Source organism: Coleofasciculus sp. C1-SOL-03 (assembly GCF_040220555.1).
Taxonomy (GTDB): Bacteria; Cyanobacteriota; Cyanobacteriia; order Cyanobacteriales; family Coleofasciculaceae; genus Coleofasciculus.
The window spans coordinates 57,672-115,342 of the sequence record NZ_JAVJUO010000194.1; the positions used below are offsets into that span (position 1 = coordinate 57,672).

The 57,671-nt window shown below is 45.7% G+C and carries 38 protein-coding genes, 1 tRNA gene and 1 pseudogene (2 of these 40 cut by a window edge); 15 read left to right on the top strand and 25 right to left on the bottom strand.

Annotated elements, in window-relative coordinates; genetic code table 11:
- Both RIE73_RS29670 and RIE73_RS29675 read left to right on the top strand, forming a co-directional pair.
- On the top strand, positions 1 to 691 hold the 3' end of the coding sequence (locus tag RIE73_RS29670) for an N-acetylmuramoyl-L-alanine amidase-like domain-containing protein (RefSeq protein ID WP_446404590.1). Its footprint begins 704 nt before the window's first position; only the last 691 of its 1,395 coding nucleotides appear in the window; the start codon falls outside the window, past its left edge; the stop codon is at positions 689 to 691.
- Between the two features lie 267 nt (positions 692 to 958).
- Positions 959 to 2,206, top strand: coding sequence for a cation:proton antiporter (locus RIE73_RS29675; protein ID WP_446404591.1), 1,248 nt, complete (start codon positions 959 to 961; stop codon positions 2,204 to 2,206).
- A gap of 140 nt (positions 2,207 to 2,346) precedes the next feature.
- Here RIE73_RS29675 and RIE73_RS29680 read toward each other — a convergent pair whose 3' ends face one another.
- The 3 genes from RIE73_RS29680 to RIE73_RS29690 all read right to left on the bottom strand — a co-directional run bounded on the left by RIE73_RS29680 (position 2,347) and on the right by RIE73_RS29690 (position 5,076).
- A complete protein-coding gene (locus RIE73_RS29680) occupies positions 2,347 to 3,189 on the bottom strand; it encodes a mechanosensitive ion channel family protein (protein ID WP_446404640.1) in 843 nt (280 codons plus the stop codon).
- A 44-nt stretch (positions 3,190 to 3,233) separates the two neighbouring features.
- Positions 3,234 to 4,439, bottom strand: coding sequence for a MarR family transcriptional regulator (locus tag RIE73_RS29685; protein ID WP_446404592.1), 1,206 nt, complete (start codon positions 4,437 to 4,439; stop codon positions 3,234 to 3,236).
- A 472-nt stretch (positions 4,440 to 4,911) separates the two neighbouring features.
- Positions 4,912 to 5,076 (bottom strand): hypothetical protein, encoded by a 165-nt coding sequence (locus RIE73_RS29690; RefSeq protein WP_446404593.1) that lies wholly within the window; start codon positions 5,074 to 5,076, stop codon positions 4,912 to 4,914.
- Between the two features lie 130 nt (positions 5,077 to 5,206).
- On the opposite strand from RIE73_RS29690, the gene RIE73_RS29695 reads away from it, so the two are divergent.
- Positions 5,207 to 5,851: a hypothetical protein gene (locus RIE73_RS29695; RefSeq protein WP_446404594.1), complete on the top strand. Its 645-nt coding sequence runs from the start codon at positions 5,207 to 5,209 to the stop codon at positions 5,849 to 5,851.
- A gap of 156 nt (positions 5,852 to 6,007) precedes the next feature.
- Here RIE73_RS29695 and RIE73_RS29700 read toward each other — a convergent pair whose 3' ends face one another.
- The 6 genes and pseudogenes from RIE73_RS29700 to RIE73_RS29725 all read right to left on the bottom strand — a co-directional run bounded on the left by RIE73_RS29700 (position 6,008) and on the right by RIE73_RS29725 (position 11,591).
- Entirely contained in the window at positions 6,008 to 9,277 is a 3,270-nt protein-coding gene (locus RIE73_RS29700) for a patatin-like protein (protein ID WP_446404595.1), read from the bottom strand.
- A gap of 320 nt (positions 9,278 to 9,597) precedes the next feature.
- A pseudogene (locus RIE73_RS29705) lies at positions 9,598 to 10,035 on the bottom strand (tetratricopeptide repeat protein); the annotation flags it as partial.
- On the bottom strand, positions 10,036 to 10,455 hold the full coding sequence (locus RIE73_RS29710; protein ID WP_446404596.1) for a hypothetical protein: 420 nt from the start codon (positions 10,453 to 10,455) through the stop codon (positions 10,036 to 10,038).
- On the bottom strand, positions 10,433 to 10,591 hold the full coding sequence (locus tag RIE73_RS29715) for a hypothetical protein (protein ID WP_446404597.1): 159 nt from the start codon (positions 10,589 to 10,591) through the stop codon (positions 10,433 to 10,435). Before RIE73_RS29715 ends, RIE73_RS29710 begins: the two co-directional genes overlap by 23 nt.
- Entirely contained in the window at positions 10,584 to 11,138 is a 555-nt protein-coding gene (locus RIE73_RS29720) for a caspase family protein (RefSeq protein ID WP_446404598.1), read from the bottom strand. The genes RIE73_RS29715 and RIE73_RS29720 overlap by 8 nt, the downstream gene beginning before the upstream one ends.
- 114 nt (positions 11,139 to 11,252) lie before the next feature.
- Positions 11,253 to 11,591 carry a hypothetical protein gene (locus RIE73_RS29725; protein WP_446404599.1) on the bottom strand — a complete coding sequence of 113 codons (339 nt, stop codon included), beginning with the start codon at positions 11,589 to 11,591 and terminating at the stop codon, positions 11,253 to 11,255.
- Here RIE73_RS29725 and RIE73_RS29730 point away from each other — a divergent pair.
- Both RIE73_RS29730 and RIE73_RS29735 read left to right on the top strand, forming a co-directional pair.
- Positions 11,583 to 11,867 carry a hypothetical protein gene (locus RIE73_RS29730; RefSeq protein WP_446404600.1) on the top strand — a complete coding sequence of 95 codons (285 nt, stop codon included), beginning with the start codon at positions 11,583 to 11,585 and terminating at the stop codon, positions 11,865 to 11,867. The two genes, RIE73_RS29725 and RIE73_RS29730, sit on opposite strands and share 9 nt — an antisense overlap.
- A gap of 163 nt (positions 11,868 to 12,030) precedes the next feature.
- Entirely contained in the window at positions 12,031 to 13,821 is a 1,791-nt protein-coding gene (locus RIE73_RS29735) for an AAA-like domain-containing protein (RefSeq protein ID WP_446404601.1), read from the top strand.
- 121 nt (positions 13,822 to 13,942) lie between these two features.
- Here the strand turns inward: RIE73_RS29735 and RIE73_RS29740 are convergent, their stop codons facing one another.
- A complete protein-coding gene (locus RIE73_RS29740) occupies positions 13,943 to 16,009 on the bottom strand; it encodes an AAA family ATPase (RefSeq protein ID WP_446404602.1) in 2,067 nt (688 codons plus the stop codon).
- Positions 16,006 to 16,248, bottom strand: a complete 243-nt coding sequence (locus RIE73_RS29745) for a hypothetical protein (protein WP_446404603.1) — start codon at positions 16,246 to 16,248, stop codon at positions 16,006 to 16,008. The genes RIE73_RS29740 and RIE73_RS29745 overlap by 4 nt, the downstream gene beginning before the upstream one ends.
- 516 nt (positions 16,249 to 16,764) lie before the next feature.
- Between RIE73_RS29745 and RIE73_RS29750 the strand changes: the two genes are divergently transcribed.
- Positions 16,765 to 17,970, top strand: coding sequence for an SGNH/GDSL hydrolase family protein (locus tag RIE73_RS29750; protein WP_446404604.1), 1,206 nt, complete (start codon positions 16,765 to 16,767; stop codon positions 17,968 to 17,970).
- Between the two features lie 39 nt (positions 17,971 to 18,009).
- Here the strand turns inward: RIE73_RS29750 and RIE73_RS29755 are convergent, their stop codons facing one another.
- On the bottom strand, positions 18,010 to 18,978 hold the full coding sequence (locus RIE73_RS29755; protein ID WP_446404605.1) for a glycosyltransferase family 2 protein: 969 nt from the start codon (positions 18,976 to 18,978) through the stop codon (positions 18,010 to 18,012).
- An 843-nt stretch (positions 18,979 to 19,821) separates the two neighbouring features.
- Positions 19,822 to 21,330 carry a protein kinase domain-containing protein gene (locus tag RIE73_RS29760; protein ID WP_446404606.1) on the bottom strand — a complete coding sequence of 503 codons (1,509 nt, stop codon included), beginning with the start codon at positions 21,328 to 21,330 and terminating at the stop codon, positions 19,822 to 19,824.
- Between the two features lie 362 nt (positions 21,331 to 21,692).
- On the opposite strand from RIE73_RS29760, the gene RIE73_RS29765 reads away from it, so the two are divergent.
- On the top strand, positions 21,693 to 23,300 hold the full coding sequence (locus RIE73_RS29765) for an adenylate/guanylate cyclase domain-containing protein (RefSeq protein ID WP_446404607.1): 1,608 nt from the start codon (positions 21,693 to 21,695) through the stop codon (positions 23,298 to 23,300).
- A 292-nt stretch (positions 23,301 to 23,592) separates the two neighbouring features.
- Here the strand turns inward: RIE73_RS29765 and pyk are convergent, their stop codons facing one another.
- Both pyk and RIE73_RS29775 read right to left on the bottom strand, forming a co-directional pair.
- The gene (pyk, locus tag RIE73_RS29770; protein ID WP_446404608.1) at positions 23,593 to 25,377 is read right to left on the bottom strand and encodes a pyruvate kinase; all 1,785 of its coding nucleotides are present in this window, start codon (positions 25,375 to 25,377) and stop codon (positions 23,593 to 23,595) included.
- A 295-nt stretch (positions 25,378 to 25,672) separates the two neighbouring features.
- Positions 25,673 to 25,975, bottom strand: a complete 303-nt coding sequence (locus RIE73_RS29775; protein ID WP_446404609.1) for a hypothetical protein — start codon at positions 25,973 to 25,975, stop codon at positions 25,673 to 25,675.
- 582 nt (positions 25,976 to 26,557) lie between these two features.
- Here RIE73_RS29775 and RIE73_RS29780 point away from each other — a divergent pair.
- Together RIE73_RS29780 and RIE73_RS29785 are read left to right on the top strand one after the other, a co-directional pair.
- Positions 26,558 to 27,172 (top strand): hypothetical protein, encoded by a 615-nt coding sequence (locus RIE73_RS29780; protein ID WP_446404610.1) that lies wholly within the window; start codon positions 26,558 to 26,560, stop codon positions 27,170 to 27,172.
- 175 nt (positions 27,173 to 27,347) lie between these two features.
- Positions 27,348 to 30,530, top strand: coding sequence for a CHAT domain-containing protein (locus RIE73_RS29785; protein ID WP_446404611.1), 3,183 nt, complete (start codon positions 27,348 to 27,350; stop codon positions 30,528 to 30,530).
- A 98-nt stretch (positions 30,531 to 30,628) separates the two neighbouring features.
- On the opposite strand, the gene RIE73_RS29790 is transcribed toward RIE73_RS29785, so the two are convergent.
- Positions 30,629 to 30,702 (bottom strand) — tRNA-Asp (locus tag RIE73_RS29790).
- Between the two features lie 324 nt (positions 30,703 to 31,026).
- Here RIE73_RS29790 and RIE73_RS29795 point away from each other — a divergent pair.
- A complete protein-coding gene (locus RIE73_RS29795; protein ID WP_446404612.1) occupies positions 31,027 to 32,970 on the top strand; it encodes a DUF3370 family protein in 1,944 nt (647 codons plus the stop codon).
- A 274-nt stretch (positions 32,971 to 33,244) separates the two neighbouring features.
- Here RIE73_RS29795 and RIE73_RS29800 read toward each other — a convergent pair whose 3' ends face one another.
- From RIE73_RS29800 to RIE73_RS29810, 3 genes are all read right to left on the bottom strand, one after another.
- Positions 33,245 to 37,864 carry a hypothetical protein gene (locus RIE73_RS29800; RefSeq protein ID WP_446404613.1) on the bottom strand — a complete coding sequence of 1,540 codons (4,620 nt, stop codon included), beginning with the start codon at positions 37,862 to 37,864 and terminating at the stop codon, positions 33,245 to 33,247.
- Between the two features lie 602 nt (positions 37,865 to 38,466).
- Positions 38,467 to 39,963, bottom strand: a complete 1,497-nt coding sequence (locus RIE73_RS29805; protein WP_446404614.1) for a HEAT repeat domain-containing protein — start codon at positions 39,961 to 39,963, stop codon at positions 38,467 to 38,469.
- Between the two features lie 221 nt (positions 39,964 to 40,184).
- A complete protein-coding gene (locus RIE73_RS29810) occupies positions 40,185 to 40,970 on the bottom strand; it encodes a nucleoside phosphorylase (protein ID WP_446404615.1) in 786 nt (261 codons plus the stop codon).
- Positions 40,971 to 41,548: 578 nt separating this feature from the next.
- On the opposite strand from RIE73_RS29810, the gene RIE73_RS29815 reads away from it, so the two are divergent.
- Together RIE73_RS29815 and ggt are read left to right on the top strand one after the other, a co-directional pair.
- The gene (locus tag RIE73_RS29815; RefSeq protein ID WP_446404616.1) at positions 41,549 to 42,289 is read left to right on the top strand and encodes a PEP-CTERM sorting domain-containing protein; all 741 of its coding nucleotides are present in this window, start codon (positions 41,549 to 41,551) and stop codon (positions 42,287 to 42,289) included.
- Between the two features lie 523 nt (positions 42,290 to 42,812).
- Positions 42,813 to 44,369, top strand: coding sequence for a gamma-glutamyltransferase (ggt, locus tag RIE73_RS29820; protein WP_446404617.1), 1,557 nt, complete (start codon positions 42,813 to 42,815; stop codon positions 44,367 to 44,369).
- A gap of 772 nt (positions 44,370 to 45,141) precedes the next feature.
- Here the strand turns inward: ggt and RIE73_RS29825 are convergent.
- Positions 45,142 to 45,717 (bottom strand): DUF4126 domain-containing protein, encoded by a 576-nt coding sequence (locus RIE73_RS29825; RefSeq protein ID WP_446404641.1) that lies wholly within the window; start codon positions 45,715 to 45,717, stop codon positions 45,142 to 45,144.
- 135 nt (positions 45,718 to 45,852) lie between these two features.
- Between RIE73_RS29825 and RIE73_RS29830 the strand changes: the two genes are divergently transcribed.
- Positions 45,853 to 47,127: a cyclic nucleotide-binding domain-containing protein gene (locus RIE73_RS29830; RefSeq protein WP_446404618.1), complete on the top strand. Its 1,275-nt coding sequence runs from the start codon at positions 45,853 to 45,855 to the stop codon at positions 47,125 to 47,127.
- Positions 47,128 to 47,378: 251 nt separating this feature from the next.
- On the opposite strand, the gene RIE73_RS29835 is transcribed toward RIE73_RS29830, so the two are convergent.
- Positions 47,379 to 49,064 (bottom strand): NAD(P)H-quinone oxidoreductase subunit 4, encoded by a 1,686-nt coding sequence (locus tag RIE73_RS29835; RefSeq protein ID WP_446404619.1) that lies wholly within the window; start codon positions 49,062 to 49,064, stop codon positions 47,379 to 47,381.
- A 176-nt stretch (positions 49,065 to 49,240) separates the two neighbouring features.
- Between RIE73_RS29835 and RIE73_RS29840 the strand changes: the two genes are divergently transcribed.
- On the top strand, positions 49,241 to 50,155 hold the full coding sequence (locus RIE73_RS29840) for a cation diffusion facilitator family transporter (protein ID WP_446404620.1): 915 nt from the start codon (positions 49,241 to 49,243) through the stop codon (positions 50,153 to 50,155).
- Between the two features lie 6 nt (positions 50,156 to 50,161).
- Here RIE73_RS29840 and RIE73_RS29845 read toward each other — a convergent pair whose 3' ends face one another.
- Positions 50,162 to 50,293: a hypothetical protein gene (locus RIE73_RS29845; RefSeq protein WP_446404621.1), complete on the bottom strand. Its 132-nt coding sequence runs from the start codon at positions 50,291 to 50,293 to the stop codon at positions 50,162 to 50,164.
- Positions 50,294 to 50,383: 90 nt separating this feature from the next.
- On the opposite strand from RIE73_RS29845, the gene RIE73_RS29850 reads away from it, so the two are divergent.
- Complete coding sequence (locus RIE73_RS29850) at positions 50,384 to 51,121, top strand: ZIP family metal transporter (protein ID WP_446404622.1); 738 nt, start codon at positions 50,384 to 50,386, stop codon at positions 51,119 to 51,121.
- 139 nt (positions 51,122 to 51,260) lie between these two features.
- On the opposite strand, the gene RIE73_RS29855 is transcribed toward RIE73_RS29850, so the two are convergent.
- The 3 genes from RIE73_RS29855 to RIE73_RS29865 all read right to left on the bottom strand — a co-directional run.
- Positions 51,261 to 51,614: a ferrochelatase gene (locus RIE73_RS29855; protein WP_446404623.1), complete on the bottom strand. Its 354-nt coding sequence runs from the start codon at positions 51,612 to 51,614 to the stop codon at positions 51,261 to 51,263.
- A gap of 454 nt (positions 51,615 to 52,068) precedes the next feature.
- Positions 52,069 to 56,979, bottom strand: a complete 4,911-nt coding sequence (locus RIE73_RS29860) for a WD40 domain-containing protein (RefSeq protein ID WP_446404624.1) — start codon at positions 56,977 to 56,979, stop codon at positions 52,069 to 52,071.
- Positions 56,976 to 57,671: the 3' portion of an ATP-binding protein gene (locus RIE73_RS29865; protein WP_446404625.1), read on the bottom strand. 723 nt of this gene lie beyond the right edge of the window; only the last 696 of its 1,419 coding nucleotides appear in the window; its start codon lies off the right edge, out of view — the gene reads right to left on this strand; its stop codon occupies positions 56,976 to 56,978. Before RIE73_RS29865 ends, RIE73_RS29860 begins: the two co-directional genes overlap by 4 nt.

Genomic DNA, 57,671 nt, shown 5'->3' on the forward strand with positions numbered 1-57,671 from the left:
CGCACAAAGATTTGTGGGGACACCCTATAAGGCAGGCTTATTAGACAAATCGTCAGAGGAAACCTTAGTGGTAACGTTTCAGGCGTTTGACTGTGTGCTATTTGTGGAAACAGTCCTTGCGATCGCACGAACTGTAGCACAACAGGATTATTCCTATCCCACCTTTGTCAATCATCTTCGCGATCAGCGTTACCAGAATGGTCAACTCGATGGCTATTGTAGCCGCTTGCATTATTTCTCGGCTTGGATTCATGACAACGAGAAACGGGGAACCGTAGCCAATATTACCCAGGCGCTGGGAGGAATCTCGTTAAATAAGCGGCTTAATTTCATGAGTACCCACCGTCACCGTTATCCCCAACTGGTGAATAATTCGGCGAATTATCAGTGTATTTTAGCGATGGAAGATCGGCTTAATGCTGTTCCCTTAAACTATATTCCCACCGAGCAAATTCACCACAGCTATAATCAGCTACAATCGGGAGATATTATTGGCATCGCTACTAATATTGCTGGATTGGATGTCACCCATACCGGATTCATTGATCGCCAGTCCGATGGCAGAATTCGTTTGATTCATGCCTCACCCGCTGGAGAGGTGACAATTTCCCAAGATTTACAGCAGTATGTAGGCAAGATCAAGCACGCGATCGGTATTTTAGTCGTTCGTCCGATTGGCGTTAGTGAGTGAATGCGTTGACCTCTCCCTGGTATGCATACCCAGGATTCTCAACGGATACTTCGAGATGGATTAAAGTACCGCCCCTTCGTGTTGTCTGAGAAAGCCTTTCCGATTATTAAATAGGATATTATAGCAATCCTAAATAGGTTGTGAAAAATCAAAAAATAGAAAAAAGCCTTGAAACTATTTACTATTGCCTATTGCCCATTGCCCATTGCCCATTCCCGAAAATTATCAGATTTTTGGACACGAATTAAATAGGATTGCTATACTTTTGTGGATATCTACATTCTTGCCTTGTTAGTCATTGGCTTACTGCTCCTGTTGGTCACAATGGGTTCAGGTTGGATTAAGCGATTACCTCTTTCTTACGCCCTCATTTACTTAGTTGTGGGAATTTTTCTCGGTCCCTATGGAACTAATCTGATTCAAGTTCAGCCCCGTACCGAATTTTTGGAGCGCGTCACCGAATTTGTGGTGATTGTGTCTCTGTTTAGTTGCGGCTTAAAAATGAATCGCCCTTTGAGACTAAGAGCTTGGAATTCAACAATTCGGCTCATTGCTTTTCTCATGCCGATTTCAATTTTTGCCATAGCAGCAATTAGCCATTGGTTATTGAATCTGAACTGGGGAGCCGCTGTTTTGTTGGGGGCAATTCTTGCACCAACTGACCCCGTATTGGCATCCGAAGTCCAATTAGTACATATAGGAGATAGAGATGAGTTGCGATTTGGTCTGACGTCTGAAGGGGGATTGAACGATTCGTTAGCCTTTCCGTTTGTCTATTTTGGAATTCATTGGTTAGAAAACGACAATTGGCAAACTTGGTTAAAAGAATGGATTTTTGTTGATTTAATTTGGGCGATCGCGGCTGGAATTGGTATGGGGATTTTGGTCGGGAAGGGAGTAATGTGGATTAATCAGCAGCTCCAAAACTTTCGCTCTATTGATGCGTTAATGGAGGACTTTATTGGTCTCAGTATTATTTTAATCACCTATGCGCTAACAGAAGTCATTAACGGTTACGGATTTTTGGCGGTATTTGTTGCTGGGTTAATGGTACAGCGGAGTCATTCTAATCCTAATCGGCGACTTTCTCAACTGGAATTCACCGAACAACTTGAAAAATTGATGGAAGTGGGAACGATTCTGTTGTTAGGTTCCCTGCTGCGAATTGAGCCAATTCTCGAATTTGGTGGCGAAGCCCTTCTAATTGCAGGGTTATTAATTTTTGCCATCAGACCTTTAGGTGCTTGGATTAGCACGACTAACTTAGGTTTTTCTCAGTCACCTCGCTCACGGTTTCACCCAGCTATTCGTTGCCTATTTGGTTGGTTTGGCGTTCGAGGTGTCGGCTCTCTGTACTATCTTTCCTATGCTCTTGGCAAGAGTTTAGAGGGGGAATTGGGTGCAAAAATTGCTTGGATAACTTCTATAACTGTTGTAACATCTATTGTTATACATGGAATTACTGCAACTCCTTTAATGAAGTGGTATGAGAAAATTATTCAGGAGAAAAAATAAAATACTTGACTGAATAATAATTTAAACATAGACTCGGTTTAATTTTATACAAAGAATGCTCCCCATAGTTAAGCCTAGAACTAAAGTTCTGGCTTAAAGCTAAAACCCGTTAAAACGGGGTGTTGGCGAAGCCCTTCTAATCAGGGGCAACTGTCATTGTTTTGGATATCTGATAACCTTGGGTAAGGTAAATTTTGGCGAGCAAAGGCTTGCTTGGCACGGCGAATCAGATCGGTTTTGTAGATAAATTCATCGCGGGCATCCATTGGGTAAGACCGCAGCTTAAACTGAGTACCCCAGATTTGTTCTTGCATGACAACGACAATGGGAAGCTTTAGCTGCGTATATTTGCTACTGTAAGCTGCCTGGTACAGAATCTGGATGACTTGTTCAGCATCTACAGTATGAGCAAAATAAAAGTCAGTGGCGATCTGAGCTTCTAGCTCTCCGCTGTTGGCATTGGAGACAGCTTCAGTCCAGGTTTTGTTGTGGGGAATAGTGACAATGTTGTCGTCAGGAGTCTGGAGTCGAATTCCACGCAAACCATAGCCCACCACTTCACCGTAATGATCTTCAATTTGAATGCGATCGCCCACTCGATAGGGAGCTTCAAACAGTGCAACTACTCCTGCAATGATCGAACTCACGTAATCCTTAAAGGCAAAACCCAGGGCAATAGCGATCGTGCCGGTCAATGCGAGGAGGTTTTCCTGAGACAAGTTCAGAAACAGATTTAGGAGATAGGAAACCGTTAGGATCAAAATCAGCCCTTTCCAAAAGGGCAAAGATTGTTTGATCAATAATCGAAAGCGGCGGGGAACTCGTTCTGAACTCCAGCTGGTGAGCGACTGAATGACAAATATGCTCCCATAAGCGATCAAAATAACGACGAGAGAACGAAAAATTTTTTGCAGTGTAATATTGGTAAGAACTCGTTGCGGTAAGGTTTCCGATGCCTCGGTTTGTGCCAACAACGCCGGCATTGCCTGAACAAAACTGATCAGCTCAAAACCCGATACACTCATGGTTAATCCTCGCCAACAAAAAAGTTATTATTCGTTAATTCAATCTTCAGCTTGGCATAATGGGCAGCACGTACTGATAGCATGCCATTGCTGCTAGCTAGTATCCCGGCTCGCAATAACCCCTGAATCCGAGCTTGGATTTGGCTTTCGGGTTCACCCAAGCTCAGGGCAAGATGGACATGGCTCATCTGCCCATGAATTAGCAACGAATGAAGTAAATAGCGGTCAATCCCCGTTAATGGTGGCAAACTAGGCAATGTGGGTTTAGTTTGACGTAAGGTAAAACGGGTTTTGTTGGTTGTTGATGTCTCGCTCAAGTTCAATTGAGATTTACCATCCTCTAGTTGATCGCGCTTGACTCGTAAGCTATTTAGCCATACGCCAAAGGCAATACTACTGACACCAGAGGATTGACTGGCAAGAGTCCTCCAATATGCCTGACTAAGATTATCTTCTGAGTCTTCTATCGCCTCTGGTTCAATCATCGTTTTAGCAATCGGGTTTAACCAGGTTTGAATCATCGCTCCATCTAGTTCCGGTAACGGTTTCACCTCGCTAAAATAGGCGCTAATCTGGCACACAAAATCCAGAAAATCCCAAGCCCAATGGTTACAGCCTATAACCCAAAAGCAATTGCGATTATGAATGATCATGTCTCGTAAGTATTCAATGCTATTCCAACCCCCAATACAGCGCAGAAAACATTGATCCAAACAGGGAATCATCATCAATGTCTTTCGATCAGCCAGGGAGTCTGCCTCAAGCAGATCGCCAGTATCCTTAAGGTTTTTAACATCAATCTGTGGGTAGGCTTGCAGGGCTTGCTGAATTTGTTGAGACATGATTAATGGATCATGAGGGCGCATTCGGCAAGGTAGAGGTGTGAATACCTCGACGGGGGAATTGTGCCAGCTTTGCAGACTATCGCTCAAAATTTTGGCAATTGGTTCTACGGGGCTGCCCAAAATGATCAAACTATTGGCGGCATCCAGGTGACGTTGCCAGTTTTCAACCCCAGCGGTGATCGCCTCTTGCACTGTGGTTTGATAGACCTGACAACAGGGGAGTGCCTGGATTTTTTGCCCCAATTGAGTCTGAATCCCATCGGGCAACTCAACCTCTTCATCCTCGATTGCTACTGCGGCTTGCGCCTGGGTAAACCACGACTGGAACTTTTGCCGAATTGAGTGAACGAAAGAATGAGTCATTAGGTTTCTCCAGTAGGTAGGCACAATAAAAGTCAGACGGTGGAGATCAATCTTTCACTTCTGGTAAATTGAGTTAATGAAATAACAATACAGCCATACTACTACTTCGCAAAATTTGGGCAGTGGTACTGCCACAGCATCCGTTAAATCTAGAAACATGACTCGTGGAAATACTACATCCCAAAGGCTCTGGCATTTCAGATTTATGTCTTTTGCTAGATTCGGTCAATTGCGCTTCAGGCAAAAATACCCAGGGATGAAGTCTTACTAGACGTAGAAGCGATCGTAATGAAGTCAGCCGGAACAATCGCTGTTGTCAAAAAGGAAACGGCGGAAGAACTAACTGATGTTTCTGCACTGAGTAATATTCCGAAAATTAACCATTGAATTTTGCATTGAGCTGAAATTGTAGCTATAGATAGTTAAATGTTACCTAACCATTTAAGCCACTGAGCGTGATCGCGCTAGTTGACTACACTGTGATCGCTACTGCCTCCTCCGTCCACAAACAGAGGCGGGTGCTAAAACTGATCAATCTGATGATATCAAAGTCCTGTGCGATCGCCAACAGTTCCATCAATGTCAACCGCGCTCCAAGCAGGCGATCATTATGGGGTTCGTTAGATTGAAGAACCACCGATTGCTAGTGTTTCGATAGCTGACAAAGATGAAATCAACTTTATGTGCTAATACAGAGAAAGATACAATTAGGTGTATCACCGATTAAGCCAAGCCCGAATCGCTAGAGTCAAACTATCATACCTAAAATGCAACCTGACTTACAGGGACTAAAAATCACCAAAGGAGAACTCAAACATTTGAGTGGAGTAAGTGTTGATACTGTCCTGAAACCACCGACTCTGCCTAAATTTATCGCGGAGATTACGAAGACCCTTTTGATTATTATCCTGATTAGTTTAACAGGGTTTGTACTTCTCCAGGTTTTTCCAGAACATATTAAGTTGTTAATTGCTATCCCTTCCATTCTTGCCATCACCTTATTCTTAAACGATATTCGCAAAATTGCCCTTAGCCGCAAATGCAAGAATTTAATTCGACTATTTGAAGATGTAAACCGATTTAATCGAGTGATTCAAGCCATTAATATTAATGACAAAATTGAAGCTGTTGGTAATCCGGGTGTGGCGTTAACAAATCGGGAACAAGTTATTCAGGCACTTCGGCTAACCCGTGACGATATTATTCGAGCCTTAAAAACTGAACGAATTCTGAGGGAAAATGACAAGTTTATCAAATGCAATTCTGAATTATTTGATAATAATCTCATGGCATTGACAGCTTTACAAGTTAGCGATCAAGCGACGGAACATGGGCGTTTACTCAATGAGGCGTTACAGATTGTTGTGGATGTGCAGCAGGAAATGAGAGCATTACAAAATCGGCACTCATAGGGTCGGGAGATGGGGGAGCGGGGGAAGCGGGGGAAGCAGGGGAAGCAGGGGAAGCAGGGGAAGCAGGGGAAGCAGGGGAAGCAGGGGAAGCAGGGGGAGATGGGGAAGATTTTCCCAATGACAAATGACAAATGACAAATGACAAATGACAAATAACTAAGACTTTTTCCAAATGTACCCTAGTAACCAAAACAAGACTATAGCAATGAGGGCGACAGCGGTGGGTATAGGCGAATTAGAGACAGTAATCACAACACTGATAATGGCAGTGAGTAGTAATAGCACCTGTAGCGCTAATATCAGTGGTCGTTTGCCAATAAACTTGGGACTCTGAAACAGGGATGGACTTCTCAATTGTAACCACCAATAGATGAGTTGCAATGACTTATTCACAAATTGATAGCTCAAAAGCCCTTGAAGTTTCTTAGCACGTTGTTTTCCGAGAATAGTAATTATAATATCTCGCACGATTAAAGCAGCACGAGTGGCAAGATTCGCTAGCACAATTCCAGGAATATCTTTTAAAAGGGTTTCTTTACCAATCCGGTATTGATTCCGAAAGAACTCTTCTTTAGCTTGGGGAGAGAAACTACCAATCGCATCCTTAGCTAATTTTCCTGCTGCTAAGGTATTCACCGTTGTCTCAAAATAACCAGGAACGGGTTTATAACTGGGTGGTTCATCACCGAGTTGAGCCAGTAATCGTTCCACATCATCAGGATTAGTCGGTTTAACTCGCTGGCGATTCCACGTTAATTGTTCCCTGATTTCGTCTTCAATCACCGTTTCTAAGTCGGTCATTAAAATTGAGCGATGACCTTCCAAAACTAAATCATCTAAAATAATCTGCATAGCTGCATCAGACAGATTTGGCTCAGCTAATAGGCGCAGATGGGATTTGAGTTTCTGGCGAGTGTTGGCTGTGGAATCGGGGAAAGAGGCTTGAATGAGTTGTTCTAAGTATTCATCTTCTGTACATTCGTGTTTTTGGGTTTGTCGCGCCAAAAAAGCTGAAAAATTTTGCACCGATTCACGAGTGACTAAGGCTTCAACAATACGATTGAGTCCATCCAATCGCCCCCACAAGATATCATTAGAACGCCAGGATTTCTTGAAAAATCCGCCAAACGCGAGTAAGGTATCCCCCGCTAATTTATCTTCTAGCGTTTTCCCTTTGCCTAAACCAAGCTGGGCATCATCTGGACTAAAGCGAATGGTTTCAATTATATCTTTTTCAGAAAGATTGGTTAAATATTCAAAGGGATAGAGTATCCGGTCTAAGTCACAAAACTGTTGGTAACGCTTGAGAATATCCTCACCGTGGTTGAGTTGACTGGTTTGAATTAACCGTTCTGATGCCTGATTAATTTGATGAAGAATTGAGCAGAAAAGTTGACTACAGTTTTCCGGATCGCTAGCTTGATATTTTTGCTCCGACCAAATACGCTCTAGAAGCGACGGATCATCATCGAGTTGGCGAATTTTTTGCCGAAGTTGGGCAATAATACTCGAAATCTGTTTTTGCGGTAACCAGTCACTCTGTTGTTCCGGAAGCGGGTTTAACTTGAATCCTAGCTGTTCCGCAGCGGCGGGTAATGTCTTAAAAAAGTCGGCGGGAACGAATTCTAGGCGATTTTGATCTAAACCCGATGGGGACATGTCAGCTAAACCATCCGCATCAAAGAAGAAGCGGTGCAAACGCAAGAGGCGGTCATAGACTTGCTTACGCCACTGCTGTTGAAATTCCGCATCCGAATTTTCTAAACTTTTCTCTAGTAAACTGTAGAAGGATTCACTAACTTGAGGATGACTGAGTAATGTATCTAACGTAAAGCGAATAACTTCTAGCAGTTTCAATTGTCGATTTAACCGACTGACAAGTAATCGCTGCTTGTTATATTCATCGATTTCGGTTGTTGTCTCAAGCTGCTGAAATAGCTTATCAATAATATAGAAATGCTTCCTCAACGCATAGTCTATATCAAGATTACGAATGTGCTGACTGGCTTGTTGCAGAATTAGATCTTGATCTGGACTGTCTGTGGGGCTGGCGATACCTGCAATTAACCGTTGTCCTGTTTTATCTAAAATGGCTTTTTTATCCTTCCCTGAAGCCGTGGTTTGCTCTCGATCCATGCGTAAAATCAGGGGGAGGATGCGATCGCGCAACCCAATCAGGCGACTACGGAGGTAAATCTCTTCATTCACGCTAATTTGGTGGGAAACACCTGGAGTGGAGGGGTCTGGTGCTTCCACACTGGCGAGTATGCTATTATAGCGGCTGATTTTATCGTTTTGGGCTTGGATTAACTCCAAATCGTTGCTAATACTTTCGTAAGTGGGGAGTCCAACTAACGCCTCCTGAAGCACCTCCCAGGTGGTGGGTTTCGCCATGGCATTAAATTTAGGATTTCCCAAGAAGCGATCGGGGTTGGGGTCGATATAAATCAGCTTGCGATCGACGGGACGGTTAGCGGTGCGAAAATAGATATCTTTAATTGTGTAACTAAATGGTCGATTATCCAACACCCCACCATCAATATAATGGAGTTGATACCCCTCTGGTGGTCGCTGTTCGGGTAAGTCTCGGTTCTCCAGTTGTCCCCATCGAATCAGTCGCTGATCAATGTCATTGGCATCGTCCTTTAACCCTACATTAACCGATGGAAATGCCACCGGGAAGCATGAGGTAATTCGGCATAATTTTGCCAAGGATTGATAGGTTTGTTCCGGCGTCCGATTTAAATCCGCTGGGTCATGATCAGGATTAAAGGGTTCATGGCGTCCTTGACGATGCTTGAGGTGAAAAATCTGGCGGTGATTTTTAACTTCAATGACTTGACCGGTATCATCAAATACCTTATAAATATGTCCCAGTATATCGGTTCCTGTGACAAATAAATCAAGTTCATTAAACGCCGATACCCACTCCCCTGCTGGTGCATCGGTGCGATTATAAATGCCCTTTTCAAAGGCTTCGGCTAGAGCAGTTTGATAATAGCCTGTACCATCCAAGACTGACTCCCGTTGGGTTTCCTGGGTTGAGGGGTGATGCATTAATTCGTGGATATTCCCACTGTCCCGCCAAATTTGGGCAAATTCTTTAAAATCAACAACGGTGTCGTTCGTGCTATTGGCAAGGGCGTAACTCAGCAACACCCCATTAACGCCTCCGGCTGAGGTTCCAGAGAGGACATCCACCACAATATCCGAATCCGTTAGGGCTTTAATCAGCTTATAGATACCGCGCCCCCGTACCGCATTATAGAATTCGCGGCAGATCCCATTCATATAAATGGCGAGAGAAACACCACCATACACGACCAATCCTAAGCGATGTTCGCGGCGAAATTCAGGTGTTGGCAGGGGGTGACTAGGGGTAGGCATCGTGCGATCGCGTCTTGAGGTGAGATATCCCTTATTCATAGCACGTTATGGCGCATTGTGGAAGTTCCCCGACAATTGCATCAGCGCGGGTTTTACCCCGTCGCGCCTATCGGTGACATCCTCTCCCTAAACCTTCCTCTACCTGAATTAGGGCGGGTTTAGTCACATCTTTTGTGCAACGGAAAAGATAATAGTGAAACCCACATGAGACATGATAACGCAACTTGGTATCATAACAAATCCGGGTTAGTAAACTTAACCATTAATTGGGCGGTTGAAACCGCAGCTACACAAACAAAACCCGCCTGCGCGGGTTTCCACACCCCTAGTTTTTCTCTCTTTCCTTGTCAAGTGAACTTTAGGCGTTTTTTCAACTCTAAGGCTTGCTGATACAAGGGTTCAGCTTCACCATACCTTCCCTGTAATGAGTAGAGATAAGCCAGATTGTTAAGACTGGTTGCCACGTCGGGATGGTCATCACCCAGCAGGCGTTTTCTTAACTCTAAGACTTGTAGAGACAAAGGTTCGGCTTCACTATACCTTCCCTGTGAATGGTAGAGTAGAGCCAGATTGTTGAGGCTGCTTGCCACATCGGGATGATCATCTCCCAGCAGGCGTTTTCTTAACTCTAAGGCTTGCAGATACAACGGTTCGGCTTTTCCATACCTTTCCTGTGAATAGTAAAGTCCAGCCAGATTGTTTAGACTGCTTGCCACATAAGGATGGTCATCTCCCAGTCGGCGTTTAAACAACTCTAAGGCTTGCAGATACAAAGGTTCAGCTTCGGCGTACCTTCCTTACCAATCCTTCTGAGTAGTTGCAGCTTCTGCTAGGTGGGGAATCATCGGGGAAGCTAGGGCGATATCATTTTTAGTAGGCGTTGCGGGAATTTGCTCTGCCGCAGCGACTATTGCCTGACAAAACCGTTGTTTAAGTTCGTCAGCTTCAGTTAACTGTTCTAACTTCCCTTTCAAGAATTCCCGAATGAGTTGGTGTAGTTGGTAACTGCCTTTATCCGCGCGTTCCAGTAAACTTAGATTAAGTAATTCATAATCTCTAGCATCCTCCAACTCTTCTACATCTTGGTCTTCCCAGCATCGTTCTACCCAAACCCAGGGAATGGGAGCCAGAGCAAATAAACTTAGAAAACAGCCTAATACTTGAGCTTCTTCACTCAGTTCTTGCCAACTCAACTCAAATGCGGCTTCTACACCCAATTGTTTTGTCAGCGAAACTAATAATCTGAGTTCCAACTACCGCCGCCCCCGCTTGTATCCAGCACAAGCCACCGGGATAGGTTCCCTGCTGGCGATGGTGTTGGGTATATTGCAGGGCTAATTCTGTTTTACCCACGCCTTAAAAGATAATTGGCACAGGCATCAATGATGCAAATATGATGGGAAATTTTAAAACTATCTGAACTTAAATAAACCAGTAATGAATCCAAATCAAGATTTTGCCAATTCCGTTTCGTCGCATCGGCACAAAGTAGACGACGGTTTCGGGTTGAGGTAATTAAACCATGTCCCGCCCAAAATAGATAAAGTAAATCCCCTTTTTTATCAGACAGAACATCGGTAATTAGAGTGGTAATATTTGACTCGGTTGCTTCCTCGATTACCCATTCTGTTGGCTCAGCCAATGTGCCATTTTCGTCTAACGATGATAAGCACAGGCGAATATTGTCTCTGGGAACGCCTCGCGCACTAAGCCACTGAGCAAACTTTAGGGCATCATTTACCTGTCCATCGACATTCCAACTATTTTCGTGGTATTTCTCGATACCAACAACTAATCCATAAGTTCGTTCTGGTTTAACGCTAAATTTCATGTCCGCTAAAAGCAGAGGGAGGATGTAGAGACGCGCCATGGCACGTCTGGGATCTGGGGGATATATCACCTTTGTAGTTATACTTTACAATACCAAATCCGGGGAACGCTATCCCCCTTATAACCCAGTCCGCGCAGGCGGACTTTGTTTGTGTAGCAGCGATTTCAATCGCCTCCTCTTGCTTTATGGCAACTGGGGGATAATAGCCTTCCATACTGCTTTATTTGTCCAGTATGCCCCATGCGATCGCGCAAAGGGTTGTTTGTTATCCACTAATACATCTTGCACCTTATTGGGGAAAACATTTGCGCCAATATAACTCAGAAAATCCCGCAAGTCATAGATATTCACCCAACTGGGAAAATAATCCGGTAGCGGTTCCCCATATTCTAAACTGTAGAGGGCATTAATTTCATAGAAAAACGGCGCTTGAGAACCCACGGTAATCAGCAATTCCACTTGTGGGAGAGGCTGTTGAACCAGCAAATCCACACAAGCAATCCCACCTAAACTATGCGCCAACAAGACCACAGGAGGTTCCGCCTGCTCGATTTTAGCGCGAATGAAATCACGGATGCGATCGCATCACGGATTCCATCAAACCGGGTGAATCAGCCAGTCCCTAATCCTCAAACCATACCAGCCAACCTACCCGCCTGTGCCAATAGCGATTGTGACTGTGGAGACTTGAACACCCAAGCCGAAGCTCAAGCTGTTTTTGACGCATTCGCCTCTAGTGGTGATCCGCACAAACTTGACCAGGATAAGGATAGGATAGCCTGTGAATCGCTACCGTGAGTCAACTCGTATACAAGGGGAAGCCGAACCTGTCAAGATATATTCCCTTCGCCAACCTGGGAACGAATCGCCAATCCCCAAAATCCCCAAACTGTGCCTCCTATCGACTTTTACGGGGACTGGCATTTATGATCAATGCAGGATCACAAGCTGATGTCAGACAATGCCGCGATCGCTCCACGTTCACTCTCACTCCGTTTCCCGCGTTAAATCGTCCCTGTTGCGGAATGGCTTTCCCAGTCAGAAGCTTCTGGCGGAAGCCTTGAGTATCTCTCAATCCACCGTGAGCAACTTCCTCAACGGCAAACCCGTGGATTATATCAATTTTGTGGAACTGTGCGCCGCCTTAGGGCAGGAATGGCGGGATATTGCTGATTTAGAGACGCCTTCTCACGCCGATGAAGTACAGGAGATCAGAGCCAAAGTGCTGATGAGTGGATATCCGCCCCATTTTAATCTGACGCAAACAATACAACAGGCAATTTGTCAAGCGGGTCATGACGTTTTTTTGGCGCAGCAGAATACCGCCCTGGATAACTATTTAAAGCTCTCTGATTACCTGCTGCTGCTATTATCCCAAACCACCGCCGTTAGTGAAATGGTACTCGAACAGGTGCGGCTGGCTAAGACGTTACACCATATCACCCCCCAAAAACCCGCCATTTTGCCGATTTTAGTGGACGTTTGTCAGAATGGAAATGGTATCAGTACCCCCTTACCTTTTGATTTACTCGGCTATCTCCAAGGCACTCAACCCTGGCATTGGCGTTGTCATGATGATCCGACGATTCTCGCCTCAGAAGTTCTCCAGGTTCTCAGCCAAGGGCGCACCGCTTTGCCAACGGATCATCAATTGGCGATTTCTTGGAGTAAACTGACTCCCCAAACCCAGAAAAATACATCGCTTCATGCGCCTCTCCCCGTCGCTGCACCGGAATTACCCGAAGGACAAGTCGATCTTGACTCTACCTTTTACATCAATCGCCCGCCCATTGAATCGGTTTGTTATGAAACCATAACTCGACCGGGTTCCTTAATCCGAATTAAAGCGCCGCGACAAATGGGAAAAACCTCGTTAATGGCGCGAATTCTGCGTCATGCTGAACAGCAGGGATCTCAAACTGTGGCATTAAGTTTACAACTGGCAAATCAGCGGATATTGGCAAATTCTAATACATTCTTAGAATGGTTTTGTGCCAGTGTGAGTTTAGCCTTGGGGCGACTCGATCCCGATCAACTGGCAAACTATGCCCAGTTAGCGGATATGATTGGTAGCAATCAAAGCTGTAAAGCCTATTTTGAACAGTATTTACTGCCTCATATTTCCACCTCATTGACATTAGGATTAGATGAGGTTGATCGCCTCTTTGCCTCTCCGGAAATTGCTGATGACTTCTTCGGGTTATTACGGGCATTGCATGAGGAGACGAAACGGCGCGAGATTTGGCAGAAATTCCGGTTAGTGGTGGTGCATTCCACGGAAGTATATGTTCCCTTGGATATGAATAAATCACCCTTTAATGTGGGATTACCGATTGAATTGCCAGAGTTTAATCAGGAACAGGTGATGGAATTAGCCAGACGCCATGGATTAGAATGGTCGATTGAAACGATAGATTCTCTGGTTACCTTAGTTGGTGGACATCCTTATTTGGTGAGACTAGCACTTTATCATATTGCCCGTCAGGATATGACATTAGAGGACATCCAGCAAACCGCGCCCACGGAAGCAGGAATTTATAGTGATCATTTGCGCCGCCATTTGTGGAATTTGCAAACCTATCCGGAATTATTGGACGCGATGAAAGCCATAGTGATGGCATCGACGCCAGTCCGTTTACCCTCGCAACAGGCGTTTAAATTAAACAGTATGGGACTGGTAAAACTCTTTGGTAATGATTGCACGCCTCGGTGTCAATTGTATCAGCAATATTTTCGCGATCGCTTGGCTTAAGTGTGGGGAACAGGTAATTCTATTCGCCAACCGAACTTTTCATGGCATATATGGGAAATGGTACGATAACCGACATCCTTCTCCTGATCCGGTCGTGCTGTCCTGTCATTGAACACCTTCACTAAAACACATACTCCACTTCCACAATTTCTGTATATTCAAACTCATTCGGACTGGGTTTGACTAAATCATAGCGAACGCCTCCCAGTTCCATCCAGTCGCGATCGCACTCGGGTTTCGGTGAATTGTAAACCAGGACGTATTCTCGCCCAATATAGGGTTCCATCTCTTGCGCCACCTCTCCTCGCCATTGGGTTTTGGTAACTAACACGACTAACTGATTGGCTAAAGTGGGCAGAGTTTGGGCAATTTGGCGGCGGTAAATTTCATCTAAACTACCAAAGGGTGAATCCATGACAATCGGAAAGGTACTACTATCAGGTCCCATCAGCGCCTGTTCTTGAATCCAATCCCGCACCCGATCAATAATTCCGCCAATAAAGGACAGGCTGAGAATTTGGTTTTCTCCCGTAGACGCCGCCACGAGTTCTTCGTTTCCAGAGGTTTTTTCCACCAAGGTTAATTCATAGTTCTGATTCAGTTTAGGCAGATAAGGAGTAAAGGAAATCCCGGTAAAAATCTCCTGAACTCGCCGTTCTAAAGACGTGCGAAACTGATTATCTAGTCGGGTTCTCACTTCAATTAATCGTTCAATTGCGTCCTGAGTTGCCGCAATCCGCCGCTGCGCCAATGCTTGCTTTGCCTCATTCATTTGATGCTTGGAGATTTGCTTGACTAGGGCTTGGATGTCTGTCGCTAATCGTTCAATTTGCTGCTGATTTGCCCCTTTTTCTAAGGTTAAATCCCGCAGGGTTGTCTCAATTTCATCTAAGCGCTTTTGCAGTTGACTGATATCCTCATCCGGAAACGTGATCAGTTTCTTTCTAATATCATCCAGTTGAGTTTCAATGCGAGAGAGTTCCGCTCGTTCTTGAGAGAGAATTATCTGTTGCTGATCCACATCTGCCCAAAAATCGGGGATTTGCCGTTCAATTTCACTTACCTGTACCCCTAAGCGAATTGCGGTTTCTTCCACATCGGCTAATCCGGCTTTATCCATCCAAGCGGCAACCTGTTGATAGGCTGGGGTTCCTTCCTGTAATTGGGTGCCACAGATACAATGCTGGCTGTGCAGTAAATCTTGGACAAATTGCTGTTTAATGCCAACCGGAAGTTCACCACGCGATCGCAAGTCTTCGACAATGGACTGAAACTCGGCGATCACCGGAGAGAGTAACACCGTATAACTGCGGGTAGATAGGGCGCGTTTGAGGTTATCTTTTGCCTGTTTAAGCTGCTCTCGATGTACTGTTTGTTGTGCTTCCAGTTCATCCCGTAGCTGTTGCAACTCTTGAGCGCCACCGAGTTCTAATAAGCGACTATTAAAGGTTTGCTTTAATTCATCGTGGTGGGCTAATTCCTGGTCAATTTCGACTTGTCGATTTGCCAGGTTGTGACTTTTTTGTTCCAGTTGTTTTTGGTCTTTGAGCAGTTTTTTGGTTTGCGAATCGCCGATTAACGATAACTCAGCTTCCAAGGTTTTTCTGGCTTCCTTGAGATGCTTAATTGACCGATTTAACACCTCAACACCGAGTAACGTCTTCGTCGCTTCCGCAATGTCGGCTTTTTTATCAGATCGGGCAATTTTCTCGATGCGTTCCCCATCAAAGAAAAAATAGTGATGTAGGCTTGCAGGTAAGATACGCCCGATGATATCCTCTGGCAGTTGTTGCGGTAGCAGCCAGCGACCATCATCATCGGCAATTTGTAGATATAATTCACTTTTTCCCTGTTCCACGCCCGCTTCTGTCTTGTAAGCGCGGCAGAGTCGCTTTGCCTGATAACGCTTATTCTGATGCTCAAACCCAATTTCGACCCAGCATTCTACCGATTCCTTTAGGGCAGCTTCACTAATTGCCCGTTTGTTCACCAATTGTTCTTGGGAGGCGAACGCTGCTGTGAATTTTTCGTACAGCACCCAGGTGAAGCCATTTAATAGCGTCGTCTTTCCAGCACCATTGTTACCATGAATCACCGTTGTATTGCGATCGCCTGTTGCCAGGGTGATTTCTGGTGTCTTCCCGTAAAACTGGCGAAAGTTGCACAGCCGGATTGACCTCAACTTCATTGCACTTGTTCCTTGACAATTCTCAAGATGTCATCATTGATATGGCGGGGGGTCTTCATATAAAGTTTATCTTTTTCGGCTTGTAACACTCTCTCGATAATCCGACGAACCTCTGGCGACGCGCTGGTAATGGGTTCTTGTACGTCCAAGATCGCCGCATTTCGATGATAGGCGGAACGCTTTTCCGATAAGATTCTGGAGATGGCTTGCGTGGCTATGTCCGGATATTTAAATGTCATCACCTGATCGGGGGTTGACGAAAATTAAAATTATTATTACTATTATCTGTTTTTCCACATTTATTTTTGACAGTTGTGTTGCATTTACAACTTTGTTAAGCTAATGTAATATGTAGTTAGTTTAAGCAGGGTGTTTGTTAGTAAAGAATTATGCATTTATTTAAACAAGCGCTGCAACATTTGCGTTTTAGGAGTAAAGTTGAAAACTGATTTGAAAGTTTTGCTCTTGAAAGTTTTGCTCATAGTCGATATTTTATCCAAAGTGTGGATATAGGATTTTTGGTCAAACTCGGTGATTCTTAAGGTTCATCACCCTTGTACCTTTTATCCATATCACTCTCTACTATAACAATCCCAGACCAAATGGTGGGTAGGCTGGGTTGGTTATAACCGCATCAAGATTCATCAAAATCATCTGAATACAAACCAATTGAGGCACAGGCAATCCCTGGGTTTCCCTAGGAGTCTATGCCACACTCTCATTGTCCAAATTAGCCACAACGGTCAACACCTCTCATGAAAACACCAATTGTCGCTCTCGGATTTACTGTCTTTTCGTTCATGTTGCCTACGGAGGCTTTAGCGGCTACATTCAGCAAAATGTATGTCTTTGGCGATAGTCTCTCTGATCCGGGTAACATATTCAATGCCACAACCGCCGCCAATAACCTACCGCCTGAACAGATACCCCCTGGTACTGAAATACCGCCAGTTGAACCTCCTGTTCCCCCCTACGATGAGGACGGACGTTTTTCTAATGGTCGAGTCTGGAGCGATTATTTGGCAGAGGAGTTGGAAATAAACCTGATCCCCTCTACGGAATTATCCGTGCTGTTTCGCGGTTCTAATATACCTTCCCCGATCGCATTTCCTGAGGACGGTCAACCTCAAGTTAGCCCCTTCTTTAATGGTGCGACGGCGACCAACAGCGTGAACTTTGCCTTCGGTGGGGCTCAAACGGGTACCCAAGGAGTGGGTGAGTCGGGTGAACTGATACCGGGAATGTTAACTCAGGTTGATTGGTTTGAAGATGATCTAGCCGTAGCAGATCAACAAGCCGATGAGGATGCACTTTACGTGATTTGGGGAGGTCCTAACGATTACCAGCTTGTACCCGACCCTGACCCGATGGAAACAGTGGGGAATTTAACCGAAGCCGTACAAACGCTCTACGATTTAGGGGGGCGTAATTTCCTTGTCCCGAACTTGCCAGATTTAGGTAAAACCCCTCGCGCACTGAGCATGGGTGATCAGATCTCCATGAAGCTTACTTCATTATCTGAGGAGCATAACCAGCTATTAGATGCAAGTCTGGAGGATTTGAACCAATTGGATGACATTAATATCGTACCGCTTGATGTTTATTCGATTTTGAACAAAACCATCGCCAATCCAGAAGAATTTGGTTTCACGAATGTCACCAACTCTTGCATTCATCCCCTCAAGAATGACGGTAAACTAGATGGAACAGGAGGTTTGGAAATCTGTGACAACCCCAATGAGTTTTTGTTCTGGGATGGTATTCACCCAACCACCGTCGCTCATGCCCAACTCGCCGACGATGCTGACGATGCTCTAGAGGCGCTGGAGTCAGAACCCCAGTCGGTTCCCGAACCGGGTTCGTCCGCCGCATTGGGATTTTTGGGACTCGGTTGGTTCGTCCACAAGAAATTCAAGAGATCCCAGCCGAACTCTAAGACAAAAGAGGAGAGTTTCAAGTAATCTGACTGTAATCTGATAGAGGCGTTGCATGCAACGTCTCTACATTTCAGATAATAAAGGCATCTGCTTGGGTCTAGGTGCTGGGCAATCTTGTTGGAACGTTTGCTCACATCTCCGAGCGTAAATCACTTGAGTTAAGAGTTGCCAACCTTTCCAAGAAAACAACACTGGAAGTAACAAGGTAAAAGCCTGAGCAAATTTTCCTTGCTTGAAGCCGACTAAACTCCAGTACAAGCTTAAAAAATCCTGAATATCTTGCAAAGAGGGCAGAGAATCATGGTATTTGGGATGGACAAACTTATAAATTTTTTCTTTAATCGAGATATGCTTGTGTAGGCGCTGTTGCAGGGAAAACTTGAGATGATTCCCTTGATGCCATAATGTCCGGTAGGCTAAATGCTGATTAACCAGGATAGCATTTCCATATTGGGCAATTTTCACCCACGAGTCAATATCATCATAGTTCACTTCAAAGCTGGAATCCCATCCCCCGGATTTGACAAAGGCATCTTTGCGAAAGGCAACTTGTACCGGTGTGCCAAAGGGCAGTTGCTCTAAAAGCATCCGATAATGGATCTCAGACTGAGGCACATAGTCAACCGCAGCATTGCTGATGGGTTGGGTGCGTGATAGTTCTTGACCATTGGCGCTGACTTGTATCGCTTGAGTCGAACAGAGAACCGCTTGGGGATATCTAGCGATCGCCTTGGTTAATTCCTCAATACAATTGGGGGCAAGATAGTCATCATCGTCAATGGGTTTAATCCAATCCCCTTGCGCTAGCTTAACGGCAGCGTTCATCGTGGCGCAATGTCCCACGTTAACTGGATTGCGGTGATAAACCACGCGATCGCCTAAACTACGGATATATGCCTCTGTACCATCTGAGGAACCATCGTCAGCAACAATCACTTCACAGGGTAACGTTTGTGCTAATGCTGATTCTACGGCTCGTTGCAATAGAGACAAACGGTTATAGGTGGTGATGACAATCGTAAATTTAAACACAATGCAAGATCCGCCTCGACTTACAGACTATTATCTAATAGGTTTTATTAAATTCCCATAAAGCGACCATAAAGATTTAGGTATTTTCCACAATACCTATTGATACTCATACTTAAGCGTATTTATCTCTTACCATAAAATACTCCCGATCCCCACCGATCTATCTACGTGAAATTACTGATTTTTCAACGGCTGAATAATAAACTTATCCTTTTTTGACTCAATTGGCATCCGCCATTTTGCTGAATTAAGTAGCCGGACACCATTGACGTTGAGCATGAGGACAAGGGAACAGGGAACAGGGAATGGGCAATCGGCAATCGGCAATCGGCAATCGGCAATCGGCAATAGGTAAGGTAGAGTTTTGAGTTAACCTTCCCTATCTCCCCTATCTCCCCCTGCTCCCCCAGCTCCCCCTGCTCCCCCAGCTCCCCCTATCTCCCCCTGCTTCCCCTGCTCCCCCTGCTCCCCCATAGTCGATAGATTGAAAAAAAAAAGTAACGAATGTAACCTAAAATAAAATAAGGGGGTTTAGATAACGCACTCTATCCCTGATTACTCACGTCTAGCACGCCCAGAGCAACCACCTGACAGGGATACACAGATGTCGGCTCTCTTCAGAAAACCTTGGAGGCTAAATCATGAAAGTATTTACATCGATTGACATGACGGCGACGAGTTCTGTCAGAGTTGAACCAATTCAACGCTATATTTTAGGAAAAATTAATAAATTTATAATTGCTCCTGTAATAGAATTCTGGCGTTTTAGCACCTATTATGGAGCTTTTATTACTCACACCGATTCTCCAGAGCAATAATCAGCCAATTAACCCGAAAAACACCTTAATTGGACGGGCAAGTATTTTTTGTCCGGCGCTTCCAGATCCAACCCGGCTCGGGTTCACTAATTTCGATCCAACCGTTTTCTTCTTTTCCGGTTACCGTTAGTTGAGTATCTTTTTGCAGAACAGTCCCCGTTTTCTGGCGTCCAGACAAGGAACGTAAATTGGTGGGTGTAGTAACAATGACACAACTCTGGGCGGGTTCAGGTTGGGGTGAATGGGTTGTCGGTTCAGGTTGGGGTGAATGGCTTGGGGATTCAGATTCAGGTGGATGGGTTGTCGGTTCAGATTGAAGTTGATTCTGGGCGAGTTCCACGTTATTTGGCGGCGTCGTCGGCGAAGTTGATAATCGGTTAATCCCCGAAATCGCGATCGCGCCTAGAGTAAACGCGCCGACACCGATTAATATGGATAAGGTGCGAGGCGAGTGAGTAATCGGATTCGGGTGAGATGAGGAACCGACTGGCGATCGGGAACGATTCACCGGCGCCACCGTTACCGTATTCTGATCAGAATTCGCGGATTGAGGTGCTGGGATGGTAGAAGATGGGGAAGGGTTAGCAGGGTTAGCGTTATTGGATACATTCGCCGCAGGTTTTGTCAGTTTCCCCAGAAAACGAAACGTTTCAGTCAGATAAAAACGCCCCTTATGGTTAACCAGGACTGCCCAATTTTGGGGTGTGTGAGGATGGGTGAGTGCCTGGAGTGCTTGCAGCGCCTCAGTTGCCGACTGATAGCGATATTTAAAATAGTGACGCACCATCTTCGTCATAATAATGGCTAACCCCTGACTCACTTGAGCATATTGTTGCCAGATGATCTCCCCCGTCTCCGGATCTTCAACCAACTGAGTGGGACTTAACCCCGTCAGCGCTTGAATAGCAATCATACCTAAAGCATAAATATCACTGTTAGGACGGGGTCTACCTTGTCCCTGTTCGCTAGGCATATAACCGGGCGTACCAATTCCCACCGTGTCACTGACGGCGGCTTGAGCCATAATCGATGGCATTTTGACTTGCTTCACCGCGCCAAAGTCAACCAGAACCAGCTGGTTATCTATAGCGCGGCGGATTAAATTATCCGGTTTGATATCTCGATGGATAACATGATTACTATGGACGAATTCCAGGATTGATAAAACTTCGTGCAACAGTTGAATCACCTGGTCTTCCTGCCAACGTTGACCGGGCTCCAATTCCACACTCAGGGGATGTCCGGCAATGAAATCCTGTACTAAATAAAACTCTTGGTTATCCTCAAAGTAAGCTAACAACCGGGGAATCTGGTCATGAGTGCCAAGCTTTTCCAGGGTTTCAGCTTCTCCATTAAACAGACGTCTGGCGGTTTGCAGAAAGTCCGGTTCACTGGTGGCAGGTTTGAGATGTTTAACCACACAAGTCGGATTACCAGGTCGGTGGGTGTCTTGTGCCAGATACGTATGACCAAATCCACCTTGCCCTAGAACCTGAACCACTTGGTAACGTTGGTCTAGTAATGCGCCTATCATTATAATATTGATTGCTGCCCGGACGTAAATGTATAGCCTAATCAGTTGTTCAGGCAAAAGCGATGGTATCCGGATGGTGGAGGTTTTATCTCATTCGATTGGAACGGGGATTTGACTGTATGCTAAAAAGACATAGAATGGCATGTCTCTATCCAAAACAAGTAACTCATGGGAGAAAATACTGCATTTTATGACGGGGTACAGACGTTCTGTGGAAGTGTCTCTACTGATAACTGATAATTATGACGGCTTGATCACCCCTCATGGGTGTTCCTAAATCAATACACTAAGATTAATCTACGGGATGAGGATTATCGAAAAACGTTTTGCGCCCCATATTCGCTTCCAGGACGTATCTAAGTATGGCTGAACTCAAACTGCGCCTGCACCAAGGAAATACCGAAAAAACGGTGACAGTCAATCAGGATGTCTTTACAATTGGTCGCTTACCGGAGTGTGACCTAACCTTACCCTACGAGGGAGTATCTCGATATCATGCTCGGCTGTTGAAAACGGCAACCGACAATTGGATGATTAAGGATATGGGGAGCAAAAACGGGACGCTACTGAACGAACGCCAGATTACCTCGCCGCAACTGGTGAAAAACGGGGATGTGATTTGGTTAGGGGATGTCAGCCTCGTGGTTGTTTTAGCGGACTCGTCGCGACGAACCCGAACCATCCCCGTCGAACAGATACCCGCAGAAGCCACAATCCTTCGCAGTGTCAAAGAATTGCAACAGCAATGGATACAGGCAAAGGATAAAGGGGATGAACTGAGCGTCAAGGAAACAACCATTGCTCGGCTGAAGGACTTGGTCGAGATAGCCAAGGGTTTAAGTGCGGCGGAATCCATCGAAGCGATTTTCTCACGGGTCAAGGATGTAGTCTTTCGCTATCTCGAAAGCATCGAACGGATTGCTTTATTGGTCGATGTAACGGGTTCACGGCAATTAGAGTTACTCAATGCGGCATCCAGAAACATCAATCAGCAGCAAAGTTTAGCCGAATCCAGCCATTGGATTAGTCGCAGTATCTGTCAAAAAGTCTTTACCGAAAAAGTCGCGATTCAAACCGCCGATGCCCAAGCTGACCAACGGTTTGAGGGAGAAGTCAGTCTTCTTTACAAAGGAATTCGCAGTGCGATCGCGGTTCCCCTTTGGGATGAAAATAAGGTGGTTGGGGTACTCTATGCCGACGCCCATCACTCATCAACCCATTGGACGCAAGAAGGTGAAGAAGACCTCAGCTTTTTTTCCACTTTAGCCAATCTCGTGGCATCGAGTGTACAACGCTGGCTCTTGACTCAGAAACTCACCAGCGAAGAAATGATTCGCCAACGGTTAGAACGCTATCACTCCCCCGCCGTGGTTCAGCAACTGATTGCCTATCGCACCTTACCTGATGGTCGTTTACCCGCCGCTGAAAGCGAAATCAGTATCCTATTTGCCGATATTGTCGGCTTTACCTCGCTCTCAGAACGGTTAAGTCCCGTCCAGATTGCCCAATTGCTTAATAGTTTATTTGAGGAGATGCTGCAAGAACTCTTTGCCTTTAATGGCACCCTGGATAAATATATTGGCGATTGTATTATGGCATTTTTTGGCGCTCCTGAATCTCAACCGGATCATGCTGACCGCGCCTTGGCGACAGCCAAGGGAATGCTGAATCGTTTAGATAGACTCAATACGAATGGATTATTACTCGAACCCATACAATTACGGATTGCTGTGAATAGTGGAAAAGCCGTAGTGGGAGATGTCGGGAGTTCTCAACGGGTCGAATATACTGCCTTAGGCGCAACCATTAACCTGGCGGCGCGAATGGAAGCGATTTGTCCGCCTGGGGAATGTGTGCTAAGTGAAGATACCTATGCTTTACTGACGCACAAGCAAGACTTGAAACTAATGGATGAGTATCGCTTTAAAGGGATTGATCGACCTGTACAAGTGTATCAAACCCAGCGATAGCCTTGAATAGATGTACAGGGTAGGGGTAGGGTGGGTTAGGCGGTATTTTCACGGAAGCGATAGCCCTTCAGTGAACCTATCCGCCGTAACCCACCGATGTTAACTCGAAGGCAGTATTTTCACAGAAGCGATAGCCCTTCAATTGGTCAGGGCGGGTTTTGCACAAAGGTTATCATCAATCGCGAAACCGAAGTCCCTAAACCCGCCCCTACACCACCATCTCAGGGCGGGTTTTGTACAAAGGTGATCATCAATCGCGAAACCCAAGTCCCTAAACCCGCCCCTACAGCAATCACACCATGACCGCCCCACTGCTAGCTGGACTCGCCGCCATCGCCCCGGAATAAACTAAACCGCGCTGAGTATCTAGGGTGATAATTGCCCCATCCCGAATCCGCTGAGTCGCATTTTTCACCCCAACAATCACCGGAACTCCCAAACGCATCCCAATCACCGCCGCGTGACTGGTTAAACTATCTTCCTCGGTCACTACACCCGATGCTTTACGCATGGTATCAACAAAATCCGCACTGGTTGACGGCACCACCAGGATTTCACCCGGATTAAAGTTGCTCACTTCTCCCGCACTATACGCCACCCGCGCTAAACCACTGACTGACCCTTTACCAATGCCAATCCCTTGACCGAGGACAGCCGTGACCACTTCCACTTTAATTAAATCCGTGGAACCCGGAACCCCTTGCAATGTCCCAGCCGTCATCACCACCAAATCGCCCTCAGAGAGTAGCTGTTTTTCCTGGGCGACATTAATCGCAGCTTGGAAGGTTTGACCTGTTGACGGTAAATCCAGCACCAATAGGGGGCGAATTCCCCACACCAATTGCAGTTGTCGCGCCACATCTACATGGGGTGTTACCGCCAGAATGGGAGTCGAGGGGCGAAACTTGGAGACATTTCGTGCTGTGGAACCCGTTTTGGTTAGGGTCATAATCGCACAGGCTTGTAACTGTTCGGCAATTTGACCCACCGCCTGGGATATCGCGTTGGGAATTGAACGGCGGGTATCTTCCATATTCCGCACAATTTCCTCTTGTTCGATACGAGTGGCAATTTTTGCCATCGTGGATACCGCTTCGACGGGATAGTTGCCCACGGCGGTTTCATTGGACAGCATTACGGCGTCGGTGCCGTCTAAAATGGCATTTGCCACATCAGAAATCTCTGCACGGGTAGCGCGTGGAGAGTTGACCATGCTATCCAGCATCTGGGTAGCGGTAATCACCGGAATTCCCAGACGATTGGCGGTGGTAATCAGCCGCTTTTGTAAGATAGGCACATCTTCAGCCGGTAGTTCTACCCCTAAATCACCCCTCGCCACCATCACTCCATCGGCGAGGGAGAGGATAGCCTCCATTTGTTCGATGGCTTCGTGCTTTTCAATTTTGACCACAACGGGGACATCTTTCCCGGCGCTGGTAATTAGTTCTTTGATTTCCAGGACATCTTGAGGATTCCGCACAAAGCTAAGGGCAACCCAATCAACCCCTTGGTCTAAGCCAAACATCAAATCCCGGCGGTCTTTATCGGTGAGGGCGCGAATGGAGAGGTAGACACCGGGGAAGTTGACGCCTTTGCTATTTGACAGTTTACCACCGACAACGACCCGACAGTGTAAGGCGCCTTTCTCACGATTAATCTCTTCCACCCGCATCTCGACTCTGCCATCGTCCAAGAGAATTGTGGCACCGTTGGGGACTTCATCAGCGAGGGGTTGGTATGTGACGGAACTGATCTCTTGAGTGCCGATTAGGGGTTTACTGGTTAAGGTGAAGCGATCGCCTCGTTCTAGTGTAATCGAACCGTTCTCAAATTTACCGAGGCGGATTTTGGGTCCCTGTAAGTCTTGCAGGATTCCTACGGGTTGATTCAGTTCAAAGGCGGTTTGGCGAATCAGGCGGATGCTACGCTGATGGTCATCATGAGTGCCATGGGAAAAGTTGAGCCGTAACGTTGTCGCACCTGCTTTAATCAGATCTCTGAGTATCTCTGGATGACAGGTTGCAGGACCAATTGTGGCTACAATCTTGGTTCGACGCCGGGATGTGTACAGTTGCATAAGCAGAAAACGGGATGAGTCAGTAGGTGGGAGTAACGTTAACGGCGAGAATTGTCATTTGTCATTTGTCATTCGTTATCGCGAGAAGCAAGCGATGTCCTTTGTCTTAAATGGAATGTCACTGACTTAAGCTGGGTTCGTAGTAGGCACGAAGCGTGCCAGAAGCGAAGACAGCGCTTACTACAAACTAAATGGGTCAGCGACAGTCGAGATAAATGATTGTATCGCTGTCCTTTGTCATTTGTCATTGGTCTTACGGGTAAGGATTAGTGTAGAGAGGTTCCCTAGCATCTGTCTATAGGGTTGATTGGGGAGACTGGAGGGTGATAGGTGTTTGGCAATCAACCGGGGGTGAGGGTTGGCTGAAGGATATTGCTAATGCCATACCAGACAGAATTAAGAACATGAGCCAGGATTTGTGGCGTTGGTGTTCATCGGATTGCGTCTGTTCATCCATTAGCCAATTCCACAGTAGGAAGCACAGACTGATTCCGGGTTCTAGGTTGGATTTGAACAACCAGCCGATGAGATTAGGAATTAGGAATTCAGCTAATAGCCAGAGTTTCTTTTTCCAGGTTTTGGAGGTTGGGTATTTCATGGCTTGACCTCGTTGAATTTTGGCTTATGAGGTCTAGTCTGGCGATGGAATAAATAGATTGAAAACTGGAAGTAGATAGTTAGAAAAAGTTACTTGATTGAGTGGTGTGGTGGTAAATTGCAGTTAATTGTCTGTAAATAGGGGCAAATGGTTTATAAATAGAGGAAAATAATTGGAAATAGCTGGAAATAGTAGGTTTTGTTTTGTGGGGTATTTATACTGACAATTTACATCGGTTTTGCTACGTTAAATGTAAAGGCAACTGTAGGGGCGCAAGGCTTGCGCCCTGCCTCACGTCTGTATCTCACTCTACTGGTAAACTGTCACGCATTTAAATTGGGAATGGGTAGCGAGCTTTCCGGCTCGCACTACAAAGATTTCGTCATTATTGACATTAAGCTTTAAATGCTAAACAGCTTATGACACAGTTAAAATTGCGGGATGTATTTTATGGTGAGAACGCACATCCGTGGGTAAAATTGGGCGCACGTCGGTGCGCCCCTACGAATTCATTTCAAAGGCGGGGGTAGAGAAGGGGTTAGGTAATGAGGGTAAAAATGTCAAAAATCGAGGGTTAACACTATGAATTACAATCAAAACTTTCTGGACGATATCAACCAGCAGTTATTTCCACGAGATATTACCGATAAAAATCTCAGAGAACGCATCTTCTTTCCGCTGCGATTCCAGCGACGGGAGTCTCAGCCGTCTCATGTAGAAATCGCCAAACAAATGAGTCAGACAGAACCGTTACAGGGGGTTAATTGTCAAACCTCAATTAATACAACCGTACAAAATGTAATTCGGCGGCTGGTGGAGGTGTTTGGTGAGGAAATGGCACAAGATGGCGTGAATACAGCGCCGTTAATTCAGCGACAACGGGGTAAAAAGGGCGCCTGGGAGGTAGTTTATCAGTGGTTGGTGGTGAATCGCTGGTTAGAGTTTCCCTGGTTAAAACCGAATGAAGCGGAACCTGCACCGATTTGGGATACTGAACGGTTGCATCAATTGTGGGTTAATTTGGAAGGAGAGGAAAATTGGCGGGGGTTTTATCAGGCGTTTGAGGTAGTGGAGGTGGAGATCCCCCCAACCCCCCTTAAAAAGGGGGGCTTGAATATCTCTCTCCTGGAAAACAGGGATTCAATTTATCGAACTTGGAAAAGGGAGGGCTTGATACCAAGTTGCAGTCTAATATAGAACTTTTTTTTCGCCCATCTCCCCCTCTCCCCTATCTGTTATCTTGGAATGCAACTTGATATGAATATCTCCCCCCTTTTGAAGGGGGGCAGGGGGGGATCAACGACTAAACCTTAATCGTTTCTGTTCAATCTTCTGTTTATGTAAACGTTCTGAATACCGAGGATAAATACCAATGAATGAACAACGAATGACTGCCTATATTAATCTGATTCAATCTCTGCTGAATTGTCCCAATGGGGAAGAATTATCCTTATTGCAGGCAAACGCTGAATTAGTGGATCAGGAGTTTGTGCAGGTAATGAAAGCAGTTGCGGCGCAAATGACAGAGGCGGGAAATGAGAATGCCGCAAATTGGTTACTAGCGTTAGCAGCAGAATTAGCGGAAATGCTGGGAATTTCCTCAACTTCGGCAGCACCCGAAGACTATCTAGATTTTTTGATGTCTGTATTACAAGCAGTGGCAACAGATAATCATCGTCAGTCAATATACGCTCTGCTACAGAATAATCTGGATAAGCTGGATGATAACTTCGTCCAGATATTGGCAGCGTGGGTAAAGAAAACCTTGACTGAACTTGAACCAGGCGCTGCTAAATTTATCGCTGCGACTATTGGCAATTTCAGTATTTTGATTCAAGAGTTTCCTTTAGGGAATATCGCGAGTAACAAAGAAATTGCTATTGCTGGATATCAAGCCGTTGCTACTATTTTTACCCAGTCAGACTTTCCCCAAGATTGGGCAATGACTCAAAACAATCTGGCGGCTGCCTACAGTTATAGAATACGCGGGGATAGGGCAGAGAATCTAGAAGCGGCGATCACACATTGCAATAACGCTTTACTTGTCCGTACCCAGTCAGACTTTCCCAAAGATTGGGCAGCTACTCAAAACAATCTGGCGGCTGCCTACTCATATAGAATACGCGGGGATAGGGCTGAGAATTTAGAAGCGGCGATCACACATTATAATAACGCTTTACTTGTCCGTACCCAGTCAGACTTTCCCCAAGATTGGGCAATGACTCAAAACAATCTGGGGAATACTTACTTATATAGAATACGCGGGGATAGGGCAGAGAATTTAGAAGAAGCGATCGCACATTATGATAACGCTTTACTGGTTCTTACCCAGTCAGACTTTCCCCAAGAATGGGCAGCTACTCAAAACAATCTGGGGATTGCCTATCATTATAGAATACGGGGGGATAGGGCTGAGAATCTAGAAGCAGCGATCGCACATTATGATAAGGCTTTACTTGTCCGTACCCAGTCAGATTTCCCCAAACAATGGGCAACCACTCAAAACAATCTGGCGGCTGCCTACAGTAATAGAATACGCGGAGATAGGGCTGAGAATCTAGAAGCCGCGATCGCCCATGATCATAACGCTTTACTTGTCTGTACTCCAGAAAACTACCCGATTGATTGCTTGCAAACTAGCCGAAGTTTAGCCAACCTTGCCTGGGATAATCACGATTTTATATTAGCGATTAAAAGCTATAAACTAGCCATAAAATCGGTCGAACAAAGCCGCAACTGGGTGATTGATGAAGAACGCCGCCAGGAGATTCTCAGGGAGTCAATTTATGTCTATGAAAGAATCATCCAAGCTTATTTGAATATTGGTGAAATTGGCAAAGCGTTAGAATATACTGAACGCTTCCGTTGTCAACGCTTAGTTGAATTGATGGCGAGTGATGTACTAAACCCAGGGGGAGAAATTAAACCAGAAGTCCAAGAATTGTTAATTGACTATGAGGAATTGCAGCAGCGGATTAATGCCCTACGGTTTAGTTCTCAAACAGAAGCGACTCCAGCATTAACCGGGAGTCGTCGATTGCCGGATGGGGATGAATTAGCCGCCAATCAAGCAGAAATTCAGAAATTAGAGGCACAAAAACAACAAGTTTGGAAGCAACTACGCCGTTATGATCCGGTATTAGCGGGACAAATTCAGGTAGAACATCTGAATTTAGACCAGATGCAGGAGTTAATTGAACATCATACTACTGCCTTGCTGAGTTTCTATACTACCAGAGAAGATACTCATATTTTTATCCTGCTTAAGGATCGGAGTCCGCAAGTCTATACCTGCAAAGGGCAGGGACTTGAAACTTTCCAAAAGTGGATATTTGAAAACTGGTTTATTTCCTATATTGGAGCAAATGCAGAATGGCGAGAAAATATGGGAACTTTTCTCCAGGAACTCGCCCAGCGTTTGCAGTTAAAAGATTTGATTTCTCAGTATCTCACCGGAATTGAGGAATTCATTATTGTGCCGTATTTGCGTTTACATCAAATGCCCTTTGCTGCATTACCGATTGATGGGATAGAGACGTTCCACCAAAAGGGTAATAATTCAAAGCCTCTCTCCTTGCAGGAGAGAGGTTTGGAGAGAGGTTTTCTACATCCCGCCAACAGTAAAGGAAATGGAGAAACGCGGGGATTAGTGATTGGCAAAAAATCTCAACCCAAAGTAACCGTAACTTCCACCACCTATTTAGGCGATTTATTCCGGATTCGGATTGTACCAAGCTGCCAAATTCTCTACTATTGCCAGCAACGCCCGCCAATCCCAAATCAGCCGACAATGGGTATTGTTGAAGATGCCACAGAAGACTTACTGTTCACCCGCTACGAATGCGAAACCCTTGCCCAATCCTACGGCGTTTCTGCTGACAAACGCCTGCAAGGGCGCAAAGCGACAGTAACCGAATATCAAACCTTAGCCTCACAGGTGCAAGTTCTCCACTCTAGCCATCATGCCACATCGAATCCCACACAACCCCTAGACTCTTATTTAGTATTAGGGGATGGTTCTCTAACCCTGAGTCAACTCATCAGCCCCGGTTGGCGAATGCCCAATTTATCTGATGTATTTGCCTGCTGCTGCGAGGTCAATTTTAGTGTTAACGAACTTACTGATGATTTACTCAGTTTAGCCACAGGATTTCTCTGTGCTGGAGCCAGGAGTGTAGTGAGTACGCAGTGGTCGGTAGAGGACTTAGCCAGCGCCCTGTTAGCGATTTTTTACTACAATTTTCGTCAGGCGGGGATGAGCCGTTCTCAGGCGTTACAGCAGGGGCAGATTAAATTGCGGAATTTAACCGGAGAGGAGTTTGCCAGGAATTATCAAAGGGAGATTGGCAAGTCGTTGCAACAGCAGTATGATCAGGCGATGACTGGGCGGAATCATGCCAAGGTTAAGGGTGATGTGGCTGAGTGCCAGAAGTGGCAGGAATTAGCGGATAAGATTCAGGTACAGCAGCAGCGTTTGCAGTCGTTGGCGCAGGAGAAGCAGCCTTTTTCTCATCCCTATTATTGGGCTGGTTTTGTCTCTCAGGGATTGGCGTGATGATTGTCATTTGTCATGTATCATACTCGCTTCTCTTGAGAAGCCGCCCTTTGTTCAAGATACCTATTCAAGATATCTATGAATTATTGAGCATTTTACGGGACTGACGGGGCTCGAACCCGCAACTTCCGCCGTGACAGGGCGGTGCTCTAACCAATTGAACTACAGTCCCAATTTCCGAGCCGAATACCATTGTTGCGAAGATTTATGGATTTGTCAAGCCAGTGCCGAAAAATTTTTTGTCGCTGGGTGTGTAGGGGCGGAGGTGCAGGGGTGATGGGGTGATGGGGAAGATGAGGGAGATGGGGGAGATGGGGGAGATGGGGGAGATGGGGTGATGGGGAGATGGGGAAGATGAGGGAGATGGGGAAGATAAGGGAGATGGGGGAGATGGGGGAGATGGGGGAGATGAGGCAGATATGACGAATGACGAATCAAAGAAACAAATTCTCCCGAAAATGCTTCAATAACCACAAATTCGCCGAATACCGACTTCATGCCTAGAGGTTTCAACATCTCTCTGTGTCAATCGCTTCTCCTTGCCTTCTGTGGTAGCCTGATTACCACCGAGGCTACTGCATTCCCCGATATTCAAACCCATTGGGCAAAGGATTGCATTAACCAGATGGCATCTCGCAACCTGGTTACAGGTTACCCAGATGGCACATTTCGCCCTGATGGTTCGATTACCCGGGCAGAATTTGCGGTGTTGATGCTGAATGCCTTTCCCGACGCCGAGGTGAAACGGGGTGGGATCACGTTTACAGATGTGCCGCCTAGTCACTGGGCATATTTAGCCATTCAAGACGCTTATCAACGGGAATTTTTCGCAGGTTATCCAGGGCGGATTTTTCAACCCAGTCAACCGATTCCTCGTGTGCAGGCGATTGGGGTTTTGGCGGGGGCGAAGAATTACCGGATTCCCAGTAATCCATCGGCAACCCTGGGACGATATTTCCAAGATGCCTCTGGTATTCCAGGATACGCCAAGAATGCGATCGCGGCGGCGGCGGTGAATACGTTGGTGGTGAATTATCCCACAGTGCAACGGCTTCGCCCCAATCAACGGGCGACTCGGGGCGAAGTGGCGGCGCTATTGTGTCGGGCGTTAAATATTTATGCGGTTCCGCCTGAGTATATAGCGGGGGTGGACATTCATCCCCAACAGGTGCGGACATTACCCGGAGGACTAAATTCTGTTCCCACATTTAATAGTAATTATCCCGAATTAGTCAGAAGTGAAGGAATTTTGTTATCCACCTTTTCCCCCACCGGAAAGCGGGTTCCGTCTGCCCATCTGAATTTTCCCTTTCAAGGACGTTTTGATATTTTTACCCATCATATCGCTAGGGCAGAAACTCAGGCAGAAACTCGTCCCCTTTATCAGGGATTACTGCTGCACAATCCCACGGATAAACCCGTAACGGTTGAGGTTTTGCAAGCGACGAGTTATTTAAGTACTCCCGATGCACCGTTTATTGACTTACCCGATATAGTAGATAATCCCAATGGCAAGATTTATTCGGGACCCGGTAGTCGCACGATGAATGATATCCTGCGGGGGATTCGTCAGGAGGGGTTTCCGGAACAAGTCGTCTTAGCAGCAGGGCAAACTCAACTGTTGATGAATCAGCCGATTCCGATCCGACGGGCGCCAGCATCGAATGGACGTTCCACGATGATGCGGTTAAGTAGTAATGGTTCAGTTTATGTTGCCAATTTAGCCATGAAAGCGCCGCAGAACTCCAATGGAACATACCACGCCCCAACATTAGCGGAATGGCAAACCTTATTAGTTGAAGGAGAATTAGCCGAACCCCGGAATCTGACGCCAACCCCCCTTGACCCGCCGATGGAACCCACTGTATTTGGACGAGTGGCTGGGGTATCTCAAGGAACCGAATGGTTAGCGGAGATTACAGATACGTTGACATCGGGTAATCTGAGAATTCCTCAACCCGGTGAGGCTTTTTCCTATGTCTTAGGGACACTGCATTTAATTACGTTAAATACAGGTCAAATTCAAAGTGCGCCGATGTTAGCCCGTTATCCGGATACGGCGTATTATGCTCACAGTAATTATGGCGTGGAATATAATCTAAGGTTACCCCTGAAGAATACGACAAGTCAATCGCAAACGGTAACGGTATCGATGCAAACGCCCTTAAAAGATGAGGCAGGTACAGATAAGTTACTGTTTTTGAATCCACCTGTTGAACAGGTGTTTTTTCGGGGAACGGTTCGGGTCAGTTATGAAGATGACCAAGGGGAAAGTCAGAGGCGCTATGTTCATTTAGTTCAGCGTCGGGGACAACCGTCTGACCCCTTAGTGAGGTTAAATTTAGCACCGGGGGAACAGCGAAACGTCAAGGTTGAGTTTATTTATCCACCCGATTCCACACCGCCACAGGTGTTGACGGTGAAGACGTTGGCGAGGTGAGAGAACGGGGAACTTATGGCACGCTTCGTGCAACTACGAACTTTGCCACCAATGACACAAAACTAGCCGTTATTTCGTCAAGGGTTTAGAGGGTCATCTGCATAAACTATAGGGTCTTGAATAAGGCAGGGTGTATCTGCTTTTTTTCGCCTCGTCGCCTCGTTCCTCGACTCTAGGAAGGCAGGGGAAACTCATCTAATTTGTATAAATTGTACTTGACAAAAACTATATTTTGTGAATGTCTGTAGTAGCCACTTGAGTGGTTTAAAATACTTTATCTACCAGCCAGCGCGATCGCAATCCGATCCTGGTATCCTTGAATCTCCAGTTCCAGTCGCAGTTCGGGCTGATTACAGAATAGAACACCCCGATAGCCACTGGCAACCAGCGCAAAGGATAACTGTTGACTTTCTCCAGCTTCTACAGTCGCGTCTCCTAAATTTAACTGGCATTTTGCCCAATCCACACGCACATCTCGATGGCTGAGAATATCGGTAATTAAGACGTGATGGATTGATTTCATTACCTTAATGGCTAAGTGACGCACCGTAAATCCAATCACCCCCTTCTCGAATTCCTCTACTCTTATTTCTGGGGGTAATCCCGTAATCGTGAGTGACTCAGTTTTAGGGGATTGGGGACGGGGTTTAGAAACTTGCTTTTCGCTATTAATAACAACGTTGGTGCAAAACCCGCCCTGACTGCGTTTTGAGTTAACTCCCTTATCTCTCAAAGGACGTTCTCTCGGCGCTAATGGGGGAATCACAGAGATCTCATCGGGATTAATTGCCCACTGCTGTGCTTTTTTAATCAAATTAGACTGCAATTTTGCTGCTTTCCTCAGCTTTCCCTGATTCGTCACATACTCTACCTGTTTTTTCTTCGTCCCTATCCAACGTTCCCGGGCAAATTGACGCTGTTGCAGGTTCGTATCGTTGACAAATTGTTCATAAAATGCTAATGTTTCCACCAATGCTCCCACTTTTTCCAGAGCAATTCCTATCTGTGGCATCAATAGGTAGTCTTGCCAGTCTGGGGTAGATAAAACCCCCTCTTTCATAAATTGTGCATACTGTTGGCGTTGGTCTTTGCCCAAGTCTTTTGGATTTAATTCTGACCCTGCTAGTTCATAAACAATGTCGAAATTCAGCGCGGCTTTTTCCTCGGTTGAACCGATGACATTCGGCAAATCGCTGTCTAGCAATTCCAGGGCATCTTGCCAGTATTTCTGGCGGAAGCAATAACGGAACAGTAGCCGCAGTAGCTTGATTCTGATCCCATCCCGCGTCGCTAGTCGAAAACAGTCTTTAACTTTAGCCAAGTCATCCAATCCCACATAAACCACGCAGGCTTGCTGGTATTCCTGCTTGGTTTCCAACGCTTGGGCAACATAGCGCAGCCATCTGCGATCGCGCGGTTTGCCAGCTTGCCGCCATTGGCTGATAATCTGATCAGCTTCCCCTGCTTGTGCCAAATGCGCTAATCCGTCTGGCATACCCACAGTAAAGGCTTTTGCCCGATGATAGTCTGGGGTTTGAGTTGCATTACTTTCGTCCCAATACTGTATCGCTTGATCATAATTTTGGGCGCGATAAAAACAGGTTCCCGCTTGCACCTTTAGTTCTGGATAACCTGCTGAGGCTAAGATAGTTAGAACTTCGCCAAACTGCTGCCATTGTGATGAGGGTATTGAGGAATCATTGGGAATGGTTTCAAGGCGATGGGCATAATCTTTAATTCCTTGCTGCCATTGTTTTTGCTGATTAATCTGTTGATTTCCCTGAAGAACCCATGATTCATGACTGATAATAAACTGACTAAAATTATCCAGCGCGGCTAAATCATCCGTAGGTGTCACCATAAACCGCGCCAGAATACTCTCAGCCGCTGATTGATATTGAGGGTGCGAATCATACCAAGCCACCAATTCTGACCAGCATAGCCCCTGCCAGAAGCAATCCCACGCCTGATCCGATTCCCCCAACTCCAGGAAACAATGACCCGCGTCTCGATACTGCCGTTCAAACTTTAGCGCCCAAGCCTGACAATAGTTGGCTTGAGTGATATCCCCTAAATCCCGATAGAATTGTTTGGCGCGACGTAGTAAACTGGGATTTTCTGCATGTAAACCTTTAAGCTGAAATTCTTGGGCGATCGCACCGGGGTCATCTTCCCGCATCGTCTCGACCATATTCGGCATACCCGGTGCCAGGGTTTTCACATTATCGTGCCAACGGCTTTTGTGTTTGGCATAGCCTAGCATTGCCTGTAACAAGGCTTCATCACTGGCATAGTTCCACAGTTGACGGTTTCCTGTGTCTGAATCGACGATAAATAAATAATCCGTTGCCCGACTAGCGGCAACATAGAGTTTATTGAAAAAATATTCAACCTTGACTTTTTGGTCAACGCCTTGTAAATTCCAGACATTATCGCTACACTCTTCACCAAATTTATACAAAATTACCCGTTTAAATTCCAATCCCTTGGCAGAAATGGCGCTTAAAACATTTTTTAGCGGTTCGGGGGATAGGGTGGAGTTTGAAGTTAATTCCCTCATCTCTTCTGTTCCCGGTTCCCTGTTCCCGGTTCCCTGTTCCCCAGAACTTTCCTGTTCCCTATTCCCGGTTCCCGGTTCCCTCGATTTCAACTGCGGAAAAATCTGAGATAATACTTCATCGGCTTGGGCATACGCCAATTCTTCCCCTTCTTCACAGGGAACAATGATAATCGTATCTTTGATATAAGTGATTAATTCCTCCGCACGAATCGTCTGATTGAGAACAAAGAGTTGCGGTTCAGGGAAATCACCCGGATGCCATGCGGTTTGGGGTTGGAGTTCGGGAATGTCAAACAGGACGTGACGCCAAAGCTGAATTAAGTTGGTGAATTGAACAATAGATAGACTTGACCGATAGTTATAGGATAGTTCCTGAAAATTAATCGTCAACTTTAACTGATCCGCCGGATCAAGGGCGGTAATCACTTCCGCATCAAATGCCGCTTGGGTACTAGACCAATGGAATCCTGTTGGGTTTAAGGTTTGAAACGGATCACCCGCAAAGGCAAAGGGTAAACTCGGAATCGGTTGGTATCCCAAATGGTATTGGGAAAACAGCGACAGCCGCATAATTAGCTGTAACTCTAGGCGGGTAAAGTCTTGGGCTTCATCGCAGAAGATGGCGGTATAGTCGGGATGATAACAGTTCAATTCCAAGACTCTGGCAATTAAATCTTGGTCATCCCAGTATCCCAATTCCGTGGTTAGATGCTGATACCAATGTTGCCAAATTGTCTCATAGATGCCCTGAAATTTCTCCCCATCAATCGTGCGTTCTTTGCGAGGCACTTCCTCCTGATAGTCGTCCGGTGTCATGTAGTCCGATTGACCATAGCCTTTAATAAAACTGCGGATAATGTGCCAACAAATTTCTGGGGAATAGCGGCGGGATTGGGGAAGATGCAGGATCTGTTTAGCGAGGGCGGGTTCGGGACAGGTTCCCTGATACAATTGTTTGAACCGATGGAAGGAAATATAGTGATCTGGGTTAAACCGTTGTCGTTCCTGGGGGGGAAGTAAGCTTAACAGGAATTTACCGAAGGGTTGAAAATAGCGATCGCAGTTGGGAATCTGATCACCGGGACTGCGTTCAGCGACAAAGCGGTGGTGGGAACGCAGGAGTCGATTCACTCCATCTCTAGCAATGTCCAATAACCGTTCATTGTAGGTGAGAAACAGGGGTTGACCCGGAAGCGGTTCGGGACGGCGATGTCCTTGGTGGGTGTAGTATTTACGGTAGCAGTAGTCAGCAAATAGATAAATTAGCATCGTGGATTTGCCACTACCCGCCCGTCCATTAATAAATAGGGGAAGTGAATCGGTTTCGGGGGTAGGACAAGATACCGATTGGAGAATTTCCTCTTCTTCTGGGGAAAGGGCAAGATTTGCCTCTCTCCCCCATTCAATCGCCAGCCAACTCTCGTCATCGGCTAAGAGGTAAGCGGGATAGGAACGACGGGCGAAGGGGGTTAATTCGTGGATAGTCAGGGATTGGGATAAGCGGTTGGGGGTGTTTGCACCATTAAATAGGGTGGTGCGCCGTCCCACGTCCCGAATCTCGGCGCTGGAGGGGGGATGATCAAAGGCGGCTAAGAGAAACAAGACACCGCGAACACTGGCGTCAGTGGTTTCAATCTGGCTGTAGAGGACGTAACAATTGTTTTCCCCCCAGAGGTTGACATTTTCGGGAAGGTGGGGTTGACGGGAAATAATCAGGGTTTCGGCGAAGCTGTCGGTTGGGATGGCTGCACGATTACCATTACCATTTCCCGTAGATGTGGCGGTATGAGTATTAATCTGGGAAATAATCTGATAGTAGGTTGTCCACGCTTCTTGCCGTTTAACTGTGGCAAACTGTCTCACCCATTCTTCACTTTCATAGATCACCCAATCATCGGGAACAATATCCCGTTCCCATCCCGGCGGATCAAGCCAAGGGCGCAAGGGTTCTGGGAGTGGGGGTAACGGTGCAACCGTCTGTTGCTGAGATTGGGCTTGAGTTAACCAATCGCGAATCTGTTGCCGGTCGAGTTGGGGTTCCAGATGGGTGCGACCATAATCAAGGGGGGATTCCAGAAACTGTTCATAGTCGTGATCACCCCGTTTAAAGATATCAATGAAGCACAACAGTTGCTGATGATCCAGATGCAGGATACGACCAATCAGGCGGCGGTTGAGGATGCGGCGCTTCAGGTAAGGATAAACCCGCTCAAACCGAGATTGCACTTCATCGAGTCGTTGAGTTTGCAGTTGAGTACACAGATCATCGATGCGATCGCGAATTCCATAGCGTTCTGCTTTCTCATTAAACCCAGAGGTGCGATAGATGTACATTCAAGAGTTCCCATTCGTCTCTTATATCCCTATTTTCGTCCTAATCTGGAGTTTCGACGAAATTTTGGGGTGTTCCAGAAATCCACATCATTGTAGGGGCACGATATTATCGTGCCCCTACCATAAATGTGTGCTTGCTGCACAAACGGATAGCACCTAAAACCTAATACCTACCCTTACCACAAAACTCCCCGCAGCAAACCCTAACTAGGCACTAAATGCATGAAACTATTTTTTTGTCAAATCAGCCCCTGAGTGAGTCCAGACAATTGGGTAATGCAGCATACTTGTATTATTTAAATTTTTCCGACGCTAGCCCGAATAAAATAACGCCGAATTAAGGCGTTGAAGCGTTTTTTATTTAAAATTGACCATGACGTGACCAAGATACACTATTTAAATAAGATAATACTACAACCTCAAACCCAGGTCAAATCAGGATTTATTGGTGACGTTTTCTGCCCGCCCTAAGTCCCCTTGTCTTTAGAATATTAAAACTTAAATCTCGAACTTAAAAGTTTTATTTATATAAAACCCGACAAGAAACAGTTGCACAACTTGAGATGAATGTCAGCTTTTAGCTTAACGGTTTGAACCCCATTTTATTTTTTCAGGTTGAGGATAACCGACTCCACAGCATCAGCTTGTGTAAAGTTTCCCGCTTTGAGGTTATTGGAATGGCGTCGCAGTAAATCAATATCGTGGGGTTTCCAAGAAACCAATGAGGTAACTAGGGCTATCTTTTCGGCTAAGTCTGTCTGCAGTCGTGGCAAATCCTGAGCGTTTTCCCAGACTTGGAGAAACAGTTCCAGTGTTTTTGTACCCTCTTCATAGTTGAGTGCTGTCGGAGTTAATTGAGGATAGCCAAGCCATTTCAATAGCATTTTTATTTCCTCAGTACCCCCACTCAATAAATAGGTTGCAAACCGCCATTGTGCAAAATCGGGTTGATTAGGTTCATAGACATTATTCAGAACAAAAACAATCTCATTTAATTCCAGTTTGCGGATATTAATTAATGCCAGAGCTATCCAGTTACGAATGTATGAGTCAACGGTTTTATCCTGAAGGAAGTTAAGAATTTCCGGAATGTATTGAGCGCCAGATTCCCCCAGTTTGCCTAATGCCTTAACCGCCAAGAAGCGACGAACATCATAATCAATGGTGTCATTCTTGAGGAAATTGAAAATTTCAGGAATGTATCGAGCGCTATCTTCCCCCAGTTTGTCTAATACCTCACCCACCAAGAAGCCACGAAGTCTTGGATCAATGGTGTCATCCTGGAGTAAGTGGAAAATTTCAGGAATGTATCGAGCGCTAGCTTCCCCCAGTTTGATTAATGCAACAACTGCCGAGCCACGATAATCTGAAGAAACGGTGTCATCCTGGAGTAAGTTAAGAATTTCTGGGATGTATACAACCCCAACTTTTCCCAGTCTGACTAATGCAATAGCCGCCCGACTACGAACTCCTGAATCAGCGGTTTCATCCTTGAGGATATTGGCAATCTCAGGGGCATATATAGCCCCAGCTTCCCCCAGATTGCCTAATATATAAGCCGCCCAGCCACGAACCCATGAGGAAACTGTTTCATCCTGAACGATGTTGGCAATCTCAGGAGCGTATATAGCGCCCGCTTCCCCTAGATTGCCTAATGCATCAGCTGCCGAGCCACGAACCAACCCGTCAACGGTTTCATCCTGGAGAAAGTTGAGCATATCAGGGATATAGTTGACACCCGCTTCCCCCAGATTGACTAATGCATAAACCATCAGGTGACGAATGTGTGAATCAACAGTTTTATCCTTAAGGATGTTGACAGCTTTCTCAGCAATATCCTCATCTTCTGGTTTTTCAATGACAGCTTGTAAGTCCTGTGGCTCATATCGAACTAATTGCCAGAATGCATATTCTTTAACTTTGTCATGCCCATCGTCGAGGGCAGCGATTATCCCATCAATATGCCAGGGTTGCGGCTTGGGCTTGGGCGGTTCTTGGGCGCTAACCCAAGGGAGGGCAAGTGAGATCGTCAGGAATAAGGTAAATAGAAATAGGAAAAAGGGATAAACGGTTTTGGTTTGATTAAAAGTCTTTAACATCCTGGGAATTTTGCCGCCAGAGATTATACTAATCTATCCAGTGTACGCCTAATGATCGCGATCGCAGACTGCACGGCTACCTCTTGCTGATTCCATCTCATCGCCCTCGACTGTTCAAACGGCGGTAGGCTGGAGTAATGGCAATGTGCGATCGAGACAGTTTATTGTAGCGAGCGATACACTCGCACTACAACTGTTCCCTGTTCCCTACTCACACTTATTCAGCAAGCCCTATTGTCAACATTTTCGGCTGCACGTATGGCTACCGCGATCGCACGCTGCACCGCCACCTCTTTTTCCCCAACAATCACTCCCTCTCCAGCCGTTCGCTGGGCAATCACCCCACAGACACAAGCCGCTGCAAATCCGTAAACCCCTGCCATTTTCAATAATGTGCCGCATTCCATCTCATAGTTGAGAACATGCAAACGACGATAGTCTTGAGTAATCCCTTGAAGCTGACGGATTAAATAAGGATTCGCCGAATTGGTGCGTTCTTGCCCTTCATAAAACGTATCCACCGACGCCGTAATCCCCAGATAATGCTCAATCCCTAACTCCCGCGCCGCCTCCACTAATCCCACTGTGAGAAACGGATCAGCCGCCGCCGGATATTCAATTGGGGCAATATCATTAGCTGCACCTTGACGACATAATGCCGCACGAGTAATCACAAGACTACCCACCGGGACATACTCTTGAATCGAGCCACAAGTCCCCACGCGAATAATTGTCTCAATCCCCAATTGCACCAACTCATTCACCACGATACTCAGAGACGGTGCGCCCATACCACTCGTTGCCGATAAAATCGGGCAATTATTGGACAATTTGCCCAAATAACTCTTTAATCCCCGATTTTCCGAGAGTAGACGCCCATCCTGCAAATAGTCTTGAGCAATCTGAGAAGCACGTTGCGGATCACCGGATAACAGCGCCAGAGTAGGCGGCGGTGAACCGAGGTCATCTTGCCCAAAGCCAAGGTGATACATAGAGGAACGGGTCATGGGTGGAATAGGTTTGCTGTTTCCATTAAATCAGCCACAAGACCTGCTGCGTTGCGCCAAAAATAGAACGCTTAACTTCACTGGAATTTTCTTCGGATAAAAAATAATTGCACTTTATCAAAACTTGATAAAGAACCTCATCTATCCCCACTTCAGTATTCCGGAATTTTACGGATATATTTTTTCTATTGGTCTTTTGTGAAGACCTCATAAAGCCTTTACAAATTCTATAAATTTTTCATAAATCAATATTTTCATTATTTACACTATTCACTTTGTAAAGTTTTTATATTTATTGTCTAACGCAAATCGCCAAAACCACTGCTATTAAAGCAATGCAGGATATTGAACCTGGCTTCATATCATTGATAAATATCAAAGTTTTTGCAAAGTTAAGTGGTTTTACTCGACAGTATAAATACGTATATGACAGGCTTGAATTAAGCAAGCAAATCAAATCACTGTTCAGGAACACCAACAAAACCATGTAATGTAAGCCAACTGTTTCCCCTCAAATTACACTTCCCAATTTTTTTCTTCAAAGAAGAGTCCTTGTAAACCTTTACTCGCAAACAACCATGTTTACATCAACTGCCATGAAAACCTTATCGATGACAGCAGCTAGCGCGACTTTGATGGCTCTGGGAACAGGTGTGACTCCGGCTGAAGCAGTGACTGTATTTACTGACCGGACGGCTTGGCAGGAAACAGTTTCTGGTATTACTACAGAGACTTTCTCTACTCCTCAAAGCAGCAGTCAAAACTTACTCCTAGAGAATGGCATTCAGGTTACAGGGGTGTCATCAGTCGAAACGGGTCAATTTTATACCTCTACACCGAGTCGTTCTGAGAGTGTCGAGTTTGAGTTTCCCTCTCAAATACTCGGATTCGGCGCTGACTTTAGCTCAACAACCAGTAATGGAGGATTAACGGTTTCGGGTTTGTTTGATGAAATACCGGGTGTGGATACAGTCGTCTTCTCGGAGTATCTTCAGGGACAAGGTACTGGTTTCCTGGGAATCGTCGCGGATACAGCATTTAATTCCCTATCGTTTGCGATGCAGTCACCTCCACTGGCTATCTCGGCGGCGAATGAAGCGTTTCAAATGGATAATTTCAGCTTTGCCAGTAACCTGGCTGAATCTGATGCTGTAAGTTCCCCAGAGTCACCAACTGACTCAGAGAATAATAGAGGTGAACCAATGCCTCCTTTGACCGACACGAGGTCGGAATCTGTTCCTGAACCTGCTTCAGTGTTAGGTCTACTGATGATGGCTGTTTTGGGTACAACTTCTCTACGGAAGCGCCAAACTCGATAAGTAGTGGTCACGGCAATAGGCAATAAAATAGGGAATGGGTGCATCCCTTACATTGCCAAAGTCGTTCTGAGAAGGGACAAGAGAGACAAAGGAAATAGTTCTGTTAAACGTGTTGACTAAAATAGGTGAGAATCGCTAGAGCGACAAACAGACTCAGCAGTAACCAGCGACGCCGCTTCAAGATTTGATCCAGATATCTGTTCATCGTAACTCCTTTACATCAACAGTCCTAATAGTGTACCTGTTGTATTCAACGCTAAACGTTTGAATGGAATTCACCGAACAAGAGATGTGCCACTTTTATTAATTGTCAATGGCGACTGAATCTATTTATCCTCTCAGGGAGACTGTCTAACCTCAGAACCGCTAAAGCGGTTACTACAAGCCACTCTGATGGCTGAAAAACGAGACAATTTGGTAACTGTCACAACCGGATGCTGATCCTGATGCTGGTTATGATGATGTGAATAACTGCTATAACTCAAAAGCTTCTGGTGGGTATTCGGACTAGACATTAACCGTTATGACACAAAAAACACGCGGCGCGATCGCGGCTGGACATGAGAAAACGGCTGAGGCGGGTAGGGAAATGTTTCGCCTAGGTGGTAATGCGTTTGATGCGGCGGTTGCGGCGATTCTCGCCTCCTTTGTCACGGAACCGGGACTCACCTCAGCAGCGGGAGGCGGTTTCCTCTTAGCCCATACCCAAACGAATCAAAATATTCTCTTTGATTTTTTTAGCCAAACTCCGCGTCAGAAACGTCCTGAGAATGAAATTAATTTTTATCCCGTTGATGTTAATTTTGGCGGTGCTATCCAAGAGTTTCATATCGGACTGGGTTCTATGGCGGTTCCCGGAAATATGGCTGGCGTGTTTCACGTTCACCAACGATTAGGTAGTTTACCCTTCCACGTTATAGCCGAACCAGCAATTCACTATGCGAAGCATGGGATTAAATTAAATCGATTTCAATACTATTGTTTAACCTCAGTTCTGACGCCAATTATCATGGCGCAGCAAAACGGACAAAACATTTTTATTCTCACCGGGAAACCTATCGAACCCGATGCAATGATAACTATGACAACCTTTGCCGATACGTTAGCGTATTTAGCGAAAAAGGGAGTTCGGGAATTTTATCAAGGAGATATTGCTCATCAATTAGTCAACGATTGTCAGGAATTCGGGGGATATTTAACCTTAGACGATTTAAAGCATTATCGGGTCATCGAACGGCAGCCCTTAACCGTTAATTATCGAGGCAATACCTTATTTACCAACCCGCCTCCCAGTTCCGGTGGAACATTGATAGCTTGGGCATTAAAATTATTATCGACCGTTGAGTTAGCGAATCTGGGTTTTGGCAGTGCGCGTCATTTAGAAATTCTGGCACAGGTTATGCAGTTGACGAATGCAGCCAGACAGACAGGATTGAAGGATTATTTGTATCAAGAGAATATTGTTGATCAATTTTTAGCTGACGATTCTCTTGCCCAGTATCAACAAGACTTAGCAGAAACGGTAAATAAATGGGGCAGTACCACCCATATTAGTGTTATCGATGAGGTAGGAAATGCCGCTAGTGTTACCACGTCTAACGGAGAAGGGTCAGGTTACGTGATTCCGGGGACAGGGATTATGGTGAATAATATGTTAGGAGAGGAAGACTTAAATCCCCAAGGCTTTCATCAGTGGCAAGAAAATGTGCGGATTTCGTCGATGATGTCTCCCTCGATTGTTGTGCAGAATAATCAGGCGGAAGTTGTTTTAGGGTCAGGGGGTTCTAATCGAATTAGGACGGCTATTTTACAAGTTATTTCTAATATTTTAGATTTTAATATGCCTGTTGAGCAAGCGGTGAATAGTCCGAGAACCCATGGAGAAAATGGTCGGTTTCATGTCGAACCTGGTTTAACTGAAGCGGAAATACTTAGTCCATTATTGACGAACCAACAGGTTGTGCGTTGGCGAGAAAAGAATTTGTTTTTTGGCGGGGTTCATACGGTGATGAAAACGTCTGATAGTTTACTTGTCGGTGCTGGTGACAACCGTCGAGATGGTGCGGTGGCTAAGTTGTAAGTGGGTGGACACAATTAAAGTTAACGGTTGAGATGAGGGAACAGGGAACGGGGAACAGGGAACAGTAAGGGTTTGAGGGTGATTTACTTGCACTTGATACAGTGCCGTTTTCTTTTGTCCGACTACTTAGCGGTATGTCAACTGTAGGGGCGCACGCTCACACGGACTCTTATTAAACGATCGCGCCAAATTCAAACCAGATGACATCATGTCTGTCTGATGCAAACAAATTTGATTTGAAAGGGAAGATAGCTTGTAGTAAGGGCTTTAGCCCTAGATTCCGCCCTAGCAACATGGGTCAACCCAAGATGGTGGTGTGACATAGCTAAAATGGTGGAATAGATTTGACCATTGAATCGGGCGCACGTCGGTGCGCCCCTACATTTCCGGGCGTAATTCTAATTCAATTCACCCAATGACTTCACTCCCTCCCAACCGCGCTACCACCCTGAAAACAGCTTTTCGGGCTTGTGATGTGGGTCCCCTGGTGGGTCCAGATGTTGAACGATATTATAAAAAAGGTGGCTGATGAACTCTATAAATCTGGATAGAGTAAAACGTGATAGTTATCCTGTGGTGGGCAAGCACAACGAACGAGAATAAAAGCTTCAATGTTTATAAGACTTGCCCACCCTACATAAAAATCTGGGTCTATAAAATTTTTGTCTAAATCCTCTAACGTCCTCTGCGCCCCTCTGCGCTAACCTCTGCGTACCTCTGCGTTAAAAAAATACTTTCAATGCCAAAGGATATAATATAATCCCCAATCAAACTACAAAACTTGCCGATATCGCCGCGAACGATTATTTCTACCATATAAACGACGCCATTGTTGAGAACTGCGAATCGCCAACCACAACAGAATCAGCGCAATTAATCCCCCTTGTTGAGGCGCATCAAAGGCAAAGATAACCAACGCCACACATAAAACATCTTGGCTAAAAACCACCCATAACGGTAAACCGCGCAAGCGAAAAAACCAGCCAACTTGTACCAATTGCAGGACAAACGCCAATAACCCACTCACTATCCCGACAATCCAAATAATTTCTACAGGGGCGTTGGCAAACCGGGCGACAGCAATACCCATAATTGCCCCAACCCCAGGACTAAACAGGAGTTGGACAATTTGCAAGACTCGCTGTCCCAGCAACTTCTTTGAGGCAAATAATTCAAATAATGAGAAGGAGGTCAAAATACCGACCAAAACCGAGGGATGAATGCGAGACAGCAGGGGAATTTCATTCCAGAGGTTATCGCTTTGCAACAAGCCAATCACCAATAACGGCAAAGCAATCCTCATTCCTACGGCGGCTGCTACTGAGAGTACAGCTAGGAGTTCAATCATTGTTACCTGATAGCCTGAAAGAGAAATCAATTGGTTATGCCCCTGTCCTCAGTTTAACGTTTGTAGACAATCCCACATCCTTTGATGCCCTTTCTCCGATAGGATGAAAACTGACCTAAAAACTGCAAGCCACCTATGCCAACGGCAGCCTTTTTGCAAGGAATTCTGGGCGCGTCTAGTTTAGCCTTGGGCGCGTCAGTGGGAGTCTTTTGGCAACCGAGTCGCCACTTATCCGCGACGATTATGGCATTTGGCAGTGGTACACTACTGTCGGCGATCGCGTTTGAAATCACGATTCCGGTCTATCGTCACAGTGGCTTTGTCCCCCTGTTAATTGGATTTATGGCAGGAGGGATATTATTTACCGGACTGACATCCTATATCGACCAACATGGCGGATTTCTGCGTAAACCCGCATCCAGTCGCCGCTACCTGGTTGAACATGGTCAGGAACAGGTGGCTGATATCCTTAATCGCATCGCCCACATTGAGGTGATGCAAAATCTACCTCCCAAAGAACGGCAACGAGTTGCCCTGTTTCTCAATCCCATTCACGCCCACCCTGGAGACGTAATTTGTGAAGATGGAACCCCTGGTGACTATTTCTATATGATTGTTGACGGTGAAGCCGAAGTCCGAAAGGGTCGAAAAGTTCTCGGTACGATGGGACCGGGAGAAGTGTTTGGTGAGATGGCACTCTTGACTGGAGAACCGCGATCTGCCACCGTGGTTGCTCGCACCCCGATGGAATTGTATCAGTTACACCAGGAACATTTCCACACCATGCTCACTTGGTCGCCTCATCTGGCTTGGTCTTTGAGTCGCGCCTTAGCCCGACGACTGCAAGTCGCTACGGAATCACGCATGGTGGTCGAACATCGTTTCGATCGATGGCGACAGCAGGTTATGAATCAAGTTGAACTGGATTTGTTACTCCGGGATGATCAAGTAACCCTGGAAAATTTGATCAAACAGTCTACACCGTTTGCCATTCTGGTGGGTACATTAATTGACAATATCCCAGAAGCGGCGGTGATTGGCATGAATTCCCACAATAGCGATTTGGGCTGGTCTTTTTTATTGGCGGTATTTATTTCTAATTTTCCCGAAGCCTTATCCAGCGCCACGGGAATGAAACAAGCGGGAACGAAAACGAGTCAGATTTTGGGATTATGGATAGGTGTGGTGATTCTCAGTGGTTTATGCGCCGTTGGGGGTTATTTTTTACAAAATAATACATCAGAAGTTGTGGTTGCGATCGCCCAGGCTATTTCCGGTGGCGCTATCTTAGCCATGGTCGCGAGTACGATGATGCCGGAAGCTTACGAACTGGGAGGCAGTTCCGTTGTTTTTTCGACAATTTTAGGATTTCTGCTGGGGTTTTTTATCTCATCGAATCATTTACTCTAACTGCCAAGTAACACTGATTTCACGGATTTATTGACACGGTAAAGGTGGGGAGTGAGAGGTTAGTGACACGCTATTTCACAGAGGTGTTAGTGCGATCGCCAATCTTGTAGGGTGTGTTAGCGACAGCCTAACGCACCCTATAAGTGTAACGCACCTGAGAACGGTGCGTTACGGCGCAAAAGCCCAAATTATTCGTGATGTTAATCCCAGTAAGCGCCTAACGCACCCTACGAAAATTCGAGACGTTGAAGTCACCGATTAGAGGAAACCGTTGCTACTGATGGTTCCTGAATTTGAGGAACCGAGAATTCTTGGGCATAAATCTGGGGCTTGTCTTGGGCAACTTGGAAATAGGCTTCCCGTAGCTGCGTGTTAATCGCTACTGTCTTGGCATCATAAAGCTGGGTGGCGAGTTTGGGATAGAATCCAATACCTAGAATCAGCACTAAAAAGCAAGCCGCAATAAACACTTCCCGTGGTTGAGCATCGGTGTAGACGGCATTAGCGGGTAACACACAATCTGTGCCAAAACAAACCGCGCCTTCTTCCTCCTTATTCTCGAAGTTAGCATTATCAATTTCACAGGCTGGGGCAACACCAGCACCGTAAAACACTTGTCTGAGTAGGGAGAGGAGATAGATAGGTGTGAGAATCAATCCCAACGCGGAGAGGAAAACTGTTACTGTGCGGAAGGTTGAACTATAAATATCGCTAGTGGTTACGCCGACAAAGACAGAGAGTTCACTAACAAACCCACTCATTCCCGGCAGGGCGACGGATGCCATCGCAGCAGCAGTAAACAGGGCAAATACTTTGGGCATAACCTGACCAATCCCCCCCATATTATTTAAGGCTAAGGTGTGGGTGCGATCGTAGGTAACTCCAGCTAGGAAGAATAGCACAGCGGCAATTAAACCGTGGGAAATCATTTGCAACATTGCCCCACTGATCCCTAAGTCGGTGAATGAGGCGATTCCGAGAAGGACAAACCCCATGTGAGACACGGAGGAAAAGGCAAGACGCCGCTTCATATTCGGCTGGGCAAAGGAGTTGAGTCCACCATAGATAATATTGATCACCCCTAGCATCGCCAGAATTGGGGCAAAGTAAACGTGAGCATCAGAAAGTATCTCTAAATTCAGGCGAATTAATCCATATCCGCCCATTTTCAGGAGTACCCCAGCTAAAATCATTGATACAGGCGCAGAGGCTTCACCATGAGCATCAGGAAGCCAGGTGTGCAAGGGGAAAACCGCTAATTTAACCCCAAAGGCAATTAATAATCCAGCATACAGCAGCAGTTCTAATCCCAAGGGGTAATCCTTGATGCCGAGTTCCACCATATCAAAGCTGATTGTCCCCTCGCCATAGAGTGCCATGGCTAACCCAGCAACCAGAATAAATATAGAGGCGGCGGCAGTATAGAGTAAGAATTTGGTCGCGGCGTATTGACGCTTCTGTCCCCCCCAAATCGAGACGAGGAGATAAACGGGAACCAGTTCCAGTTCCCACATAATAAACAGAAGCAGAATGTCTTGGGCGATGAAGACGCCAATTTGTGCCGAATACAGCACCAGCATCAGAAAATAGAAGAGGCGAGGCTTGTGGTCAACTTGCCAAGCGGCGAAAATGGAGAGCGTTGTCACTAATCCAGCCAGAAGTACCAGGGGAAGTGACAGTCCATCCACAGACACTGCCCAACTGAGACCTAATTGAGGTATCCAGGTATACTTTTCGGTGAGTTGGAATGTGGTAAGGCTGGCGTCGTAATTCTGCCAAAAGGTGTACACCATCAACAGAAAATCCGCGATCGCCACACCCAGGGCATACCAACGCACGGTCTTACCCTGCTTATCGGGCAGTAAGGGAATGGCAAGAGAGGCAACGAGTGGTAATAGGACGATCGCACTCAGCCAGGGAAATGAATCGGCTATCATAAACGATGAGAAAAAATACTTAGTTAACAGATGATGTTATTTTACTAAGCTTTGTAACATTTTTCTCATAAATATTTATCTTGGATCACTATAGGGTATCCCCGTAAAGGATGTAGACCACCGTTTTCATAGTTTTGGGGCGGGGAGAGAGAGAATCTACATTGGGTAATCACAGCATGTCCCACAACCACCATCACCATCACCATCACGAATCCTTCAACTACAATCGTGCTTTTGCCATTGGTTTAATTCTCAATGGCGGGTTTGTCGTAGTTGAAGCCTTTTCGGGTATCTTCTACAATTCCCTAGCGTTACTGGCGGATGCAGGTCACAATCTCAGTGATGTCTTGGGCTTGGTTCTGGCTTGGGGGGCGAGTATGTTGTCCCAACGTTCTCCAACTAAGCGCTATACCTACGGCTTCCGTCGTTCCTCGATTTTGGCGGCTCTTTTAAATGCTACCCTTGTCCTCGTGGCGATGGGTGCGGTGGCGTGGGAAGCGGTTGGTAAATTTATTGAGCCTCAATCTGTACCCGGTGGTATTGTGATTGGCGTTGCCTTGGTTGGGGTGGTGATTAATACCATTACCGCACTTTTGTTCATCTCAGGTCGTAAACAGGATATGAACATTCGCGGTGCATTTCTGCACATGGCGGCGGATGCGCTGGTTTCTGTGGGGGTAGTGCTGGCGGGTATTGCGATCGCGGTGACGGGGTGGCTATGGTTTGACCCGGCTGTCAGTTTAATTATTGTGGCGGTTGTGGTGGTGAATACTTGGCAACTGTTTCGGGAGTCGCTGAATTTAGCCCTAGATGCGGTTCCGGAAGGGATTGAACCCGTTGCTATTCGCACGTATCTAACGGAACTTCCGGAGGTGACTCAAGTCCATGACCTGCATATCTGGGCGATGAGTACGACAGAAATAGCGTTAACGGCTCATCTGGTGATACCCAAAGGGTATCCGGGTGATGCTTTTTTGATGAGGGTATCCCAGCATCTGCATGACCAGTTTGGCATTGAACATCCGACGATCCAAATCGAAACGGGTGATCCGAGTCAACCCTGCACTCTGGCTCCAGATAATCGGGTTTGAATTTTGTCAGGGAACAGGGAACAGGGAATAGGCAATAGGCAATAGGCAATAGGTAATAGGTAATAGGCAATAGGTAAGGTAGAGTGTTGAGTTAACTTCCCCATCTCCCCCATCTTCCCCAGCTTCCAGACGTGCCATGGCACGTCTCTACATCGCTTCCCCTGCTCCCTCTTACCACAACACTTATTCAGCAACCTCTATTATTAGGTAGGGTCAGTGGTGCAAGATATGAACGACTATCCGCTTGTTTTAGGATTGGCTGCACTCCCCGCTTTGAGTAATTTTATTGGTGGACTCTTGGCAGAAGTCTTACCTGTGTCACAGCGGACGCTGGGGTTAGCGTTGCATGTTGTCATTGGTGTGCTGCTGGCTGTTTTATCGTTGGAGTTGATGCCCAGAGCGATCGCGGTACAACCCGTTTGGGTGCCGATTCTGGCTTTTATCGCAGGTGGGGGGTTCTTCATCCTGACGCATCAAGGGATCGAATGGCTGCAACATCGACGCGATCGCGATCGCACTCAGGGTAATAGTCAAGCCTGGATTATTTTCCTCAGTCTCTCTATCCATCTGTTCAGTGGCGGATTGATGATTGGTAGTAGTGCTACAATTGCCCGTAACCTAAGCTTACTCCTCGCATTAGCCAGGGTGGTGGCTCATCTTCCCCAAGGATTTGCTGCGATCGCGGAATTTAGACAGCACAAATTGCCACGCCGTATCCGTTTACGATTATCCTTATCTTTCTTTCTGCCTATTTTAGTAGGAGCAAGCCTTGGCTATTGGTTGTTGCGCGGGCAATCGGAATTATGGAAGTTAGGCGTACTGGCATTTACCACGGGAACCTTGATGACTTCGGTGGTAGAGGAAATCATTCCGGAAGCCCATGAAAACCAAGACACGCCGTTATCGAATCTACTGTTTGTGGTTAGTTTTGCTCTATTTGCGTGGTTCTCGACTTATATAAAATGATTGGGTAGGTTTTGACTCTTCACGACCTTTGAGAACATGGTTGGTAGGGGCGCAAGGCTTGCGCCCTCAGCCCTGTACCCATGAAATGAGAAACACTACAGGGGCGGGTTTAGTCACGTTAACGGTTTGTTGCCATACGTTATCTGTAAAACCCGCCCCTACTGTTTACTTTGAGACATTCAATCTCAGGATTTGCCCAATCTGCTGCCATTTTTAGGAAATCGGGATGATCATTGGCACAGTTTAGGCGAATATAGGTGACATCCGGATACTTGTCACGTACAGACTCAATGGCTTCTTCTACATCGAGAATCGTTTCATAGTTATCTGTCGCCCAGCCAATGGGTTTAAAAATAATCGCCTTTGCACCCAGTTCGATGAGATTTTTTGCGGCTTGTTCTAAGGTGGGTTCTGTCCATTTCAGGAAAGGAGTTTCATGGTTAATCCAACCAATCGACATCAGTGGATAGTGGTTAACCAGTTGCGATCGCACTTGTTCATAGAGTTCTTGACCATCTTCTTATTAAAATAAAATTGAGTAATTAACAAATTAACAAAATTGTCCAAGATGCATCATCGCTCTATTGGCAGATATGTTGGCGAGATAAATTTTTGGGGATACAGCACTTTCCGCTCTTATGGGATACGTTTGATCCCCCTCGCATCCCCCATGGAACAAAAAGCGAAGTAATCCCGTTTTTGCCCTTGGCGATTAGAAATCGCAGCTACACAAACATAGGCGAAGCCTTCCCGAAGGGTAGTCCGCCTGCGCGGACTGGAGTATAAAGGAGATAGTAAACTATGGCAAGATTAATGATCACGTTTAGACAAGGATGCGCTGTTGGCTAGAGCGTCGGTCAAGTATTATGAGAAACCGGGTTTCTCGTGAGGATGACAACGAAATATTAAGTTTTCACCCAAAGAAACCCAGTTTCTTGACCGATGTCCTAGGGCTGAGAGCCAATTCCGTCACAAAGACTGCGATCGCGTTCCTCAAGATTAGCGTTATTCTGGAGATAATCCCGTAGGCGATCGCAACTACGCTCGATGAGCTGATTTGGCTGCAAAAGAGTCACATCCCACAGAATCAGGGTCTTATCATTAATTGCCGAGGCAATGAGTTCATTCTTAGATGTGAATCTCACCTGCCAATCAAAATCCCTGGGTCCCGACAGGGTATGGAGTAACTCACCGTCTCGATTCCAGAGTCTGACGGTTTTGTCTTTACTCATGGTGGCAATTTTCTGACCCTTTGGGCTAAACACGACTTCGCTAACTTCATCGGTATGACCTTCTAAGGTTTCTAGCAACTCGCCTTTTCGATTCCAAAGTCTGACCGTCTTGTCTTTACCCACTGTGGCAATAATCTGACTATCTGGGCTGAACGCTACTCCGTTAACTTCACCGCTATGTCCGTTTAGGATTGCCAGTGACTCGCCGTCTCGATTCCACAGTATGCCCTCGTCGTCCCAACTTGCCGTAGCAATCATCTGACTGTCTGGGCTGAACGCTATTCCCTGAACCTGATCACGATGCCCTTTCAAGGTTGTCACTGAAGTGCCATCGAGTGTCCAGAGTTTGACGGTTCTATCCTTATTCGCCGTGGCGAGGATCTGGTTATCAGGGCTAAAAGCTAGGCTGTTAATATCGTCAGTCTGCCCGAATAGAGTTGCTAGAAGAGTGCCGTCAGCCTGCCAAATTTTTACAGTATTGTCCCAACTCGCCGTGGCAATAAGTGTACCATCTGGGCTGAAAATAACGTTGTAGACTCCTGAGTGATGCCCTTCTAGGGTGTTTATCAGAGTGCCGTCAGTCTTCCAGAGATTGACTGTGCTGTCTTCACTTGCTGTAGCAATCTTCTTACCATCTGAACTGAAATCTATACTATGGATCTCCTGAGAATGGTTTTTAAGTATTCTTTTATTTAAGCTTTTATTTCGCTTCCAGAGTTTGACTGTGTTGTCTTGACTAGCAGAGGCAATCATCTGACCATCAGGGCTAAAGTCTACGCCAAAAACACCGTCAGTATGCCCTTCCAGGGTTTCGAGTAAAGTGCCATCCTTACTCCAGATGTTAATCGTCTTATCCCAACTGGTCGTTGCAATTCTCTTGCCATCGGGACTGAAATCAACTCGGATTACCCGATCCGTATGACCGTTGAGCGTATGCTGTAATGTACCATCAGTGTTCCAGAGTTTAGCTGTATTATCTCGACTCACAGAGGCAATCATTTTACCATCGGGGCTAAATGCAACTCCGAAAACGCGATTACTATGGCTATTGTCTTCTTTTAAGGTTTCGTCTTTTAGGGTGCGGAATGATTTTTCATTCGTAGTTTTCCAGAGTTTGACAGTCCCATCCCAACTCGCTGAGGCAATTATCTCACCATTTGGGCTAAATGCTATTCCGTCAATCACATCTTCATGTCCTGTCAAAGTTTTGAGCAATTTGCCATTTTCAGTGTTCCAGAGTTTGATTGTTTTATCCCCACTTGCCGTGGCAATGAGCTTGCCATCCGGGCTAAAAGCTACGCCAAAAACTCCATCACTATGTCCTTTCAAGGTATGTACTAGGTTTATGTCTAACTTATTGCCTATCTTTCTATCTATTTTCCAGATTTTGGCTGTTTTGTCGAAACTTGCCGTAGCAATCATTTGACCATCAGGACTGAAAGCTAAGTTATTGATTTTATCCCCTTCATCTTGATTTTCTTCTAAGGTATGAATAAACTTGCCATCAGGTTGCCAAAATTTCACCGTATTGTCAAAACTTGCCGTGGCAATGATCTCGTCAACCGGGCTAAAAGCAACTTGAAGAACCGCATCCTTGTGACCTTCGATACTGTTAGATTCTTGATACTCTTTAAATCCAAAGACTACTCGATATAGCATTTGTTCAAATTTCGGATTTATTTCTGTTTTTGAGCCACCTAATTTTTGCAGTTTTTTTCCTGAACTTAATGTTTTTTTGATTGCATCTAATTCTTGATTAGATGCAAAAAGTTTTTCCGATTCAGCAAGGTTTTTTTCAAGGTTACTTGTGATTTCATCTTGTCTTAGTCGCCATACCATTGGTGTAGCGAAAACTATAAACATGAAACCAGTCACTGTTACAGTTTGTAAAATTCGTAGTTGTTGCCGTAAAAGTTTATCAAGTTGCAATTGAGTCTGTTGGAGTTTTTCTAAAGAATCATCTCCAATTTTTTGGCGAATAAAAGCAACCAGATAATCATGAATTAACTGATAATGATTATCTGGGACACTTTGCCAAAGAAAGACTAAACCTGATTCTTTAAGAATTTGTAAGACAACTTTAAGTGTTTTGTCTAATCTCAAATCATTGCTTTTTGATTTTGTCGTCAAATCTAGAGTAAATATATATCTCCAGAAATTATTTCTCAATCCTTCTAAAAGTTTAGATTTCCGTGAAATTTCTAGTAGTTCTAGAATCTCTTTTTTCAAGTCATCATGAGTTTTCAAAGGACGAGTTTTATTCTCATCCGTCAGTAAAAACAAAACTAACCAGGCAATCTCTTCATTCTCGCTACCACAGTCTCGCACAACAGATTCCAAGTAACGTTGGACTAATTTTTGTTTAGCTTGAGAGCCAAGCTGCTTATAGTTTGCCAGAGTAGTAATTCCTTCGGCTTGCAATTGTGCGCCAACAATCTGTAATTCAATTGGACGGACTTCTCCCTGATTTTTGGAAAGTTCGCGTACTATTTCATTAATCAAAGCTGACTCCAAAGAAAATGCCGAATTTTCAGTTAAACTTTGGATTACATTTTTGGTATCTTCTGGGGATAAATTTCCTAATGTATAGAGACAAGTTTTGCCGAGAACGTCTTTGTTGACAATTGCCATTGTTTTGAGACGATTACAAGGCAGTAAATAATGGATAAAATCTTCTCGTATTGACAGAATGACTTTAACAAAACTCATCCTTAAGCATTCAGCTATAAACTCAAAGAAGATTTGCCGTTGGTTCCGTTCAGTGCTAGCAAAGAAAAACTCTTCAAACTGGTCAAAAATTAAAACCGTAAATAAATTATCCTCTTCATTGCGTTGTAACGCCTCAAGCAAAGTCACAGGGGAATCCGGTAGATTCGGTAAGCTTATTCCTCGTTGATCAAGTGCCTTTGCCAGGGATAGACCCAACTCCCGACACCAGTCGGTGTAAACTCGTAGGAGAACGGGCAAACTATCGCGAATACCGATACTGCGACGATTGAGTTCAGGAATTAAACCCGCATTCACCAGAGAACTTTTACCGACACCGGAAGGTCCACAAATCACCGTCAGTTGGTGCTGATTATTACCCATGCGGGCAATCAAATGCTTAACATCCCGTTCTCTTCCTGAAGCAATAATCTCTGGGGCAATTGTTTTTTGCAATCTGGTAACTCCAGATTTCGGCTGTCGCTGGGGTTGTAAATTTCCGGCACCAATAAATGCCCGAAAACCAAACTGTTGCTCGATTGAGCGTTGATATTGTTTAACTTCAAATGCCTGAAGATAATCCTGTTGCTCAAAATACAGCGATCGCAATTCCTCAAGAATCTGAATGTAAAGCTGCGGATTGTCCTCTGGATCACCATTTTTTGCCGCTTCTAGTGTCTCAAACGCCTCCTGAATCTGCCCTACTTGTCGTAAGCTTTGCGCTAATACCAGCAGATGTAACCCCCGATATTGCTGTTGTTCACTGGGAAGACGATTGACAATTTCCAGGGCTTTTTCCGCCAGTTCCTTTGCCTCAGTCGGGTTAGATGGCTTCTGGTTGAGTGCGACTTCTGCCAAAAAGCTGTAATCTTGAGCCAATTCTACGCTCATCCCATACCTTTTGTGTAGTGGCTGAAATTGATGTGCCAGCTTCTGTAATTCGTGCCAATCCTTAAGTTGTCGCAGTACCTTGCCCAATTCGTTGCTAAACTTAGCCACTAAATCCTGCCGCTGTGCCTGTTTAAACCGTTCCAGACATTGTTGTAAATAAGGCAGAGATTCTTCACAGAAAAAGCAGTTGTCTGAGCGACACAGTTTTCCGGTGCGGGAATAACACAAGCCAATGTGGAACAGTAGCACTCCTTGCCGTTCTAATAAGCAGGGGGTAGGATTATCCTGAGTTGTAGGCTCCCAAAAATCTAGACTGTTTTTGTAATAGGTTAATGCTTGTTCCAGTTGACCAACCAAAAACGCATCTCGCCCCTGCACAAATTGCCAGCAGGCTTCGAGTTCTGGTGTCAATGGCAGATTATAGCGCTTCAAATCTGCGATCGCACATTTAATTTCTGAGAGATAGCGCCAGCCAAAGATGGCTTCATTGGAGAGGAAGCGATTCGCCCCTGCATTTAAAACCGCTTTAAAGAGTTGCCTCACTCGCTTGTGGAGAATGTCTTGCAACTCTTGCGGCGTAATCATCAATTCAGTCAGGGTTCCCCAATTTTTTAAATCAGGGGCAATCCGTGTCAGTTGCTGGGAAATGGAATCATTAATCCATATCAATACTGGGAAGGGGCAATGCTGGCGAAACTCCTCTCGCACTGAATTCATTGAACTCAGGAGTTGCTTAATCTCCCGCACTGACTCTATGCCTAAAACCATTAAAGCTGAAGGCTGTTCATGTCCTAATTGCTCACGAATTGTGGCGTAGAGCCTAGTTACTGAGGGTTCGAGGACAATTGTTCGCATCTCTGGGTAACGTTGGCGTAATCGCCGCACCATCTGCTGCTGTAATAGTGCATAGTTACAGTGAACCCAAATTAGGGAAAATTCCCCTTCAGACATGGAAATTGCCCAAGCCAAATCTTCTAACGACTGTTCGCTAGGGGAAAGCTTTTTCCGAGAGGAGTAAGATTCCATCATGACTTTAATTCCTTTGCCTCTGCCAAAATTGGATTAATATCAAACCAATACCCATCGTCATCCCGATACTCATAGACAAACAAGCTGCGGATTAGAGTTTTATAGTCTTGAGCGCCTGCCACCTTTTTATGTTGGGAAACTTGGCGCAATAATTGCCACTCGGTATCACTAACAGCTAAAACCGCATCATTGCGATGTTCTCGAATTACATCTTCTAGACAGTCGCGACAAATGGGTAATCCTTTTTGTTTTTTGATCGAGTCATTTAATAGCCGCAGTAAATTCCGCACATGACCGCCACTAATTTGACACAAACGATCTAATGTTGCAGGATGATCAAAAACCTCGGTGATCCAATTGAGACGCTCTTGCTCATTCAAATCAGGAAAGGCTCTTGCCAGTACCATTTGTCGCAGTCGTTTCATTCCCTCCGCACATTCTGTTCCATCCCGCGATCGCACTGGGATCATCGGTAGCACTTGGGGATTGACCAAAAATCGCTCCACTAGGGTACCAAAGTCCTTGGAGAACCGTAACGCTAAGGGCATAGTATAAATAACATGACAGTTAAGTTGACGTAACTGTTGCCCCCGGTCTACAAATAAATATTCTTGTTGCGGTCGTCCGAAGGGTTTTGGAGTATTACTGATGCGGTCAAGATTATCGACGATTACCACCAGTCCCTTTTTACC

Bases quoted from the DNA above. Each gene is read 5' to 3' on its own strand.
- RIE73_RS29835 (WP_446404619.1), bottom strand. From the start codon at position 49,064: ATGATAGCCGATTCATTTCCCTGGCTGAGTGCGATCGTCCTATTACCA.
- RIE73_RS29780 (WP_446404610.1), top strand. From the start codon at position 26,558: ATGAATTACAATCAAAACTTTCTGGACGATATCAACCAGCAGTTATTT.
- RIE73_RS29815 (WP_446404616.1), top strand. From the start codon at position 41,549: ATGTTTACATCAACTGCCATGAAAACCTTATCGATGACAGCAGCTAGC.
- RIE73_RS29735 (WP_446404601.1), top strand. From the start codon at position 12,031: ATGCCGCGATCGCTCCACGTTCACTCTCACTCCGTTTCCCGCGTTAAA.
- RIE73_RS29805 (WP_446404614.1), bottom strand. From the start codon at position 39,963: ATGTTAAAGACTTTTAATCAAACCAAAACCGTTTATCCCTTTTTCCTA.
- RIE73_RS29685 (WP_446404592.1), bottom strand. From the start codon at position 4,439: ATGACTCATTCTTTCGTTCACTCAATTCGGCAAAAGTTCCAGTCGTGG.
- RIE73_RS29840 (WP_446404620.1), top strand. From the start codon at position 49,241: ATGTCCCACAACCACCATCACCATCACCATCACGAATCCTTCAACTAC.
- RIE73_RS29695 (WP_446404594.1), top strand. From the start codon at position 5,207: ATGCAACCTGACTTACAGGGACTAAAAATCACCAAAGGAGAACTCAAA.
- RIE73_RS29740 (WP_446404602.1), bottom strand. From the start codon at position 16,009: ATGAAGTTGAGGTCAATCCGGCTGTGCAACTTTCGCCAGTTTTACGGG.
- RIE73_RS29730 (WP_446404600.1), top strand. From the start codon at position 11,583: ATGCGCCAACAAGACCACAGGAGGTTCCGCCTGCTCGATTTTAGCGCG.
- RIE73_RS29765 (WP_446404607.1), top strand. From the start codon at position 21,693: ATGGCTGAACTCAAACTGCGCCTGCACCAAGGAAATACCGAAAAAACG.
- RIE73_RS29860 (WP_446404624.1), bottom strand. From the start codon at position 56,979: ATGATGGAATCTTACTCCTCTCGGAAAAAGCTTTCCCCTAGCGAACAG.
- RIE73_RS29850 (WP_446404622.1), top strand. From the start codon at position 50,384: ATGAACGACTATCCGCTTGTTTTAGGATTGGCTGCACTCCCCGCTTTG.
- RIE73_RS29700 (WP_446404595.1), bottom strand. From the start codon at position 9,277: ATGAATAAGGGATATCTCACCTCAAGACGCGATCGCACGATGCCTACC.
- RIE73_RS29760 (WP_446404606.1), bottom strand. From the start codon at position 21,330: ATGATAGGCGCATTACTAGACCAACGTTACCAAGTGGTTCAGGTTCTA.
- RIE73_RS29845 (WP_446404621.1), bottom strand. From the start codon at position 50,293: ATGGCACGTCTGGAAGCTGGGGAAGATGGGGGAGATGGGGAAGTTAAC.
- RIE73_RS29745 (WP_446404603.1), bottom strand. From the start codon at position 16,248: ATGACATTTAAATATCCGGACATAGCCACGCAAGCCATCTCCAGAATC.
- RIE73_RS29795 (WP_446404612.1), top strand. From the start codon at position 31,027: ATGCCTAGAGGTTTCAACATCTCTCTGTGTCAATCGCTTCTCCTTGCC.
- RIE73_RS29680 (WP_446404640.1), bottom strand. From the start codon at position 3,189: ATGCCGGCGTTGTTGGCACAAACCGAGGCATCGGAAACCTTACCGCAA.
- RIE73_RS29750 (WP_446404604.1), top strand. From the start codon at position 16,765: ATGAAAACACCAATTGTCGCTCTCGGATTTACTGTCTTTTCGTTCATG.
- RIE73_RS29810 (WP_446404615.1), bottom strand. From the start codon at position 40,970: ATGACCCGTTCCTCTATGTATCACCTTGGCTTTGGGCAAGATGACCTC.
- pyk (WP_446404608.1), bottom strand. From the start codon at position 25,377: ATGCAACTGTACACATCCCGGCGTCGAACCAAGATTGTAGCCACAATT.
- RIE73_RS29830 (WP_446404618.1), top strand. From the start codon at position 45,853: ATGCCAACGGCAGCCTTTTTGCAAGGAATTCTGGGCGCGTCTAGTTTA.
- RIE73_RS29825 (WP_446404641.1), bottom strand. From the start codon at position 45,717: ATGATTGAACTCCTAGCTGTACTCTCAGTAGCAGCCGCCGTAGGAATG.
- RIE73_RS29775 (WP_446404609.1), bottom strand. From the start codon at position 25,975: ATGAAATACCCAACCTCCAAAACCTGGAAAAAGAAACTCTGGCTATTA.
- RIE73_RS29785 (WP_446404611.1), top strand. From the start codon at position 27,348: ATGAATGAACAACGAATGACTGCCTATATTAATCTGATTCAATCTCTG.
- RIE73_RS29800 (WP_446404613.1), bottom strand. From the start codon at position 37,864: ATGTACATCTATCGCACCTCTGGGTTTAATGAGAAAGCAGAACGCTAT.
- ggt (WP_446404617.1), top strand. From the start codon at position 42,813: ATGACACAAAAAACACGCGGCGCGATCGCGGCTGGACATGAGAAAACG.